Here is a 54,539-nt window from a genome sequence, read left to right as displayed (position 1 = left end):
ATTCGAGTGCGTAAAGAAATATTAAAAATCACAAAACTTGATTGTGTGAGTTATAAAATTATCCTATGTATTCAATTACTGTAATTAAATTTCACTACATATTTATTACTACCATTTTCTGGAAAATAGCGATCGAGAAAATCCCTCGCTGTAACAATAACAATCCCTTCATATTCCTGCAATACTAACAAATCCAAATCCCCCGTAACGATCGCATCAGCATCAGCAGCAATTGCCGTGGCTAAAATAATATTGTCATTAGAATCGCGTAAACTAGGTACATTGAGCTCCGAAATTGGATAAACTTGCACTAATGCTCGTGTTGCACTCATCAAACTATCAACAGTAAAACCCAACGATTGTAATTTACCCTGTAGTTTTTGTTTACTCAAAGTGTTTTGTAGTTCTGCCAATATCGGTTCAGAAGCACAAATTCTGAGTTGAGAATTTCTAGCCAACCTAAATAAACGAGCCGGGATACCTCCCCACAACCAACCTGATACAAAGACATTAGTATCTATGACAACTCTCATTTTTGAATCTCCGTTTTAGAGCGTTGTTCGCGACGCACTTCCCGGACAATCTCGCAAATCTCCTCTGTCGTTAATTCATTAGGATCGGGGTTGGCTGCTTCTACGCGCCGTTCCCATTCTTCCCAATCAAAACCTGCTTTCAGCTTATCAAAAACAATGCTATCATCTGTAACTGTAACTGTGTATTGATCGCCATATTTGAGTTTACTTTCAATCTCAGCCGGAATTTCCAGCTTACCGTCGGGACTCACAGCAACAGTAATATTAAATTTCCGAATGTATTCTTGCAAGTGTTGAACAACTATATCTTGCACAGTTTCCGGCAGAGATTCCATGATTTTGACCAAAGTGGCGATCGCACTTGATGACATCAAATTATCCTCCAATTTTGTTAATAGTCGAAAAACTAAATTATTAATATGTAGCGTTGACTAATTTTACCACAAATTTATCCTGTCATCCCAGCTACTCGATGAACATACTACCCCCGCTCTCTCAACTCCCGATCGCCTATAATCAAAGCAGACTGCTAAAATCCCATTCATCATATTTCCTGTAAAAATAATCACCACAGTCAAAATCAACAAGCAATTATGAGCGGTACTGTCACATCCCCCAACAAACTCAACCAGCAACGATCGCCCCTAGCGACAGTTACACCCCCCAACAATTCCCTGCTGGCAGACTTTATACAAGAAACACTAGCCTTAACCAAGCGCCTGTTTATTCAATTGCAGCGTCGCCCCTCGACGCTAGTTGCAGGAATTATTCAGCCGCTGATGTGGTTGGTTTTATTCGGAGCTCTGTTTAAAAATGCACCCGCCGGCTTGTTCGGCGAAAGCCAGAATTACGGACAATTTCTCGGTGCAGGCGTGATTGTTTTTACTGCATTTGCAGGCGCGCTGAATGCCGGTTTACCGATTATGTTCGATCGCGAATTCGGATTTCTCAACCGCCTGTTAGTCGCGCCCCTAGCTTCGAGATTTTCCATCGTCCTAGCTTCGGCTATTTTCATCGTCACCCTCAGCTTTATCCAAACAGGCGCAATCGTTACGGCGGGAGCATTTTTGGGTTCGGGATTACCTGGACTTGCGGGACTAGGCGCGATCGCCCTGATTGTCCTACTATTAGTTTTGGGAGTCACCGGCTTGAGTCTCGGTTTAGCCTTCGCCCTCCCCGGCCACGTAGAATTAATCGCAGTGATTTTTGTCACCAACTTACCGCTGTTATTCGCGAGTACCGCCCTCGCGCCACTGTCGTTTATGCCACACTGGCTGCAAGTTGTCGTCACTCTCAATCCCCTGAGTTATGCGATCGAACCCATCCGCTACCTGTACCTGCACAGCGATTGGTCGCTAGCTAGCGTCGTGATGAACGCTCCTTGGGGTACAGTTACCTTTGGAGGAGCGCTGTTAGTCTTGCTAGCCTTTGATTTGGTAGCGCTGCTGAGCATTCAACCGCTGCTACGGCGTCGGTTTGCTTAGATGCAGACGGCGGTTTCAACCGCCAGAAAGTCAAACGATGTCCGCCTCCGGGGTGTAAAGAAAATAACGTAATTTCAAATGCCCGGTTTTCTTCAACCCGCGGAGGCGGGTTTTGTCTGTGTAGACGCGGTTTCAACCGCCCGGTATTCTTAGCAATTGTTTTTTTGAAAGTTGAACTAATAAATTATGAACACCAAAATTTCTAAATCCGCCAAAGTGATGATTCAAATTGCTGCAAGCGCGATCGCCACCTGTGCTATTTTATCGCCACAAGCAACCTTCGCTCAAGCCAGCAGTTTAAATAATAATAGCGCCCAACCGCTGCAAGACTTTCAAACTCAAGACAACACCGACCCTTTTTCCGGCCGCAGCAGTGGCAGCGGAATATTTGACTTAATTCACCGATCCCGATTTGGAGGCGGCCGCAGCATGGAAGAATTCAATACTGAACAGCGCCAAAATTTGAACGATGCCGCCGCAGAATTTCGGAACAAACAGCGCGTACTACTCGAAAAACAAGCAGTACCTGCACCGGGGGCGATCGCACCTACAGAAATTACCGCCCCTGTCCCTTAAATTTACAACTGCTGTTTGCTCATTTCTTAGTCCGCGAAGGCGGACTTTGTTTGTCTAGAGGCGATTTCAATCGCTCAATTTTAATCCTTAAATAATTTAACTAACAAATCCCCCAAACACCGCCATACCGTAATACTTCCAAGGAACCGCCACAGTCTCAAATCCCGCATTTGCCAGCATTTCCAACTGTGCCGCAAGTGTCGCTAGGCGATCGGGATTAGAATACCCGTAAGAAACACTCGTCCCCACCTTTGCCCGAATTTCTCCTAAAGTTTCCCCCTGACTTAGCGCCCAATCTTCCCGCGCCGTTTGATAAATATCCTTCATTGCTGCTGATTCCGATAAAACAGGATCGGCATTCCAAAAACAGCCGCCAGCAGTTAAACTTTCGCGAATCCGGTGAAACAATTTCAACTTCATCTCATCCTCAAGATGGTGAATTGCCAGAGATGAAATGCCAGCATTAAACTTATCGCCCAAACCTGAAAAATTTGGATTATTCGCCCATTCTCCAAAATCCAATTCTATGCCAGTCCACCTAGCTGCATATCCTGCCGACTCTATTTTGGCGCGGGCAAAATCCAGCATTCGCGGCGAATAATCCACAGCAACAATTTCCGCAGACGGGTAGCGTTGCAGAACTTTTAAACTCAGTTCCCCCGTACCGCAGCCGAGTTCTAAAATCCGCTGGTTGGTACTAGCAATGCAGGCTGCTAATACATCCAGCATTTCGTCATATTTCGGTAAAAGCCGCCGAATGCCGGTATCAAAATCCGCAGTATTGACGAAAACTTCTCCCGGAAAAATTTCCTTGTTAGTAGGTGAGACAGTAGAGTCAGAATTCACGATCGCCAACCAGAGACTACAATCGCTATCCTAACCCAAATCAAACAAAAAATGCGTGAAGTAAAGACTTAGGCCAAGCCGCGTCCTTACCCGACATCTGTACTTCACTAAACTGAAAACCACTATAAAGTTATGCGTACTTTTACGGACAAGGGAAACACTCGCGGTAAACAATAATTAACCATCCCTTGCACTCTCCAGTCTTGCTTTACCCCAGGCGCCAGCAAAACAGTCTGAAAAAGCAGTGTTATGTTAGTAGTGCATAAAATCAAATCAAGATTCAACCTCACACTTGAGGATACCATGCGCCAGTTGATTTCTAGCAGTCGGGCTGCCATCAGCCAATTAATTTACAAGCGAATTCTCCTTGCAGTGACAATTTTATTTTGTGTAGGTGTAGGAGTAGCGATGGCAAATATGTCTCGTCTTTCCTCCAACCTCATCGAATCGCAAGCCCTCCAAAATGCCACCCTCTACGCCCAAGCAATTAAAGAAGCCCGTACCCTTTACAGTTCCGATGTTATTAGTCCTCTCAACACCGCTAAAGCGATTAACTTTACCCACGACAACAAACCGACCAAAGTAACAGTTCCAGTCCCGGCAACTTTTTTAATAGAACTGGGCAACCATATAACCAACAAAAATCCCGAAGTATCAGTTCGCCTCTACAGCGACTACCCGTTTCCCTGGCGGCGAAAAGAAGGCGGAGCTAGAGACGATTTTGAACGTCAAGCTATTACCTATTTAACCCAAAATTCCAATAAACAATTTTTCAGAACAGAAGAATTTCGCGGCAAGCCAGCATTTCGATATGCCGAGGCAGATATTCTCACTCCTAGCTGCATAAACTGTCACAACACTAGCCCAAACAGTCCTAAAACTGACTGGAAAGTTGGAGATGTTCGGGGGATATTAGAAATTACTCAACCTTTGGAAACCATCACTCAAAAAACTCACAGCGGACTCAAAAATCTTTTTTTACTATTAGCAGGACTTTCAACTTTAGGCATTGCAGGATTAACTTTATCTATCAGCAGGTTGCGCCAAAATGCTAAACAATTAGAACAGCGCGTCAGGGAACGCACGGCACAATTGCAAGAAACTAATGTAGAATTGTTGAAAGAACAAGAAAAGAGCGATCGCCTGCTGCTCAATATTTTACCCGAATCCATTGCTGCTAGGTTAAAAGACGGTCAAAGCAGTATTGCTGACGGCTTCGCAGAAGTCACGATTCTGTTTGCGGATATCGTGGGATTTACCGTGCTCTCAGCACAAATATCTCCCGAAGAATTGCTCGTTTTTCTCAACGAAATTTTTTCATCATTCGATGCTTTAACGGAAAAGTACGGATTAGAAAAAATTAAAACAATTGGAGACGCTTATATGGTAGTGGGAGGTTTGCCAAATCCTAGCACCAACCACGCCGAAAGCATTGCAGAAATTGCCTTAGATATGCAGGAAGAATTAGCAAAATTTAATGTCAAACATCATGCAGGAATTAACATTCGCATCGGCATCAATACCGGGCCTGCCATTGCGGGAGTTATTGGCACCAAAAAATTCATTTACGACCTCTGGGGCGATGCCGTCAATACAGCAGCCCGCATGGAATCCCACGGGATTGCCGGCGCAATTCAAGTCACACAATCAACTTACGATATCTTGCAAAACAAGTATCTGTTTGAAGACAGAGGAATTATCCACGTCAAAGGCAAGGGCGATATGAATACTTATTTGCTTGCAGGCAGGTTAGTCAGCGCAGTTTTGGTTTAATTTGTTTATCATTAGATTAAGGGGTCTACTAGCTTGGGAGAAGACGGGGCGGTTGAAACCACTTCTACACAAACAAAACCCGGATGGTGCGCGGGTTGAAGACTCGGCGGTTAAAATTTCGCTATCTTCTTTCTTCAGTCCGCGGAGGCGGACTTCGTTTGTGTAGGCGCGGTTTCAACCGCCGTCGGATATTCGTTGACCAACCCAAACTTTATTACAAGAAACCAGGTTTATTTTCCTATCTCCTAAATTAGTCATTTGTACAATAGTAAATTCTATGTCAGCGCGCCTTCTATCCTTTTTGAATTTTTTTAAATCTCGCTTGTCCAGACAAATAGCTTTGTGGGTATTTGCTAGCATTCTTGTCATAGAGGGAATTATTTTAGTCCCCTCTTATTTTAGGCGCGAAAATGAACTTTTAACTCAACTGGAACAGCTATCTCGGCCGACAGTTGATTCCCTCGAATTTTTGCTCGCCCAAGATGTTTCCGATCGCACTTTGTTTCAAGAAGAAGTAAAAAATATTACTAAGGATTCTCAAGTAGTCTTAGGACTATCTATTTATCAAGCTAACGGTGAGTTAATATATACACTTGGCGAAGAGCCTAAAATCAGTTTAAATGAACTGAAAATTGCTCGTATAGTTCACAAGCAAAATTTCGATCGCAATCGCTACGATGTTGCTTGGACTGAGCGACATTTGGGAGGAGATTACATCTTAATTGTTCGCCACGATGCGTCCACCGTTCAACCAGAACTTTACGCATTTATCGGGCGAATTGCTGTTTTAGTCATCATTATATCAGCTTTTGTCACTTCTGTAACGATGCTTTTTTTAGGTGTGACAGTAATTGCACCAATCTTGAGATTGCGCGATGACTTGATCGCTGCGGGAGACGCTTTGAGCAAAGATCGAGAAAAACCAGATTTTTACTCTTTATCTGTCAAGCGCGATGACGAGTTGGGAGAAGTCATGGTTGCTTTTAATCAAATGTTTCACCGAGTCTACCAGGAAATCGCACAGCGGAAAGAAGCTGAGGAAATATTGCGCGCCGAACAAGAAAAGTCGGAACGTTTACTGCTAAATATTTTACCCGAAATGATTGCCGATCGCCTAAAACAAGGACAGATCAATATTGCCGACGGATTTGCCGAGGTTACGGTGCTGTTTGCTGACATTGTGGGCTTTACCCAAATATCCTCCCGCACGTCTCCAGAAGAATTAGTCGAATTGCTGAACAAAATATTTTCAGCTTTCGACTGCTTAAGCGAGAAATACGGCTTAGAAAAAATTAAGACCATCGGCGACAATTATATGGTAGCAGGCGGTTTGCCACTTCCCTGTAAAAATCATGCAGAATCTATTGCCGAAATGGCGATCGAAATGCAGCAAGAAATTCTAAAATTTAGCGACGAATGCGGCGAACCTCTCAACATCCGCATTGGCATTAATACTGGGCCAGTTGTAGCAGGTGTCATCGGCACTAAAAAGTTTATTTACGATTTGTGGGGAGATGCGGTGAATACAGCAAGTCGCATGGAATCCCAGGGACTTCCTGGTAAAATTCAAGTTAGCAGCTCAACTTATAAGTTGCTGTGCGATAAGTATTTGTTTGAACAACGCGGTAAAATTAATGTCAAAGGTAAAGGGGCAATGATCACTTATTTCTTAGTTGGTAAAAAATTGTAACTGGTAAAAAGTATAATTTTGTAGTTTGTAGGGTGTGCACCGCGCACCGATTGAGTTTGTAGCTAACTAATACTATTCTTACAAACTTTTGCTACAAAATAATAGTATTGAGTTTGTTGTTTCAACCATTTTTGTTAGGTGCGTCGCTATAAGATTGTCGATATTTGTTTGGGATTTTTTTTAGGGCGATGCACCCTACGACTGATATGGTGGCAGTTTGTAGGGTGTGCACTGCGCACCGATTGAGTTTGAAACCCTTCTCCTAGAGGGAGCATCTCAGTTTTGCATTTATAATGCTGTAAGAGCTCGCGTATTGTATAATACGCGAGCGGGTACAGCACTCAAAGAAAAAAATGCTTTTTACAAAAATGAAATGCTCCCGGTTAACGGTTAACCTGCCGGTGCGCATTGCACACCCTACAAGATTAGAACCAGTTAATTGAGTGGGGTTTGCTATATTACAATGCAATTTGATATTAGTTACAGGCGCAAAAATGACGATAAATAAACAACATAACTCTTCGAGTTCACCAATTTGGCAGCCCTTCACGCAAATGAAAACTGCTCCTGCGCCGCTAAAGGTAATTCGCGGCAAAGGAGTGCTGCTGGAATTAGAAGATGGGCGGCAAATTCTCGACTGTATTTCTAGTTGGTGGGTGACGATTCACGGACACAGCCATCCGGTTCTGGCTGAGGCTCTTTACAAACAAGCTAAAACTTTAGAACACGTTATCTTTGCGGGATTTACGCACGAACCAGCCCAGAAACTTGCCGATAAATTGATAACTCATACGCCTGATTCTTTGACGCGAATTTTCTTTTCTGATAATGGTTCGACTGCTGTTGAAGTTGCTCTGAAAATGGCATTTCAATATTGGCTAAATCTCGGAGAAACTAACCGCACTAGCTTTATTAGTTTTGAGGGAGGTTATCACGGCGATACTGTGGGCGCGATGTCTGCTGGCAGAAGTTCGCTGTGGTGGGAACCTTTTGCGCCTTTAATGTTTCCTGGGGATGTTGTGCCTTTTCCTGCGACTTTTGACGGCGATGAGGAGGTGGAAAGCAAGGAGGCGGAGAGTTTGGAGAAACTGGAGTCTTTGTTGAAGCATGGAAATGGCTATGCGGGCATTTTTATTGAGCCTTTGGTGCAAGGTTCTGCGGGAATGCGAATGTGCCGCCCTGAGTTTTTGCGGGCGATCGCACAAATGGCCCGCCAATATAATGTATTGTTGATTTACGATGAAGTGATGACGGGTTTTGGGCGCACGGGCGAACTGTTTGCTTCGCTTAAATCTGGAACTGCACCGGATATTCTGTGTTTATCTAAGGGATTGTCTGGCGGCTGCTTGCCACTTTCTGTCACAATGGCATCGGAGGATATTTATCAAGCTTTCTGGCGAGATGAATCGGACAAAGCTTTTTTTCACGGTCATTCTTACACCGGAAATCCCTTAGCTTGTGCGGTGAGTGTAGCATCCCTGGAGCTTTTGGAGCAAAACCCAAATATGTATGAAGGGATGGAAAAACTGCACCACAAATACCTGAATCAATGGCTGAGAGATCATCCTAAACTCGAACGGATTCGGACTTGCGGCACCATCGCAGCAATGGATGTGAAAACCGAAAGCAGTTCCGGTTATTTTAATGAGATCGGCCCTGTATTGAGAGCCAGATTTCTCGAAGCGGGGTTTTTGCTCCGTCCCTTGGGAAACACGCTCTATGTGATGCCTCCCTACTGCATTTCTCCTGATGAATTAGAATCGATTTATCGGGTAATTCGTCAAGTTTTGGATACTTTGTAAACTCTTTAATTTTAGTGATGAATTTACCCAATTGGAATGATTTGGCTGATGACGCGCTGGCGGGCAAATGTCTCTCTCGCGAGCAATCTTTAGCCGTATTGCGCGCGCCGGATGAGGTTTTACTGGAACAACTAAACGCAGCTTATCGGGTGCGCCGCCATTACTGGGGAAACCGCGTCAGATTGCACTATTTGCTAAACGCTCAAAGTGGCCTTTGTCCTGAAGATTGCCATTATTGTTCTCAGTCCAAAATCTCGACTGCGGAAATTGAAAAATATCCGCTTTTAGCTAAGGAAAAAATTCTGGAAGCGGCCGGGCGCGCGGCAGATTTAAAAGCTGGTACGTTTTGTTTAGTAATTTCTGGCCGCCAACCCAACGCATCTACTTTCGATCGCGTTTTGGATGCTGTAGAAACCGTCAAGGCAAATTATAACCTGAAAATTTGTGCTTGTTTGGGGTTGTTGAGCGAGGAGCAAACTCACCGTTTGGCGAAAGCTGGAGTCGATCGCGTAAATCACAATCTCAACACTTCCGAATCGTACCACGAGGACATCTGCACAACTCACACTTTTGGCGATCGCGTCGAAACCGTCGAACACGTCAAAGCAGCCGGAATCACCACTTGTTCCGGCGGAATTTTGGGGATGGGCGAATCGGATGATGATGCGATCGATTTAGCGCTTTCCCTGCGAAAATTGGGCGTTACTAGCGTACCGGTCAACTTTTTTATTCCGATTCCCGGTACGCCCTTTGCAGGTTTAAACACATTAAATCCGCGCCAATGTTTGCGGATTCTCTGCTTGTTCCGATTTTTGCTTCCCAGCCAAGAAATTCGGATTGCTGGGGGACGGGAAGTGCATTTGCGATCTCTGCAACCTCTGGGACTCTACGCGGCTAATTCTATCTTTGTGGGCGATTATCTGACTACTCCCGGACAAGCGGCCAATCAAGATTGGGATATGATTCGAGATGCAGGATTTGCGATCGAATCTCCCGACGGTTCAATGTTAGAAGTTAATTCGGAAGATGATCGGACGGCGGTTGAAACCGCGTCTACACAAACGATGTCCGCCTCCGCGGACTCAAGAAAATAACATATTTTCACAGCCAATTCTTCAACCCGCGGAGGCGGGTTTTGTCTGTGTAGACGCGAATTCTATTCGCCCGGTCTTCTTGAATTAACCAATATCAAATAATACAATAGGAGAAATTGTGGACAAACGCGAAGAAATTACGATCGCAGAATACCAAGCAACCGCCGAATCTTTCCGAGAAGGAACATGGCACCACGACGTATCCCAAAATCGCGACGCACTAATCGCTGCCATGCCCCGCAATCCCGGTAAAATCCTCGATATAGGATGCGGGCCAGGACGAGACTTAGTAGCGTTTAAAAGCCAAGGACATACAGTTGTAGGATTAGATGCAACTCCGGCTTTTGTAGAAATAGCCAAGAAATTATCCGGCTGCGAAGTTTTGCAGCAATCTTTTCTGAATCTCGACTTACCAAAAGCCGAATTTGACGGTATTTTCGCCAATGCTTCCATGATTCACATTCCCAGCGACAAAATGGTGAAAGTGCTGCAAGATTTGCACAAAACTTTAGTTATTGGCGGTGCAATTGTCATGTCAATGTGCCGGGGAAATTGGGAAGGCTACGACGAACGGCCGACAGGAAAACGCTATACAGCAGGATGGGAATACGAAACTTTAGCACCTTGTTTAGAACAAGCAGGATTTGAAATTGTCAATCACTACTATCGCCCTCCCGGCTTGCCGCGCGAAGCTCAATCTTGGGTAGTAATCGTCGGCAAAAAAATCTAACGTAAATAGGAAATTGCCAATCTTTCCCATCTCTTCCTCCGCGTCCTCTGCGCCCTCTGCGGTAAAAAAAAACTAATTCAAAAAATCACAGAAGGTTGTTGTATACTATTCCCAAGTCAAAAAAACCAACTTCTGCACAAACTAAAACAAAATTAATATGACAGATAAATCCCACATCTTTTTAGCAGGTGCTAGTCGAGGCGTCGGCCTAGAAATCGCCAAATGTCTCGTAGCACAAAATATGCAAGTAACAGCACTTTTGCGATCGCCCGAAACGCGCACCGAATTAGAAGCAATGGGCATCAAAGTCATAACTGGCGACGCTTTGGACGCTGCGGCTGTGGAAGCTGCAATGGCTGGAGGCGCGCCAATCCATGCCGCAATCAGCACCGTTGGCGGCTTGCCAAAGGATGGGGAAAGAGCCGATTATTTAGGCAACAAAAACTTGATTGATGCTGCCGTTAAAGCGGGCGTAAAAAAGTTTATTTTAGTCTCATCTATCGGTAGCGGTAACACGGCCGCCGCTTTGCCGCCGCAAGCTTTAGAAACTTTGCGCCCGGTGTTAATTGAAAAGGAAAAAGCGGAAAATCATTTGATAGCAAGCGGGATGATTTATACTGTGATTCGTCCGGGCGGATTGAAGTCGGAACCTGCGACGGGTAACGGTGTTTTAACGGAAGATTGTCGGGTGGCGGGAACTATTCACCGGGCGGATGTGGCGCAGTTAGTTTGTCAGTGTTTAGTTTCTGATGCTGCTAACAATAAGGTTTTGTCGGCGGTAGATAAGCAAATGGTTTACGGCAATTTAGAATATGAGGTATTAGGTTTGAAATAAAAAGAATACCGGGCGGTTGAAACCGCGCCGACACAGACAAAACCCGGATGGTGCGCGGGTTGAAGAATCAACGGTTTAAATTAGCTTCTTTTCTTCAGTCCGCGGAGGCGGACATTGTTTGTGTAGACGCGGTTTCAACCGCCGTTTGATCTGAGTTAAGAATCAAAAGGTTTAATCTACGATCGCCCGAATGGTTGAATCAACGATCGCCCGTTAGCGAAGCCGTCGAACCCGATCGCCCAATCCAACACCAAACGCGCGATCGCAAACAATACCACGCTTTCCACCGCACCAACCGCAAACGGCAATAACTCCTGCAAACCCGGTATTTTCCCCGCCTCAAAAGAAAGTCCCGCATCCAACTGTCCAAAAGCCCGCACCAGCCCAAAAGCCAACACCACGCCAGATTTAAGGTGCGGGTTAGTATCGCACCGGATAGCGTAGCGGTAGGTAACGCCGAATAAGAAACCGCCCACAAGTGCCATCAATCCTCTGAAGGCAAAATTTAGGTCAACGGCCATTACCTGCAAGCTCGCCAGAGAATCCCACCAACGGGCTAGGATTAAGCTGTTAACCAGGGCGATCGCCCCAAAACCACAAAAACAAGACAAAGCAGCAACAGTCCCTGCTTTCAAAGATTCTACCCGTTCAGCGAAACTAAAATTTGACGAATCCTTCACAGCACCTTCATTCCAAAAATGGCTCAAATTAAATTATCATAAGGGTTGGAGTCACTTTGTACAGTTCGTTCAGTAAATAGCTATGGATATTTTGTCACTCGGTTGGGTTTCGGTGCTAGTTCTGTTCTCCTTCTCAATTTCAATGGTGATTTGGGGCCGCAACGGTTTCTAGATCCCAAATAAGATGTACGGTTGAAACCGCCGAGTCTTCAACCCGCGTCGGCGGGTTTTGTTTGTGTAGACGCGGTTTCAACCGCCGAGTCTTTTAAATCCTATTTAACCAAAACTCAATAACAGGAGTTACAAATATGACAGCAAAAAAAATATTAATGCTAGTCGGCGACTTTGTAGAAGACTACGAAGTAATGGTACCATTCCAAGCACTACAAATGGTAGGTCACACCGTCCACGCAGTCTGCCCCGACAAAGCCGCAGGCCAAACAATTCGCACCGCAATTCACGACTTTGAAGGCGACCAAACCTATAGCGAAAAACCCGGTCACAACTTTACTTTAAACGCAACTTTTGACGACATTAACGCCGCCGATTACGACGCTTTAATTATCCCCGGAGGAAGAGCCCCAGAATACATCCGCCTCAACCAAAAAGTGCTGCAAATTACCCGCTACTTTGCTAATAACAAAAAGCCAATCGCATCTATTTGTCACGGCTTGCAAGTCCTCACCGCCGCCGGCGTGCTCGAAGGCAAACGCTGCACCGCATACCCAGCTTGCAGCCCCGACATCCTCCGCGCTGGCGGCAAATATACCGAAGTTCCCGTTACCGAAGCCGTAGTCGATGGCAACTTAGTCACAGCCCCCGCGTGGCCGGCTCATCCTAACTGGTTAGCTGAATTTTTGAAGGTTTTGGGAACAAAAATCGAACATTCAGAAACAGTCGCCGTTTCTTGAATAATCAGACTTACTTTATTCAACCCAGTTTCTACGCAATTGGTAAATAGGTAATAGGTAATAGGTAATAGGTAATAGGTAATAGGTAATTCTTCCCTCTTCCTTCTTCCTTCTTCCTTCTTCCTTCTTCCTTCTTCCTTCTAAGTATGACGATTTTTACAGTCAAAGTTAAGCCGAATTCCAAACAGCAAAGCATCGAAGAGCAACCAGACGGCAGCCTCAAAGTACATCTCAAATCGCCACCAGTCGATGGAAAAGCTAATCAAGAATTAATCGTGTTGTTGGCGAAAAAGTTTAAAGTGCCTAAATCTGCGATCGCCATTAAATCGGGTTTGTCGTCCAAAAATAAACTTGTCGAAATTGCGATCGAACCTGCAACTCAGAAATAAAGTTAACAGCAAATCTATCTAAAGACGGATTCAAACTCAACTAGAAAATCCTATCTTAGTAGTTGTAGAGTTAAAATAAAAAATAATGAGCATTGAAAATAGAGTCGAAGCAACAGCTAAGAATATTGAAGGCAAAATCCAAGAAGCTGTGAGCGAAGTTACAGGCAATCTGAAAGATAAAGTAGAAGGTCAAGCCAAGCAGGACGAAGCCTCAGCAATTCACATGAAAGAAGACCTCAAAGATAAAGCAAAAGAGATTGTAGACAAAGCTTAGTCAGAGTATTTGCTAAAAGTTTCCTGCCTACTGAATCCAGCAAACATATCGTTTGCTGGCTTTTTTTTTGCTCGCCCAAACTTGTAGGATGCGTCATACCAAATCTGGCTTTAATACCTCTTAATTCTTCAGTCCACGGAGGTGGACTTCGTTTGTATAGTCGTGGTTTCAACCGCCGAGTCTCTTAATTCTTCAGTCCACGGAGGTGGACTTCGTTTGTATAGTCGCGGTTTCAACCGCCGAGTCCCTTCAACAAAAAAGCCAGGGATTCAGATCCCTAGCTTGAAACATCGCACAATTAGTTTTTAGAGTTGGTGCGGGCGATGGTTTTTTCTAAAACCACTCCCACCCGCTGCCACCTAAATTAAATCAGGATAATATCTGATCTACCGAAGTTTGGTCTGTTGTTTAGGATTGCGAGTGTAATGGGTGATTTAGACCCACTAGCACCGTCAGGGTCATATCCTAGTCGTCCGTCTTCAGCTTGGTAAAAGAAGAACGGTGCTGTCTGCGGAAGTTGTGCCTGAGGAATGTTCGTCGTATTAACACCACCAGCGTAAGTCCCGTTGTCAAACACCACGAACGATTGACCAGGAAGTTGGCTTGGCCCACCCACTGCACCGAAGTTGAAGGCAATACTATTCAAGACTATCTTGTCTTGGCCTTGTTGTTTAAAGTCACCGATTTGGTCTGGACTGGTGCTGAATCCGACGGGGGTGACGCCGCCGGTGAGGGTGTCGTAGCCACCTTCCTGGAAGTTGCTGTAGTAGAAGCTGTCATCGCCGTTGCCACCAATCAGCGTGTCAGAACCGGGCCCGCCGCCGAGAGAGTCGTTGCCGTCACCTCCGATCAAATAGTCGTTCCCATAGCCGCCGATCAGCGTGTCGTTTCCGCCACCGGCATCTAAGGTATCGTCCCCGTCAATTCCTGGGGTAATAAGAATGTTGAAGTCGGGGCCACCGAACAGTATGTCGTCGCCAGCACCGGTAGTGATGACATCAGTGCCGTTGCCGCCAGTGATGATGTTGCTGCCTAAGTTATCAGTAATGATGTTTGTCGATGTGACACCGGCAAAGTTGACAGTGCTAGCGTAGGAGATGATGTCGTTACCACCAAATGAGCCAACCAATTTATCGCGTCTGCTACCAAACACGATCGTATCATTCCCTTCACCACCGTTCATGAAGTTGGTGACGGTGCCGGTGGTAGTAAGATTAGTGCTGATGTTACCAAGTAACAGATCATCACCCAGACCGCCGTCGAGAGTAACTAGCGCAGTAGTAGTACCGACATTAAAAGTAGTGGCATTGATCGTATCGTTGCCATCTCCACCGAAGGCTTGATTAAAGATACCGCTCAAGGTGTCATTGCCTGCGCCGCCGATCATTGTATCACTCGCAAAAGCTGCAACGATCGTGTCGTTGCCATCGCCGCCGTCGAGCAAATTGCGACCTGCGAAGCCTGGAAATGTACTCAGCGCGCCTACGCTGGAAAGTGCAGACACCGTAGACGACTTGATGAAGTCGTCGCCTGCGCCTCCCTGCGCCGTGTCCTGCGTAGCATAAACCGTGATCGTGTCGTTCCCAGCACCACCGTCCAGGAAGTTTTTGCCGGTACCAAAGTCGCCGATACCGCCGACGAGAGAATCGTTGCCCTCACCGCCGAGCAAGGTGGTTTTCTCAATGCCAATGGTGATGGCCCTCGAATCAAACGGACTCGACTGGGTACTGTTCTCAATGACTAAGGTATCGTTGTCAAGATCGCCGGAAAGATAGCTGTTGCTGGCTACACCATACAGTGTGTCGTTGCCTTTACCGCCGAACAGAGTATCTTTCTGATTGATACCTACAACATAGTCGTCGCCCAAGTCTCCCCGTAAGAAGTTGCTGCCTTGATTGCCACCGGCGCTGCCACCGATGCGAATACCGAGGTTGTTGCCGCCACCTGCAATGAAGAAGCCGAGGGAGTCATTGTCCTTGCCACCGTAGAGGGTGTCTCTTCCCAGGGCGCCTCCCAGCATCGTATCTGAGCCCTGATTACCAAACATCAGGTTGCCATCGACTGTGCCTTGGAGCAAGTCATCTCCCGCACCGCCCAACAGCGTCGAATTCCGGGCTTGAGCGATTATGGTGTCATTGCCTGCGTCGCCCTGCATGAAAACTCGCTCGCGCTGGCCTACTAATGAATCTTCGTCGTTGCCGCCGTATAGGGTATCGTTGGGGCCGACGGAAATTAGAGTATCGTTATCGCCTTCGCCAAATATTAAGCTGCCGCCGAGGGCAGAAGTTGTAATAAAATCCGCCCCCGCTCCGGCAAAGATTGTATCCGGGCCCAGTCCCGGAGTGTTTAAATTAGCTTGATCAGAATTGTCAGTTAACGTTGTCATACAGCTTCACTCCTCTACTTCTTGTTGATCATCGCTGGTGCGACTACAGACACTGCCTAGAACACCGAATGTTTGGATGCCGCTGTAGTTTAACCTGTTTGCCAGCCGCAAGTCTAGCCTACTGGTGTTAACCCTGTCTAGACTTTCTCCCTCACGGACTTTTTGCTTGTAAGCTTTTATTTTCAATGTCTTCACCCTTTAATAATCCTTGTGCAATGTCTCAGGTGCTCACGCTCAAGAAGACGCGGCTCATATTCTGAATGTTCCATTCTGGGTTGGCGATCAGGGATCGCCTCCGGGGAAGGAAATTCAAGATTAACAAGGGTCGATCGGGGAGTTTGGGAAGACAATGAAAATTGGGAGATTGGTTACTTGGTTGCAAGGCTTTGTGCTAATTTCCGGTTTCCCAGGCAGGGTCGTTTTTAAATCAATACGGTTCCGTTAAGACTTATCTCCCCTAGCCCCCCTTAAAAAGGGGGGGACAAGAGTCTTCTCAAAGTCCCACTTCAGAAGGGGGATGCGAGGGGGATCTCTGGAAACAAACACTGTGAACTGAACCGTATTGGTCTTTAAATAATTCTGGCTCGGATTGAACTCCGCGCCATGCAGGGGTCTAAAAGTCTACACCCCGCTTTAGTTCTACGCCCCGATCGCCATAGTGTTTGTGACAGTATACCTCTGAGTGTACGCTTGCCAAGTCAAAGTAAGCATGGGGTTTGTGGCAGCGCCCGGTGATAATGATTTCTGTATCGCGGGGCTTGCGTAGCAGGGCTTCGACGATCGGCTCTACCGACAGCAGTTCTAAGTCTACTGTGGGATTGAGTTCATCGAGAATGATCGTTTTATACCAGCCGCTGGCGATCGCCATTTTAGCGATTTCCCAGCCGCGTTCTGCCTCGATACAATCTAACTCTTGCTGTTGTCCCCGCCAAACTATAGCATCTCGGCCGCACCGCTGGTGGTCTACTAACTGCGGGTAACTTTGTCGCAATGCTGCGATCGCCGCATCTTCTGTATAACCAGTCCCACCTTTGAGCCATTGTACAATTAACACGCGGTGAGATGTGTCTTGGCTGATACCTCTACCGATCGCCTGCAAAGCTTTCCCCAAGGCACTGGTAGACTTACCTTTGCCTGCTCCGGTGTATATTTCGATACCGGAAATATTATGCTCTGCCGCTGCGGGGTGATAGTGCGGCTTCATTTCTGAGTGTAAGTCGGCAATTTCTAGCAAAGCTTCGGGGGCTGCTCGGCCTGTGGCGATTACTTCTAAATATTCTGGTTTGTTTTTGAGGGTTTGGACTACTTCGTCCACTGGCAGCAAACCTAAGTCCAATACGGGGTTTAGTTCGTCTAGAACCACGACGGAATAGAGTTCACTGGCGATCGCTCCTTTGGCGATATCCCAGCCTCGCTGAGCTTCGGCGCGATCGAAGCGGGTGATTGCTTCGGCCCCAAAATATTCGGCTCTGCCGGTGCGTACTTGGTCGATCAAGTGCGGAAATGCCCGTTGCAGCGCTTCTATTGCCCCGTCTTCGTCGTAGGAGCGGCCGGGGCCTTTGAGAAAGCGCAGCAACAAAACTCGCGTGGGAGAGTCAGAATTGATACCCAGCCCGATCGAGCGCAACACTACTCCCAAAGCTGCCTGAGACTTGCCTTTACCAGCGCCGTCGTAGACGTGAATCTGACCCGCGGCGCGTTCTGAGCGGGATGAGGCTGTCCGAATACCAATGCCATTCCTTACCATAATCCGCAGTTATTTGAGTCTGTCTCGGGGTGGGTATTCGATCGCTTGAATGTTTAATATTTCCATTCTGTTGGCCGATCTCAAAAGATTATAGGATATAACCTCAACCACCTGATGTTCATTCGGGCGATCGAAAGCAATTAGCGGCTCAGACCTGCGGCTCTTGATTATTCCCCCTGTGATGTACAATTAAAATTTAACACGGGCTGATATACCTGAATCCTTATGATTGCGAGTGTTTTCCCATTTCGGACTGTTTTGGTGCAAATTTTAATTATGTTTTTGGCGATCGCGATCGAATCGTGGTTTCTACAAAAACTACTGAAACTCGGCCCCAAAACCAGCGTTGAATATACTGCCATCCTCAATCTCGGTTGCACTTGCGTAGGTTGGTTAGTTTTCTTCGGCATTGAAAGCGTTCTTTCCAAAGATTTGCGAGAACAGCTAATCGGTTATATTTTATTAGGCGGAGGGCAGAATGTTTACAATACCATAACTATGATAGCCGTCTCGATATTAGCAGTAACTTTTCTCGTTAAATGGCAAGGATTAGAAATCATAGGAAACGTGGTTTCCGGCAATAAAAAAGCTTCCAAACCTCAGTTTATAGGGCCGCCCACCCTCAGCCGCCGTCCTCCCAAAAAGACTTTTCAAGTAACTACTCAGTTTGGGGCAGTTTTAATCGCCCACACTGTTAGCAATTTCGTTATTTTAACCGTGTTGTTTTTGCAAAGCGTCAATAATAGAAATCTATGATGAAGCAATTTTTGGATGTGACTCAGCAACTAACTAAGCTGACGAACAACCTTTGGGAAACCAATAAAAAAGTCCAAAAGGCAATGATTCCGCCTAAAGTTGTCCACTGGAAGACGCCTTTACTGCTCAGCATCTTTTTAGGTGTGCTGACGGTGGCGGCAGTTACTGACTTGGCGACGAGAACTCTGATGTTTGATATGAGCTGGTTATTTTTTATACTTTCAATGGGTTTGCTGACCAGCCAGCAACCTTTTGTAATTAACAAAGTAAGTCTGAGTCCGTGGGTGACAAGCTTCTTAATTGGCTTGTGGTTGCTGATCAGGTTGCCGTCGGACAAAAAGGAAATAGCCTGGATATGCGGCCCAATTATAGCAGTAGTAGTTCTTGCTATCATCAGGGTTTGGAAGAGCGATTCAAAACGGGAAAGTATCAGGGAGTTGATGCGCCCTCAGTTTTTGATGATTACTCTAATTCATGTGACGTTTTCCTGTTGGTTTGCATTTCACTTTTTAATTCAAAGTTGGATACAACAGTATCCGAGCGTTTTATCGCAGGATTTGAGGAAAAGCGATTATGTGGTGACATTTCAACAGCCAACTATTAATCGCTCCCGAGGAGTTGTCATCCTCAATGCAATGGAGCGATACCTGCAAAATGAAGCCCGCACCAAACCGTGGCCGCAGGTTGAACAAATGTTAATAGATATTGACAACGAGCGATTTTTTCTGAAGAATCAAGCGTTAGGAACAATTGGGATAGTCCCAGAAGATGCTAGCTGGGATGTCAAAACTTCGATCGTTCAAGGACAGTCGCGCTATCAGTTAGAGATGCAAGCAACTTGGATGGGGCTGGTTTTTAGACCGGAAATATATTCGTTTACCAAGTCTTGCGAGGTGTTCGATACAGCCAATCGGGCGACTGTAACCTGCGACGCGATCAAACGCTCTAAACCCGGATTGAAAAAAGATGGAACTACGGGAGATAGTCAAGTTTGAGGCTGTCTTTGGCGGTTAGGAGAGCGGGAGAGTGGGAGAGCTTTTACACGGGAGTGCGAGCGTCCCGCTCGCTATTGTATATTCGGCAAGCGAGCGGGGACGATCGCACTCCTGAAAAACGCTTTTTACTCTCCGCAAAGATACTTCCGAAAGCCGAAGAGCGGGGAAAATCTTCCCTCTTCCCTCTTCCTTCTTCCTTCTTCCTTCTTCCTTCTTCCCTCTTCCTTAAACTAAAATATAGCTAAAGTTGACTGTGGGTTAATAAATAGATGAATTTGAGAAGAATCTTGACAGTCGCGACTAATGTATATTGGGAAGTAATTCGCGATCGCATCCTTTACTTAATTATTATTTTTGCTCTGTTGATGGGAGCCTCGGTGCGCTTGATACCGGAATTGGCAGCGACAACCGAAAAGAAAATTATCTTAGATATCGGTTTGGCTGCGATCGGTATTCTCGGTCTAATTGCCACAGTCTTTGTGGCTACCGGACTGGTCAACAAAGAAATTGAAAAGCGGACTGTTTACCTGTTAGTTGCCAAACCGATAAGTCGGGCTGAGTTAATTGTGGGCAAGCACTTAGGGCTGTCGGCGGTGCTGGCGGTACTGGTAGCAGCAATGACTGTTATCTATCTGGCTATTCTGACTTTGAGCCGGATTCCTTACCCTTTGGGCAGCATTTTAATTGCTTCACTATTCATCTGGTTTGAGCTGTGTCTCATGGCCGCTGTCGGGATTTTATTTGGGGTTTTTAGCAGTTCGCTGCTGGCAAGTTTACTGACATTTGGCGTTTATTTTATGGGACACTCGACGCGAGATTTAGTGTCTTTGGGCAAGTTAACTAAAAATCCTGGCATTGAACAATTGATGATGGGACTTTATCTGGTTTTGCCGGATTTAGCCCGGTTTAATTTGAGAAATGATGCTGTTTACGGACAAGTTCCTTACTTGGCGGGTTTGATTACAGATGCTGGCTACGGTTTGCTGTATGTGGTGTTGCTGCTGTCAATTGCGATCGCCATATTTTCCCGCCGAGAATTTTAAAACGCGCGTATTGTTCGATCGTTCGGACTTTAGTCCTTTCTCGGATAAGGACTAAAGTCCGAACGATCGAACCTTTTTTATTATGGAATTAGCGAGCTAAGATATAGACAAGGTTATCGATCGGCAATCTCGACTGTTTGTAGTGTTACAAAAAAATGAAATTATGATATTGGAAAAACTAGAACAATTAAAAGATATTTTCGCGCAGATGGAACGGGCGCTGATTGCCTACTCTGGCGGAATTGATAGCACTTTGGTGGCAAAAATTGCTTTTGACGTGTTGGGCGATCGCGCTTTGGCTGTAACGGCTGTTTCTCCGTCTCTACTGCCAGAAGATTTAGAAGATGCGCGGATTCAAGCAGCAGAAATTGGCATCGCCCACCAGGAAGTAGAAACTCAGGAAATGGCAAATCCTAATTATACTTCTAACCCGGTTAATCGCTGCTATTTCTGCAAAAGCGAACTGCATGATACTTTGAAACCGCTAGCACTGGCAAAGGGTTATCCTTATGTGGTAGATGGGGTTAATGGTGATGATTTAAAGGATTACCGTCCGGGGATTCAGGCTGCTAAGGAACGGGGCGCGCGATCGCCTTTAGCAGAAGTTGGTATGACTAAATTTGAAGTTCGACAGTTGGCAAAAGAATTGGATTTGCCTTGGTGGGATAAACCGGCTCAACCTTGTTTGAGTTCGCGTTTTCCTTATGGTGAAGAAATCACTGTTGCTAAGTTGCAAAGAGTGGGGCGCGCTGAACGGTATTTGCGGCAGTTGGGACTGAAAAATCTGCGCGTGCGATCGGATGGAGACACCGCGCGCATTGAGTTACCAGCCCAGGAGATTCAGCAGTTTGTATTAAATGCTGATTTGCCTGGATTAGTAGCGGTGTTTCAGGAGTTTGGTTTTGTGTACGCGACTTTGGATTTGGAGGGGTTTCGCAGTGGCAAATTAAATCAGGTTTTGCAACCTGAATTGTTGGGGGCGAAGGGTTGATTAATTATCTTGAAAAAATGTCACTACAACCGTGTGTTCGTCCCGATCGCATTTAACTTGAAAACGGCGCTGAGGATAAAGCGATTTTAGGCGACTTTCCCACATCTGAGCTAATGCTTGTCCCAAATACAATAAATTGTCGATACTCGTATTTTCCGCACCGGGGAGAATGTCATCAACGTGCTGGTGGTTCATCACCTGCTCAATTGCAGCGACATCATTCCCCAGTTCGATTTTCCACTGTTCGTATATTTGACTGTTAAAGGCTTCGGACAAAAAGATACCGCCTTCATGTTCGACAAAATCTGGCCAGAATAGTTTTGTGAAAGCTATGGCAATTTCAATATTAGCAGATCCAAAAAGATAATCCCAGAGTGAAAAATCATCGCCGTTGGCTTTTTTCCATTGCTGGAAATCGATTAGTTTATCTGCATTCAAGGATATTTGTTTGATGAACATAATTTCTAGGGTATTTCATCTAATCTAGCTGGCCTAACTGTTTTCTCAACTTGCACGAAAATGTCTCCTGCTGGGTTTTGGTTGTGTTTGTATTCAACGACGTGAGGTGTCGGCACATTTGCATGAGCCCTTCCTGTCAAGTCTACTCGCTTAATTGCCCGTCCACTGTCATCGTAGACGATATAGCTGGTAATGTTCTTGCCATCCATGCGGTAAAGTAAGCTTTGGGCACTTGCTCCATCTGGACGAAATATGCCACTTACCTGGGTTCCGACGGCTATAAGGGTGCTAGCGGGGATGCCAACTGTCCAGTCCACTGGTTTAGACATATATAAGTCCTAAATTACTTTGCGACCTCAGTTTGATATATGTATGGGTGAATAATCTGGGCAACAATATTCGTGACATCGCCCGTGAATTAAAGCAATGGCATAAACTAAAGTAGCAGCAAGAGTAGCAGCAAGAGTAGCAGCAAGTTGTATGAAATTTAAATTTAGATTAATCTCGACCGTCTTGGCTTTGTTATTGTCGGCGTACATCCCGTTTCGGGGGTTGGCTAACCCGCAACCTTCGGGGGACACTGTTAGTTCTGCACTGTGGTGGCAAGCTTCGGTTTACAATCAGGTGCAGCAAATTAAAGAACAGAAATATGAAGGTTGCGTGTGGGGCGATTCTATTTCTTCGGCCCTGGGCGATTCTTTGGGAGAAAAAAACTTTAATTTTGCGATCGGCGGAATGAGCTCAGTTTCGCTGCTAGAACAGCTAAAACTGGTAGTACCGCAGGGGTTTACCTGCGAAAAATCGATTTTGGCGATCGGCACAAATGATGCTATGTACGGGATTAGCGACGAGCAATTTGTCAGCAATTTGAAAGAGGCGATCGCAATTATGCGATCGCTAGGAACAAAAAAAATTATTCTGATTCCTGCTTTTTACTCAACTCTTGCCGCCAGCTACAATCCTAAATCAGCAGGAACAATTGCCAGAGTTGACGAAATCAATGTTCTCATCGATCAAGTAGCCACCGCCGAAAATCTGACCGTTGAATCTAGCGGTATACAAGCATTGTTTAAGGAAAAAGCCCTGAATGGAGATTTAACAAAAGACGGCGTTCACCTCAATGCCAAAGGTTTAGATATATACAGGAAAGTTTTGTTAAATATTTTAAATTCTTCCTCTGTAACGCGCACATCTTTCTGATAAATAATATCAAATCCGGTGGCATCGGAATGAATATTACCCACAGTCAGGACACGGCAATGCCGTGTCCTCATAGCGGTTCTCAAAAAAGTGAGGTATGCCCTATGCCCTATGCCCTATGCCCTATGCCCATGCCGGAAGCGTACCTGATCTTTCTGAGAAAGGCTATATGATGTCTAAGGAGTAGACTGAATTTGCTGTGGCGACTGCTGCTGAAGCTGAAGTTGTTGATTTTGAATCTGAAGTCGCTGATTTTCAACATCAATTTGTCGCTGTCTGTCTTGAAGTTGTAGTTGTCTGTCTTCTGCTTGCACTCTTCTATCTTCTGCTTGCTGCTGTCTGTCTTCTGCTTGCCGCTCTCTTTCAAACTGTCTATCTTCACGTTGCTGTTGTCTATCTTCACGTTGTTGACGAAGCTGATCGAGCTGATTTTTTCGCTCGAAATCTCCTCCCAAAAATAAGTTTTGAAAAGCGTTTATAGTTGTTTGAAACCCAGTGAAAATGTTACTAACACTGCCGATTCCAGTGGCAACTCCTGTTATCGGCTGCAAGAAAGTAGTGATATTGTCTGCTACCCTAGTATAGCCCGATCGCGCTACGAGAATTACATCGTTGTTTCGGAGAGTTGGGTTATTGTCAGGATTCAACCCTTGAGCAAAATCCACATCGATAGTGCGGCGAGTAACAGTACCGTTGGCGTTCAAACGCAGCAGTTCCACCTTGTCTTTTTTAGCCCGCAGTTGATTAAAACTGCCAGCCGTCAGCAAAGCTTGGTGCAGCGATGTACTGGGTTTAACCAGCAAAGCTCCCGGCCTGATCACTTCCCCTACAATATTGATACTGATCGCGTTTGGAGAGAAACTCGTACTTCCAAGTTGGGAAACTTCAGCTAAGTCTACAGTAGATGCCGTCGGAATAATGATGCTATCTCCTTCTTGCAGTAAAACATCTTGAGTTGCGTCACCTTTTTGTAGTAAATCCCACAGATTTACCATGATAGTTTGTTCAGTGCCACCTCTAATACGGCGGCGGATTTGGACGCGACGAATGTCTGCTTCCGTGGTGATACCGCCAGCAATTTTGAGTGCTCTAGTGATTGTTGGTAGCCCGACAACTGCCCCTGCTCCTTGCTGTTGATCGATAGAGACAAAACTCAGATCTGTTTGTTGGTTAGTCGATCGCAAATCCGAAGCAGATACAGTATAAGGCCCTGGCCTGTTCACTTCTCCGACAATTACCACGCCAATTGGTTTAGTAATATCAGCGGAAAAGTTAGCACTAGCTCTTTGACGGACTTCTTGAGTATTCAGAGAACTTGCTGTCGGTACAAAAATGGTATCTCCATCTCGGATCGTGACATCTTGGCTCAAATTTCCCGTGTCTAAAAAATCCTGCAAATTAACAGTAGTAACTTGCTCGACACCTCCTCTGCGGGAACGGCGAATTTGGACGTTTCGCATATCTCCTGCTGATGTCACCCCTTTTGCAAGTTGCAGCATTTCCATCAAAGTCGGGAATTTTACTCCTCCTCCTTCTCTAGTGGGATTAATCTTATAGGAACCTGGACGAGTAACTTCACCCGCAAGACCTATATTTAGGGGGCGAGCGACGATCACAGTCACGGTAACAACGGGAACATTAATGAAGGGTTCGTAGCGCTTGGTAATGACGGTAGCTGCTTGTTGCAGCGTCAATCCTTGAATTGAGACGCTGCGAATGATTGGTAGATTGATGGTTCCGTCAACTAAGACTTGATATTCTTTGCTGAATTCTGGGACGCCGAAGATATCTAAAGCAATGCGATCGCCCGGGCCTAAAGTATAAGCTGCTTCTTGTGTCAGCGAACCAGAATTGCCGATCGGCAAACTTGAACCCGGAGGCGGCGGCGGTATTCTCGGCAGATTTGGGTTCCGAGTGGGTGCAGGAGTTCTGATGGCAGGCAACTGAGCTATACTGGGCAGCGAACTGCTGAGCACCAGGAGTGCTGACAAACTAAGACTTGTAGCGGTTTGAACGGTATGTTTCATGTTTCTTTCCTGGTTGCAGCCTGCCAATGAACGATCGCAATTTAACTAATTAATTTTAGTTTATTTTCCGTTCTGTCCAGTGTAGCCTCGCTATGCTGCAAAATCCACAGGTGGATTCATCAAATTTGTGCGACAGTCGAGTACCTTATTTATCAAAAAAGTGTAAAGCCAGCCAACTGTTCTCAGAATTATTTATACATAATTCGGGATACAAATCAACCAGCCCAATAAAAGAGATAGAAAAAACTAGCCTTATTTGAGGTAAAATATTAAATAATTATATCTGCGGGACAAAGACAAGTGTCACTAAAATTAGATAAAGTAATTCCCTGGGGACGCTGCTTGGATGAATATATAGGAATGTTTAGCTTGACATCAAGTGACCTCAAGCTAGCAATTCTTGATTGTGCGGGCGGCCCGGCGAGTTTCAATGCCGAAATGACTCGCCAAGGTAAAAAGGTAATTTCTTGCGATCCAGTTTATCAGTTTACTGCGGTGGAAATTGGCGATCGCATCCAAGAAACATATCAAACTGTGATTGACGCTGTTAAGGCAAATGTAGACGGCTACCTGTGGAACAGTTTTGAATCGCCGTATCAGCTAGGCGAAGTGCGGATGAAGGCGATGCAGGAATTTTTAGCAGATTTTCCGTCTGGCTTGGAGCAAGGCCGCTACATGACTGCTGAATTGCCTATTTTGCCTTTCAATAAGGGTCAATTTGATTTAGCTTTGTGCAGCCATTTCTTATTTGCTTATTCTCACTTGCTTTCCGAAGAATTTCATCTGCAAGCAATTACAGAAATGTGTAGGGTTGCGAAGGAAGTTCGGGTGTTTCCGCTGTTACAAAGTTTTAGTGGGGAGGAATCCGAGCATTTAAATCCGATTATTACTGAATTGAAAAATAGAAGTTTTCGTGTGGAAGTTCAAGAGGCTCCTTATGAGTTTCAAAAAGGTGGAAATAAGATGCTGCGAGTTCGGGGGGAAATGTAAGTTACCGGGCGAATCTTAAGTTACCGGGCGAATGGAATTTACCGGGCGAATGGAATTTACCGGGCGAATGGAATTTACCGGGCGAATGGAATTCGCGGCTATACAAACGATGTCCGCCTCCGCGGACTGGAAATTGGGCTGTACTGGAAAAGTCAATGCGATACATCATGCTTCCAAAGAAAGTCCGTATTTCTCGTTTTGTCGATCGACAAATTCTTCCAGACTCGAAAATTGACCTTGATCGAAGTCATCAAGTCCGCGTTGAATCCCTTCCAATGCCTCGAAGAAATCGCTTTCATCAAAGCTAAGTCCGAACGCGAGAACAGCTAAGACAATACTGGTTATATCTTGTCCTGTACTTTCAGCCCGTTGGCGCAGCAGTGCTTCGATTTTTGGGGGTAAGGTGAGTGTAATGGTCATAAAAGTTATGATGAATAGTTGATTTTATTTTGTAAATTTATTTTGGCATAGTTAGCCAAAACGATCGCTTCTTAAACTATCTGCCCACTCCTTAACCCGATCGCCAGAAACACCTATCTTGCTAGTCTGGTAATCTTCCAAGACGGAGAGACTGCTGGCGATGCTTTGTTCTTCGCTAAGGGGGTGAAACTGGTTTGCTGTATCAATTTCTCCCCACTGATATCCCTCATTTTCCTCGGCAATTTCTGCGATTAGGCGTTCCAAGTCGCTGAGATTAGCGTTGGACAGATTCAGCCATGAAAGCACGATCGCCTTAACTACATCGCTAGGCATGACCTGAATTTGGGCGTGGAGTTGCTTTATAGATTGAGCCATTGGATGATAGAGAGTGACTGATTCAATTCTAGCGCAATGTCAAATAGTTGCGATGATTATAACGCACAGTTGCGGTAAAATGAATTAAAGACTTTAATAGAAATCGCCCGCAGCCAACTTAACAAGAACTAATGCCACAAACAGTTTGGATCGCACGACACGGAAACCGCATCGACTTCGTTAACCCCGACTGGTTTCTCACAGCAGAACACCGCTACGATCCCCACCTTTCCGAAGACGGTCACATTCAAGCAAAACAACTCGCCAATCGCCTCAAAGGTGAAGGAATTTCTCACATTTTTGCTTCCCCTTTTCTGCGTACTGTCCAAACTGCTAATCACGCGGCCGAAGCTCTTGATTTGTCGATAAAATTAGAGTGGGGACTGTGCGAATGGCTGAATCCTGAATGGATGACCGAAATGCCGGAAACTGAATCGGTTGAGGATTTGTGCAGGCGTTTTCCGAGGATTGATGCTGCTTACAAAGGCGGTATTGCTAGTTATCCCGAAACAGGGGAAGCTTGTCTCAAAAGGGCGGGGGAAACTGCTAAACGCCTCGCTGCACAGTTTCCTGATGATATATTATTAGTAGCTCACGCTGGGTCGGTTGTGGGAAGTGCGATCGGGCTATTGGGCGATCCTAAAACAAAAATTAAGGCTTCTCTGTGCTGTTTGGTGAAAGTTGTGCGCGGTGAGGGCGAATGGTCGATCGCACTTAATGGCGATACTTCCCACCTCACGGACACTGAAGCGGTTGTTCGCTTTAATTAAAGATGAGATTCGTGCAAAAAATCGCATTTTATGCTATGTGTGTAAGGTGTACACTCCGCACCTTAGGTTTATTTGATCTCGATCGCACATTTTAAATTCAAAATCTTAAATCAGTATGTCTGGACACAGCAAATGGGCGACTATTAAACGCCAAAAAGCGAGAGTTGATTCCGCTAAAGGCAAGGTTTTTGCTAGAATATCTCGCGAAATAATTGTCGCCGCCCGCAGCGGAGTTCCCGATCCCGCTGGCAATTTTCAACTGCGGACAGCTATTGAAAAAGCCAAGGCGGCGGATATTCCTAGTGAAAACATCGAAAGGGCGATCGCCAAAGGTGCCGGTTTAGCCGGGGGTAGTTCGGAATTAGAAGCTATTCGCTACGAAGGTTACGGCGTTGGCGGAGTTGCGATACTGATTGAAGCGCTGACAGACAACCGCAACCGCACGGCGGCTGACTTGCGAGAAGCTTTTAGTAAAAATGGCGGCAATTTGGGCGAAACTGGTTGTGTGGGCTGGATGTTTGACCACAAAGGAGTTTGTACGATCAGCGGCCCGATTGATGAAGAACAATTGTTTGAAGCTTCCCTAGAAGCCGAAGCAGAATCCTATGATTTGATATCAATTGATGAGGATACTGAAGGCGCAGAGGTTTTGACAAGTGTGGCTAATTTGGAAAAGCTTGCTGATGTTTTGAAACAACAAAATTTTACAGTTTTGCAGTCAGAAAATCGCTGGATTCCGAGCAATACAGTGGAAATAGAAACTCCTGAAAAAGCCAAATCGCTCCTTAAGTTAATGGATGCGCTGGAAGATTTGGACGATGTGCAAAGTGTGACAGCTAATTTTGAAATGACCGATGAAATGATGTCGGCGATTATGACTTAAACTCCCTTGGTTCGTAGTGAGGACTTTAGTCCGCATAAAATCAGAGAACTAAAACAAAATTCGTAGGGTGCGTCGCCATCAACAATCATCAAAAAAGAGCGACAATTTAATAGCGACGCACCTGTTATTTTCAAGAACTAAGGAAACAAATCTAATATTTTTTTTGTACCCACCTTTTTTATAAATGGTATAAACCCATGCCAGATAAAAACAAAATCAACCCAGACAGCAGCGACTCAGCAGAACTTCCATCAGCAACCGAAGTAGCAGAAATTAGCGATCGACCAAAATCGGATGTGCTGGCTAAACGAGGGAATCAATCTCATTGGTTCGGTTCCGTTTTGGGAGCCGTCTCTACAAGCGCGAGTGCTGTGGGGAATGCAGCAGGAAGTGCTGGAAGTGCGATCGTTAATACCGCGAGTGCGGTGGGAAATGCAGCAGGAAGCGCTGGAAGTGCGATTTTTGTTAATACGGCTAGTGCGGTAGGGAATGCAGCAGGCAGTGCCGGAAGTGCGATCGTTAATACGGCGAGTGCGGTAGGGAATGCAGCAGGAAGTGCTGGAAGTGCGATCGTTAATACCGCAAGTTCTGTGGGGAATGCAGCGGCGAGTGCCGGAAGTGCAGCAATGCAAGTTCCCAATTTTTTGGGTTCATCCATCGGTTTGATTTCCCAAAGTCCTATCCTGAAAAAACTGACTGAAAAGTTCAAAATCGACTGGTTAGTTAATGCTATAGATGCTGTTGATGTCGTGAAGGCCGAGGCGAAAGTTCGAGAGTTACAGCGCCAATATCCTCACGAGAAACCCCAAGAGATTGCACATCACTTAATGGTGAAAAAAGCCTTGCTAGCGGCAGGAAGTGGCTTGGCTAGCAGTTTAGTCCCCGGCACGGCTTTGGCGTTGGCTGGCATGGATTTGGCGGCAATGACGGCGTTATCTGCCGAGTTGGTTTATCAAATTGCTGCCGCCTATGGCATGGATTTGCGATCGAGCGATCGCAAAGCAGAAGTTGTCGCGATTTTCGGTTTATCCTTGGGTAGCAATTTAGCGATCGAAGCTGGAGTTACCCTTGTCAGCAATATTCCCTTGGCGGGTGCGGTAATTAATGCTAGCGCCAGTGCCGCCATGATTTACGCGCTGGGATACGGTGCTTGTCGGTTTTATGAGGCGCATCTCGATTCCTCGGAAATCGAAACTAAGCTGGAAGATTTACGAGAGGTATTGCAAGGGGAAAGTGAGCAATATTTAGAAAAAGCGATCGCACAACAAACCGTAATGGATTGGATTTTGGTGTATGTCGTCTATGCCAGCCAAAAATTTACCCGATGGGATCAGTTATTACCCGAATTACAAGCAACGAATTTAAATCCCAGGACTTTAGCTGAGATTGAAGCTGTGACAAATAAGTCTAAATTGCTTCCTAAGTTGGATATTTTACTCGAACAACTCGAACTTGACTTTGCCGAACCACTTTTAAAGCGATGCACTGAGATTATCGAGGCTGACGGTGAAATTAATGAACAAGAGGGAAAAATTTTGCTGACAATTCAACGGGCTGTTTTGAGCAAAAGAAAGCAAGCGAAAAAACAAGCCCCGCCAACTTTGATCGAGGATGCGGTATCGCCACCCACTGAAGCGCAAACTGAAGTCCAAGCTGCATCACAAATTCCCTCTTGATCTTCTGATTCTGCTTCTACTAATAAATTTAATTCAAATATGCTACAAAACTTTAAAAAAATCTTAAAAGTTGCTACGATATTAGACCTGCCAAAGATTGCTAATTTAATCGATAGTGAATCACAACCTCCCTCTCGCTCTTCTCATTCTCCTTCTGCTAAATTGAGTGCAATTCTGCTGAAAAAATTCAAGCAGATTTTAGCAGGTTCTACGCGGTTAGAAGTCCCAGAGATTGGGTATTTAATCGCTCAGGTCGATCGCATGACGGGAGAAGAATTTGAGGAATTTTTAGCCTGCTGTTTCCGCAATCTCGGCTATGCGGTCGAAATGACACCCAAAACGGGGGATTTTGGTGCGGACTTGATTCTCTCTAAAGCCCGCAAGAAAACCGTTGTTCAGGCAAAACGCTATCAAGGAAAAGTGGGAAATTCCGCTGTGCAAGAAGTGGTGAGTGCTGTTAAGTATTACGGGGCCCAGGATGCGATCGCAATTACGAACAGCGAGTTTACAGCAAATGCTCATAAACTGGCTCAAGCGAATGGGGTAAAACTCTGGGGACGAGAACAGTTAATTGATTTAGTGATTCGAGCTAAAAAATAAGGGATCTATGAACCAAGAATCCCAGTCTATGAAAGAGCGGGGAGTGTCATTTTAAGCAACAAGATTTTACAGTTTTGCAGTCAAAAAATCGCTGGATTCCGAGCAATACAGTGGAAATAGAAACTCCTGAAAAAGCCAAATCGCTCCTTAAGTTAATGGATGCACTGGAAGATTTGGATGATGTGCAAAGTGTGACGGCGAATTTTGAAATGACAGATGAATTGATGTCTTTGAGTATGGTGTAACGATCTCGCATTACCAGATTTTTGCCATCCGCAAGACAAATCCCGGTAACTCTGGATCTGCGCTCACTGTTTCAGGATTATCCAAGATTTCAGGTTCGCGATCGGGACGGTAGATGTAGACTTTTCTGTTTTTGCGATCGATCAAGAAGCCGAGCGATACACCGTTGTCAATATATTCTTGCATCTTTTTTTGCAATCCCTTGAGAGTGTCACTAGAAGACCGCAATTCGATCACAAAGTCTGGACAAATCGGGGCGAATGAGGCTTTTTGTGCTTCAGTTAAGGCATTCCAACGCTCTAGTTTAATCCATGAGGCATCCGGGGAGCGGGTGGCTCCATTGGGCAAGGTAAAGCCTGCACTGGAGTCAAACGTTTCACCTGTGCCATCTTCTTCTGCCCAGTTCCCCAATTGTAGGGCAATTTTAAGGTTGCGGTTCCCTGTATCTGAAAAGGCTGGTGGCATAATGATAACTTCCCCACTGGCTGTACGCTCAATTCTCAAATCGCGATTAACTAGACAGAATTCATAGAACTGTTCAACATTCATCGATTGGATCGCAGGGAGATTGACGATCAGTGGGATGCTTTCGGTTTGAATTAGCAGCGTCGTCATGGTTTTTCCTCATTTGGTGCAGGCGTGACAGAATACATTGAACTTATCATATTTTAGCTTGGCGATCGAAAGTCTTAGTCGATCGGGGAATCGCAGCCTTGTATCCGCTTTTGGGCGGTGTTAATCATCTTTTTTGCCTGTGAGTAAATAAGTAACCATATATCCCTTTCCCTTAACTTGAATCGCGCCACGCTTCTGAAAAGTATATTTATCCTTTAATATTTCGTAGGTTTCGGTGGTGACTTGAATGCAGCCGGTAATTCCGTGGGATTCCATGCGCGAGGCAATATTTACTGTGTCGCCCCAAAGGTCGTAAATAAACTTTTTTAAGCCAATGACGCCGGCAACTACAGGGCCGCTGCTAATTCCGATCCGAATGCTGAAAGGCTCCGAATGCTCTAAACTGAGTATCCGAACTTCGTGTAGCATATCGATCGCCATATTCGCGATCGCCTCCGCATGATCCTCTCGTGGCGTAGGTAAACCGCCCACAACCATATAAGCATCACCAATAGTCTTAATTTTCTCCAAACCGTGGCGATCGGCCAAATGGTCAAAAGCCGAAAAAATATCGTTGAGCACTTTCACCACCGCAGTCGCTGAAATTCTCGAAGAAAGCTCCGTAAACCCCACAATGTCCGCAAACATCACAGTTACTTCCCCAAAACTTTCGGCAATATTGTGTTCATTGTCCTTCAAACGCAGGACGATCGCCGCCGGCAAAACATTCAGCAACAGTTGCTCGGATTTCCCTTGTTCGAGTTCCAACTGTTGGTAAGCAGTCTGCAACTGTTCGGCTTGGAGAATTCTTTCTCGGGCTAGCTTTTCGATTTGGGTGGTGCGGCTCAAAGCTGTCAGCATATATGTCACCGGCAGCAGAGTCCACAACATCCCCATCGTCAGAGTTCCCCAAGAACGCCAGTGCTTGCGAGTCTTCCGAATTTCCGGCGTTGCGGACACGTACACAGACCACGGGCGGCCGCTAATTTTCAGCATCCTTTGGCAAGCTCGGCGCTCCGGATCTTGCTCGTCTTGAATCGGGCAATTTGACCTGAGATCTCGTTTCGCAGCCACCGATGCGGTCAGCACTTGTTGGCTCGCCGGTTGGAACAGCACCGCAAATTGCGGAATTTGACCGTTAGCAGCGAAGTTTTGGAGAACCGTGTCGGCCCTTGGCGGTAACAGCGGCGCTGCTTCTTGCTTGTCTGGAGCCTCGCTGGCGAGATAAATGGTGAGGTAGTCGGTATTGCGTCCTTTTAAAGAGGTTTGGAAAATATCTTTGCCTTGAAATACCCCCAAAACAAATCCTTGCAGCAGTTGGCGGCGGGATTCCACGGTAGTCGGTTTAGTGCTATTTTTGTAAATCGGAACTATTACCAAAAGACCCGGTTCCGGGGAGTTGACCCCAAAGCCGGCGTAGCTAGTGACAATCATTTCTCCAGTATCGCGGGCGCGATCGATCGTGGCGCGAATTTCTGGGTAGGAGTTAAGGTCAAAGCCCAATGTTGTCTCGTTTCCGGCTGTTGGTTCGACGTAGAAAGCCGGGAAGTATTCGGAACGCTGGCGGGCCTTGCGCAGTTCTCCGCCGGGGCCGCGCTCTGTAATCTCGAAACTGGAGTCGGTTTCGCTTCTGGCTTGGGCTTCGTAGTTGGCCCGCTGGGAATTGGGGACGCGAGGGGCCCAAGCCAAGAGTTGCAGGCTGGGGTGGACAGATAGGGGGCGGCCGACAAAGCTGGCAAAAGATGAACGCTCGACGGCGCTAAAGGCTTTCATGTAGTCGCTGAGGGCGAGAACTGCGTCTAAGTCCGAGTTGAGTTGGCGTTCGATGCCGATCGAAATATCATCGATGCGGCGGTGCATTTCGTAATCGTGGCGCCTGTCTTCCCAGTCCCAAACCAAGGCAAATGCCAGGGCCGAGAATCCGACACCCAAAAGAAGTGTCAACCCGGCTGGAACGTAGCGAGACCAGGATAAAGGTAGTTTTTTCAGCATAATTGCCTAGCGAATAATGGCAGCAGATGAGCACACCGCACAAGTGAGATTAATTTCGGCGTCTCAGTGCCGTTAAATTCAAAACCCTGATAACTCAAGCACCGACGGCAATTGGGCATTAAAATAAGACCGGGCGGTTGAAACCGGGCCTCTACAAACTTTCACGCACTCCAAGCGGGTTGAAGACCGAACGGTTAAAATAACATTATCTTCTTCAGTCCACGGAGGTAGACTTCGTTGGTGTAGGCGCGGTTTAAAACCGTACGTCCGATCTAAATTTCCATCATTTACGCCGGAATTTCAATCCAGAATTCTGCTCCTTGTCCGGGCGCTGAGATGCACCGCAGACTTCCCTTATGTTTTTCTACCACAATTTGATGGCTGATAGACAGTCCCAAGCCTGTTCCAGACCCAACCGGTTTTGTGGTAAAAAATGGGTCAAACAGCCGCTTACCAACCTCTTCGGTCATTCCCGGGCCGCTGTCTGCGATGCAAATTACAATGCGATCGCCCTCACCGACATTGCTTGTACTATTGTTCAACCCAGCTTTTTTCATTTCAGTACGAATCACGATCGTCCTGAGTTGCTTGTGGTTTTCTAGAGCGTCGATCGCATTGCTGATAATGTTGAGAAATACCTGGTTTAACTGCCCCGCACAACAGTAGACTTTCGATATTTCTCCGTAATCTTTAATAATTTCAATCCGGCTTTCTTTACGTTCATGCTGCAATCTGTGCTGCACAATTAACAGCGTGCTTTCAATTCCTTCGTGAAGGTCTGCTAGCTTCATTTCTGATTCGTCCAGTCGCGAAAAGTTCCGCAACGACAACACAATTTTACTGATTCTTTCTACTCCTACTATCATCGAATTTAGCATTTTTGGAAAATCTTCCTTGAGGAAATCTAAGTCTACTTCCTTAACTTTTTCAGCAATCTGAGGAGCTGGGGACGAGTAATAATACTGGTAGAGATTCAACAGTTCTATTAAATCGTAAAAATAGGTTTTTGTGTGTGAAATATTGCCGTGAATAAAAGTTGCGGGATTGTTAATTTCGTGGGCGATACCGGCAACCATTTGACCGAGGCTCGACATTTTTTCAGATTGAACTAATTGGATTTGAGCGTGTTGGAGTTTTTCGTAGGCTTCTAGTAATTGAGCTGCTTGTTTTCTCAATTGAGATTCTGAAGCTTGGAGTGCTGCTGCGGAAATTTTGCGGTTGGTAATATTTTCAATCATCCCTAATTTGTAAATAGGTTTTCCTTCGCCATCTCGAATCAGAGTAGATGTCACATTCACCCAAACAATTTTACCTGTCGCCGCAATCTGGCGGATTTCGATTTGATAGCTGGTAATTTCTCCCCGATAAAGAGCAGCAGCAACTTGGATTTTTTTGGGTCGATCTTCGGGATGTCCAATTTCTATAAATGTTTTGCCGAGCAATTCTGCTGCGGTATATCCAAGCATTTCGCAGTAATTTTTATTGACTCGTACCAACTGGTGATCGTCTAAATTGGCTAAGTAAATACCGATGGGTGCATCTTCAAAAATTTTGCGAAATAGTTCCTCGCTACCTCGGACTTTAGCTTCTAGGGAAAGCCGATCGGTGATGTCTTCCAAAGTACACAAAATGCCTACCACATTGCCATAATTGTCGTGCAAAGGTATTTTATTTGTATCCAGCCAGCGCTGAGTACCGTCGGCTTGCAGTTGGCGCTCAATAATGTGATATTCTGGGGTGTTGGTTGCCATGATCCGGCGATCGCAATCTCGGAAAAATTCTGTTTCTTCTGGTTTCCAGGGCATATCGTAGTCGGTGAGACCAGCGATTTCAGTGGGATGATTGAAACCTGCGATTTTGGCAAAATTTTTATTGCCGCCCAGGTAAACTGAATCTCGATCTTTCCAGGTGATAAACTGAGGGATGTTGTTGATTACCAACCACAGCATTTTCTGGGAAGTTTGCAAGGCTTCCGTGCGTTCTAGGACGCGCTTTTCGAGTTCTTGATTGACTTGTTCCAGGGCGATTTTTGAGTCGCCCAAGGCGATTTCTGCGAGCTTGATATCGCTGATGTCGATTGTCACGCCTTCCCAAAGTATCTCGCCGCCCGGTTGCAGTTCGGGGCGGGCAATGGCGCGAATCCATTTCAGTTTTCCTGACTTGGTTACGATCCGCGCTTCATGTTTCCAAGGTTGTAAAGTTTCTGCGGAAATAGCTAGGGATTCTGACAAAAATTTTATGTCGTCTGGATGCACTGCTGACCACATAAAAGCTGCGTTTTTTTTGAGTTTTTCGGGTTCTAATTCGTACAGTTCCCAACAGCCGGGACTGACATAAATGAATTGATGAGAACCGTCGGGATGCAGCAAGTATTGATAAATCATTCCCGGCACGTTGGCGGCCATTTTTTGAAATCTGGCTTCGCTTTGCCGCAGTGCTGATTCTGCAAGTTTGCGATCGCTAATGTCAATCAACAAGCCATCCCAAATAATATCACCTTTTTCGCCGAGTTCTGGTCGGGCAGCCCCGCTAACCCACTTGATCCGATCGCCCGGTAAAACTAATCTGCCTTCCCACCGCCAAGGCTCTAAAGTTGTAGCTGAGATAGCAACAGTTTCCTGGAAGTTTTGTGCATCGTCTGGATGCACCATTTCGATCGCAGTAATAGCTAAATTTTGGAGCACCTCTGGTTCTAATTCGTAGAGTTCGCGGCAGCCAGAACTGACGTAGGGGAATGCAAAAGTGCCGTCTGCTGCTAACTGAAATTGATAAATCATGCCGGGAACGTTGGCAACCAACTTTTGAAACCTGGTTTCGCTTTGGCGTAGTGCTGTTTCTGCTTCTACGCGATCGGTAATATCGTAAAATGCCGATAAAATTGCTGCTTCGCCGTTAAAATCAATCGATCGCATCGACATCTTTACCCAAAAAAAACTGCCGTTTGCTTTTTTTAAGCAGATTTGATCGCTGTCGCTAAAGCCGTTTTGTTTGAGGAATTCTAGCAATTGACTGCGATCGCTCACATTGGCATAAAAGTCGCTCTTTTTACTACCTATAAGCTGTTCTGAATTCAAATTAAAAGTTTTGCCTAGGGCAGGATTTGCGTACAAAATCACGCTATCTGACTGGCGTGTAATTAGGATGGGAACGGGAGTCGCAGTGGCGATCGCCCGCAATCTTTTTTCGCTTTCTTGCAGGGCTGTTTCGGCTGTGATTCTTTTGGTAATATCGTTTTGAACTCCGATAAAATGAGTTAATTTTCCCTCGCCATTTAGAACGGGGGAAACGGTTAATTCGTTCCAAAAAGGAGTTTTGTCTTTGCGGTAATTTTTGAGAACTACCTTAATTTCTGTTCCCGATCGCAAACTGCTGTGGAGTTTGTCTAATTCAGCGCGATCGGTATCGGCACCCTGCAAAAATCGGCAGTTGCGTCCCATAACTTCTTCGCTACTGTAACCCGTCAGTTTCTCAAAAGCAGGATTGCAGTAAATAATAGGTGTGTCAGGGCTGTTAGCATCTGCAATCAGGATGCTGTTGCTCGACGCTGCGATCGCTCGTTCTAGCAGAGACAGATGAAAAGAGTCTGTTGTCATCGGTAGCAATATCCAAACTCCAAGGGAGCGAATAGAACAATAATAAATTATTAATAGCTTGAGGCACTCTGATTTTATAAGCTTATTTTTAGTTTAACCTAACAAACCCAGCAACCCCAAAAAGCCGACGGGCGAATGGAAAAGCGGGCGAATGGGAAAGCGGGCGAATGGAAGGAAGAGCGAATCAAAGAGCGGGCGAATAGAATTCGCGCCTATACAGACAAAACCCGGATGGTGCGCGGGTTGAAGAGCGGGCGAATGGAATTCGCGCCTATACAAGAATACGGTTCAGTTAAGCCCGGAGATCCCCCCTAGCCCCCCTGAAGAAGAGGGGGGGACAAGAGTGTTCTCAAAGTCCCCTTCTTAAGGGGGATTTAGGGGGATCTCCGGGGAATAAACAGTCTTATCTTCAACCCGCGCACCATCCGGGTTTTGTTTGTGTAGACGCGGTTTCAACCGCTACATCTTGAATCGATAATTAAAAATTCAAAATGGTATAACAATTTTAAATTGACAAACTGATGCAAGAACCCTGAGCAGTTTTGCTTACTTCAATCCTAGCTTGAAAAGCTTCTTTGAGGTGCGGCATATGGGTGACGGTGAGAATGCAGGCGAAGTCAGAGGCGATCGCATTAATTGCAGCAATCAGGCGATCGCACCCTTCAGCATCCTGAGTCCCAAATCCCTCATCAATAATCAACATTTGCAAAGCCGTCCCCGCCCGCTGAGACAACAATCTCGCCAGCGCCAGCCGAATCGCAAAATTAATCCGAAAAGCTTCGCCGCCGGAGTAAGTTTCGTAGGCGCGAGTCCCGCGAGCATCAGCAATTAAAATGTCTAAAGTATCAATCAATTTAGTTGATTTTTTAGCAGCCGCCGCCCGCTGAGTAATAAATTGAACGTGCAACTGATTCGCGCTCAATCTCGACAATATCTGATTAGTTTCAGCTTCGAGTTGAGGCAAAACATTTTCAATCATTAAAGCTTGAATGCCGTTTTTGCCAAAGGCTTGACCCAACTCTTGATAAACTTTGTATTGGCGTTTTGTTACCTGCATTTGCTCTTTTTGAGCGGCTAGCTGAACTTCCAAAGCTTCCAGATTTTGCTGCTGCTGCTGGAGTCGTCCGAGACTTCCCAAATGTTGGTCTAGCTGTTGGCGGCGACGGCCCATTTGCTGTTCGATCGCACTTATTGGGGCTGTGGGATCGGGATGTTCTTGTAACTGCTGGTTCATCGCCGATGTTTGAGCGGTGACAGCTTGCAAATCGCGATCGCGCACTGCGATAGAATTGGCGATTTCATTAACCCGCTGCTGGACTTGCGGGAATTGCTGAATTGCCGATCGCAATTTTTCAGCGCGGGCGATCCAAAATTGCGTTTTACGCATTTCGCTGCGGACGTGTTCGTGCTGTTCCAAATTATAACCAACTTCCGCAATGTATCTATCTAAAGACAGAATTTGCTGCTGAATTTCCGAGCTATTTTTTTGCAGTTCTAACTGTTGTTGTACAGTGGCTAATTGAGTTTGCAAATCCGGGCGGCGGCTGTTAATTTTATTGAGTTTCTGTTGAGCATCTTTGATTTGAGCTTGCTTAATTTCCGCCCACCGCAACCGCTTTTCATCGCTGCGGGCGAGGGAGTGACTGCGATCGCTATAATTGAGCAATTGCAGTTGCTGTTCGATGTGGTGGAGTTCAGCGTAGTCATCGGCTGCATACTCGCCGGTACGCAGCAACCGCTCGATTTCCGCAGCGTCAAGACGCATACTTTGCAGTCGAGTTTCGTCTTGGCCCAGGCTATCCAATTGTGCTTGCAAATGGCTGCGGCGTTCCCGCAATTCTTGGTAAGGTGCTAATTCCTGTTCTAATTCGCGGTATTCGTTTCTGAGAACTTGAATTTCGCGTTCGGAGACGGCTAACTGTTCGCGGACAACCCACAGTTGGTTCCAGATTTCCTGCTGTTGGGAGTGATGTTTGGTGACTACCAAATTCCAGTAGTGTTCGTCTAAAGGTCGATCGCACAAAGGACAATTGCCAAAAGTTGCATCCCTGACAATTAAAGGCGAATTCACTTCCTGAGTTTCCGCAAAATTGGCTGATTTACCTTCACCCGCGCTAGTTTCTCCTTCATTTTTCCGCAACAGTTGCAGTTTTTGGTCAATTTCGGTGAGTCTGGTTTGATAATCGCGGCTTTTGGCTTGCAGATTTTCCAGAAAGCTGTGCCTTTCTTGGCCTTTTTCGCGGACTCGCTCCTGATAAATTCGCTTGTTTTCCAACTGCACAATTTGATGGGCGATGGCCGAGATTTCCTGCTGTAATTGCGGCTGTCGCTGCTGTTGCTGAACTTGCACCTGTCGGTTGATTTCGGCTAAGCGGGCGGTTAAACCAGCGTGGGCGCGATCGAGCTTAGTTTGCGACTGCTGCTGCTGTTGTAGCAACGGCGAAACTTGCAATTGCAGTTGCTCTAGTTCATTGAGGCGCGATCGGGCTGCTTGCAACTGTGCGAGTCCTTTGTCAACCTCCGGCTGCTGTTTGAGAACATCTAGAACATCTTTTTCATCTTGTTCTAAGACATCTAATTGAGCTTGCAATTGCTGAATTTTGTTTTGCAAAAGGCTCAGTTCTTGCCGTTGCTGTTCTTGCAAGTTTTGGCGCTGATTGTGGGCTTGTTGATGAGCCTTGAATTTACCAGCCTGAGATTCTTCGGTGGATTGCAAGCTATGAAAATAGGCAATTCCGGCTGTAATTTCATTTTCTTGTGTCAACAGGGCTTGTAGCTCATTCTGCTGCTGCTTGGCGGCGCTGAGTTCTTGCTGCAAGCGGCGGCATTCTTGAGAAATATTATAGTGCTGTTGCTGATGGCCTGCGAGGAGTTTTTGCCAAGTTTGGCGGTTGTGGTGTTGGAGTTGCAGTTGGTGCAAATGTGCTGTGTCGGCTTGCTGCTGTGAAGAGAGCAAATCGGTTGCTTGCTGTAATTGAGTTTGTTCGGATGCGATCGCCTCTTTTTGTTGCAGTTGCTCTTGTACGGCTTGTAAACTGTGTTTGAGGACTTCGACTTTGGCTTTAAATTCTCTGGCTTTTTCCTTGGCTTGTTCGGATAAAGTGTCGTATCGATCGAGCTTGAGGAGGTTAGCTAAAACTTGCTTGCGGTCGATCGGCTTTTTGAGCATAAACTCATCAGCACGCCCCTGCCGCAAATACGCCGAGTTAATAAAAGTATCGTAATCTAATTTGATATGTTCGAGAATTTTCTGCTGAGTATTTCTCAGCCCCTTGTCCGTGAGCGTGCGAAAACTAAGTCCATCCTGAGTTGTAGCAGAATTCAAGCTGACTTGAAATTCCAAACTCCCCGATTGTCCGCGCCGGCGGTTGCGAATCACCCGGTAGATTTGGCCGCCCGTGGAGAAAGTGAAATCAACGCGGACATCAATTTCGCCGATATGAATGATATCGTCTTCTGTATCGCTGCGACAACAGCCCCAAAGTGACCAGGCGATCGCTTCTAGCAGAGAAGATTTACCAGCACCGTTAGGCCCGCAAATGCAAGCGGTGTGCAGGCCGCGAAAGTCTAAAGCAGCTTCGCGATAGCTGAGAAAATTTTTGAGTGTAAGTTGTATAGGAATCATTTAAGGCCATCGCGCCATACAATCTACTTATAAATAACACTATTTGTGTGCTGTTGCCTAGTTATTCAATCCAGATCCAAAACAATTATCAGTGATTCTGCAATTTCTTCCATAATTGTCTCGGAAAGGGTTCCGAGTTGTCGGACAAATCTTTGTTGGGAAACGGAACGGACTTGAAAACAATCGGCGGCTGAGACTTTAATCAAGCCATTTTCGCCACTGGGTTCTAGTCGAACCATCCAATTTCTCGGTGTATATCGCTCTTTCCAGTCAGTGATGGGAACAATAACTTCAAGCAGCAAAATTCCCACCGTCTCATCGCTGACAATAACTGCGGGACGGGTTTTGCCAATTTCAGCCCCAACAGTAGGCTCAAGTGTAACCAGCCAGATTTCGCCTCTACGCATTAGTTTTGATCCCTGCGCTTAGGTATTCTTCCTCAGATTCAAAATATGGTTCGCTGTCTGGCGACCACAAATCATGTAAAGCACCTCCCGGCATATAATCTAGGACTGCGGCTTCTGCTGCGGCTCTGAGTTGGCGCTTTTTCTCGGCTTTGCGCTGGACTTTTGCTTCGATGTCTTCGCGCATCATCCGGGAAGCTGTTTCGATGATTTCTAGGCGTTCTTCTGCTGTCAGATTTTTGAGTGCGGCTAAGATTTCTGTTTTGGTCACGGTTTTTTCGGGTGTTTGGGGAGAAAGTGCGAGCCAATTATCATTATATCTTTGAGGAAAATCCCTCTGGGCGATCGCAATTAATTTTGCACCTCATCCTCCGAATTTCCGCGTCCTCCGACGATCGATATTACGGATAGTTGTTAGGATTTTCAACTACCAAACCCTCACTTGTTGCTGCTGCATTTAGCTCCCCATCAGCAGATACAAAAGTCATCGCAGGCAAATTGTTAGCTGTGCAGAGGTTATTTATGCTACAGCCTGTTGCTAGCTGCACAGCATCATAGCCTCGCAATCCGTAGGTTTCAGCTAATGCCATTGCAGAGTTAATAATACTTTCGGTGAATTCTACAACTTGATACTCAGATTGCAGGTCACTCCTGAACTGATTGCACGCTGCTGTAGCATCTGTCGCATTGATACTTCGGCCGCGCGACCTTCTGGTAATTGCAGCAACAATTTCCACACTGGTAATACCAGCAATCAAGATATCGTTGTTAAGTGCAGGATCGAACAAATTCAAAACCCATCCCGAACCTATTTCACTAATGTAGCGTTTGACCAGCGCGCTGCTATCTACAAAATAAATTGTCATCTAGCGACGTTCCTCAATAATTGTCTCAGAAACAGGCTGCCCCTGTACCTGAATTAGTCGCCGTTCTGTTTGCTGAGTCCAAGAAGAATGCTTGATTTTTTTGACTAAACCAGAAGTTAACAGCGCTTGGTGAAATCTTGTGCGTTGAGCAGCTTGTTCTTTATGAGCCAGAGAGTTCCCAATAGCACGCTCTAGTTGCTGTAGTTCTAGCACTTCCAGGGTGTCAAGCTGATTGAGGATTTTGTTGAAGATTCCCTGCGACATAGGATTCTACTTTTTAGTAAGGCTAGTTTATCTATTATACAACTAAGTGTCCTCCAAATTGCCCCTCCGAATAGCCGCGTCCGGCGAATTGCTGTTGATTTTCCATCAAAAAAGGGCTGACTGTATTCCTACAGTCAACCCAGCGCCTATTTACTGATCCTGCGTTTGCTCAAATAGCAATACTATCTGATCAGATTCGGGAAGGTATAGCCGACACCGACTAACAATCCCACATCAGTTCCCTCGAGAAAACCAATATTCAGTCCGGCTGTAGCTGTAAAATTACTCGACAGCGGCACATCTACACCCCCTGTAATCATGAAGCCAAAATTACCGTTATCGCCGGTAGAAATGGCTACGCCAGCACCTAAATAAGGAGCAGCGGTAATCACAAAATCATCGCTGACTTCGACGGCCTCTTTAGATACAAAATCGTAGGTGAGTGGAACTAGAACTGTTAAGTTGTCGCGGAACAAAACACTCGGCCTCACCGAGAAATTGTTTGTCAAACCAATTTTGCTAATAATCGCAAATGAAGTGTCACCTAGGGCTGAATCTCCGCCAAAACCGATGTTACCGCCAATACCGACGTAGCTCGGCCCTGAACGGGTAGCTCGGCCCGGTCTGATGGTGGGGACTTGAGCTACTTTTTCAGTTGGTTCGGAGACTGCTGCCGGTTTTTCGGCAAGTTTCGGTTGGTTTGTCAGGGTTTTGGCGGAAGTGCTGACAGGATTGCTTAACACTTCTTGTGTTGTTTTGACTTCTTTTTCTTCCTTGGCTGCTGTCAGTTCGGAATTAGGTCGATCGATCTTTTCGGCAATCTCCACCGTTGGCTGCACTTTGACGCTATCAGCAATTTTAGCTGTTTCTGCCGATTTTTCGGTCTCAGCAGCAATCGATGTATTTGGCGCAGTTTCAGTCTCCGCAATTTCCGATGTTGTTGCTGTGGATTCTGCCGGTGTGCCCACAGATGCTTGCGAGTTGGCTGCCGGTGCGGAGGCTGCTGGCTCTGCCGCTGCTGTTAGTTCGCTCCAACTGATAGAATCAATTTTTGTATTAGTAGCGGTGGTTTCTGCATCGGGTTTAACCGCTGAAGTTGCCACAGGCTGAGAAACTTGGTCAATATTTTGAGCTGCCAAAGTTGCCGTTGTACCGACATCAGGCAAGTTGCCAGTTTCAGCTTTCGCTGACAGGGTACCGCAACAAACTGCTAAAGCTGCAAGATTTATTAACGCAAAAGTAGACTTGGAAAATAGACTATTCATAGAAACTCCTCAATGAATGCTGTGTTAAAAGTGTAAGTGTTTGAGGGCTCCCATCGAGAGCTTTGCTCAAAAATGACACAAATATGACTTGTGTTGTTCCTAGATTGGCACTTAACCCTTGAGGAGTCAACTCGCAATTTGATTAGATTCAAGAACAGACAGCGGGTTTAGATGCTAATTATAATTTACAGTTCGATCGGCTAAAAATCAATCCTAGGAAGGATTTCACCCTCGCTGCTGCTGAATTGAGAGGCCGATCGCGCGCATCGCTGGCATTCTATAATTCTGTACTTGGGGGCGCTGCATTCGCAGTAGTACCGGAAAAATTGAATTTTCGAGGGCGCACCGGCTTAAAACCAAGATACAGCAAGCTTTCAAAAATATTTGGGCAGTCGTTCAAATTGGGACAGTTGCGCCAGGGCGATCGGCTGCTGCGTAGTCTGTGACAAGTGATGTAGAATAGCACTGGTTCCCAAAATAGCTGTAGCTCGATCGTGTAAAAATTAGTGAATATTATTATTATAATTGTCTAAAATTCCGTGTTTTATTGGTAAAAATTAGTAAAAAACTATTGAATCTCAACCTGACTTTATGAGCAAAGTTCTAGTGATATTAGGCGAATTGAGCGATCGCGACATCGATTGGATGCTCGCCAACGGCACCCGCACCATAGTCCCCCCCGGCACCACCGTGATCGTCGAAGGTAAACCCTTAGACGCGCTGTACATAGTTCTGAATGGAACTTTGAGCGTTTCTGTATCATCTTTGGGCGACAAAGAAATTGGACAAATCATCTGCGGGGAAGTGTTGGGCGAAATGTCTTTTGTAGACGGGAGACTTCCTTCTGCTAGCGTCACGACAATTGATGAATGTCTCATCCTGTCAATTCCGAGGCGGCTGCTAACTGAAAAACTGGAACAAGACGTGTTGTTTTCCCTGCGGTTTTATCGGGCGATTACCAAATTTCTGTCGTCGAGACTTCGGGGTACAGTCAAACGCTTCGGCGAAGAGACTGATTATTTAATATATCAAGATCCCGACGACGAACGCGCGATCGCCCACAATGTCGAAAATCCAGATTTGGCTCAATCTAGATTTCAATGGCTATTACAGCGTTTGAAGGCGACTTGAAGTCAGTTGTCAGTTGTTAGTTGTCAGTTGTCAGTTGTCAGTTGTCAGTTGTTAGTTGTTAGAAGGAAGAGGGAAAAAATCAGATGATTCGCTTTGCCTCTTTCTTGTTTTTCTACCAACTCCCCATTACCAATTCCCGATTACCAATTCCCCATTAAAAAACGTATTTTTCGGCGACGCGCCAGTAGCGTGAAAAACGCTTCAAATCAATATAACCATCGTAGCGGACAAAGGGTTCTGGTGGCAAAACTTCTACAGGGTATAATTGCCGAATTTCCCGGCAAATCTCCTCAAACCGAGGACTAGGACTTTCCGCTGTAACTACTTGATTCGCGCCGGATTCTTTAGCAAAAGCGATAACTTCAGCAGCGACATTTCCACGCCGAATAACTATCGGCAACTCCAGCAAACATTCGTAAATAAACACCATTCGTTTGAGACTCAACTGCCATTCATCGATGAGTGCATCATCCCAAACCCAGATTGCCGGTGCTTCTGGGTGCGCTTGAAAAGCCGGACTTTGAGGACTCAAACAGTCGCCGTGCAGCCAAATAATTGGATTGTTCATAAATTGGGAATTGGGAATTGGGAATTGTAATTGGGAATTGGGAATTGTAATTGGGAATTGTAAAAAAAATTAATTATTTTAATTGCTTGTTCCCTCTTCCGAATGACAACTGTCAACTGACAACTGACAACTGTCAACTGTCAACTGACTACTGACTTAATTTTTCTTTCCCTTTTGAGGGCGTTGCCAACTTTGAGAACCGCCCGTGCGATCGACCTTTTCGGCATTGGGAAACAACTGGGCTTCCAAATCTTCGTAAGTTCCCTCAAAATCGCATTGCCCGTACAGAGGACAATCACCACAATAAACCGACTTAGTGTAACGTTCCAGATTTTCCCGATTAAAAAAATAAGGCTTATGACTAAAAGTGCTCGCTACCCACTGCCAAGAAAGATTATTACTCGCCGGATCTCCATCTAGCAAATGTTCCAAAAACCAGCGAGCTCCAGCTTGCCAGTGCACGCGCCGCCAATGTACGAGATAAGCGGCAATCCACATTCGCTGATGGTTGTGCAAATAACCAGTTTCTCGCAACTCGCGGCTGAAACTGTCGATGCAAACTAAACCAGTCGTGCCTTCGACGACATCCTGCGGCATGGTTTCGCTGTAATATTTAGCAGTGTAACCAGTTTTGTAGGGTTCCTGGTCTTGCCAAATCCCCTTGCCCAATTCGGCGTACAGTCGCTGCCAATAATCCCGCCAACCCAATTGGTTGACAAGTTTTACGGCTTCTTCTGGATGCACCTTGGCGAGCACGGCATCCCGGACTTCGGCAAGGCTCAAAACGCCGTAGCGTAAATAAGGCGACAATTGCGTTACCGCGCCGTTGAGGAAGTTGCGGCTTGAGGCGTATTTGCCTGGGTCAATTTTTTGCAGGAGTGTCTCCGCTGCTTTGCGCCCGCCTGTGGTTGGGGGTACGTTGCTATCGCGGGCGGCGGCTTCGGGAAACTGTTCGCGCACGTAGGCTATTAATTCGTCGCGACTGGCAAATTCCCGCTTCATGTCCTGAGTCATGGTTTTTTGTTAAACGCCTGCTATTGTTTCTTCATGTTAAAGCTATTTGTTTGGGTGTGTGGGGTCGATCGCCCTAAATTGCCCTTCACTCCTGGTAACTCACATCTTGCACCATTGTCAGCAACAGGCAAGATGCCTGTTCCACAAAAGATAAATTTTCTTGTGGAATAGGCATCTTGCCTGTTCATAAAAGGCTAATTGACAATGATGCAATATCTCAGTGGTAACGTACAGTTTGTCCCAGCGGCAATCGATCGTCGTTTCGCACCCAAAATTAGCATCAAAGTCAGTACACTCAGGGATAGATATCATACCAAGATCTTATGGAAACTTTTCCGGCGGACGCTAAACCGATCGCCAGCTTAGCTAATCGACAGCAGCAAGCTACAAAACAACTGGACAACGAAATTCAAGAGTTCGATCGAGCCATGATGCGCCGCTGCATAGAATTGGCCCGCCACGCCCTCGGCAAAACCGCACCCAACCCCCTCGTCGGTTCTGTAATTGTCCGAGACGGCAAGATTGTCGGCGAAGGGTTCCATCCCGGTGCTGGCCAACCTCACGCCGAAGTTTTTGCGCTCCGGGAAGCGGGGGAACTCGCCGCCGGAGCGACAGTCTACGTCAACCTGGAACCCTGCAACCACTACGGGCGAACTCCTCCCTGTTCCGAAGCTTTAGTCAAGGCCAAGGTGGCAAAAGTAGTGGTTGGCATGGTCGATCCCAATCCATTGGTAGCGGGAACTGGGCTGGCCCGGTTGCGGGAAGCCGGGATTGAAGTGGTGACGGGAGTGGAAGGGGAAGCTTGTCAGAAACTTAACGAGGCTTTCGTACACCGGATTTTGCACCGCCAGCCTTTCGGAATTTTGAAATATGCGATGACTTTGGACGGTAAAATTGCTACCAATACCGGTCATAGCGCTTGGGTGACAGGCCAGGAGGCGAGGAGCGAGGTGCATCGGGTGCGCGTCGGCTGCGATGCGGTGATTGTTGGGGGAAATACGGTGCGTCTAGATAATCCCTTATTGACTAGCCACCAACCCGATCGGCATAATCCTCTGCGGGTGGTGATGAGCCGCACTCTGGATTTGCCGAAGTCGGCTTGGTTGTGGGAAACCTCTGTGGCGGCTACTTTGGTGCTGACTGAGCCTGGGGTTAACCCGGAATTTCAGGAATTTTTGATCGCCAAAGGGGTGGAAGTTGTGGAATTGTCGCCGCTGACACCGACTAATGTGATGGCTTATTTGTACGATCGATCTTTTCTTTCTGTACTCTGGGAGTGTGGAGGCACTTTGGCTGCTAAGGCAATTGCTGAAGGTGCAGTACAAAAAATTATGGCTTTTATTGCTCCTAAAATTGTCGGCGGCCAAGATGCTCCAACTCCTGTAGGAGATTTGGGGTTTTCTGCAATGACTGATGCTTTAACTTTAGAGCGGGTTTCTTGGCGCGCGGTGGGTGCAGATTGTGTGGTGGAAGGCTATTTGAAAATTAAAAATTGAAAGTTAAAAGCGAGTCTTTTGATTTTTTAATTTTTAACTTTTAACTCCTTGTATGACTGAAATTATGATTTGGAGTTTGATGGTTGGCAGTCTCGGCTTGGAGGCTGCAATCATGGGTATCTTGGTTAGCCACGAGCAATTAGCTGCGGGGCAAAAATGCGATGAGGAGGAGGAAGTTTTGACTCGGTACGAATCTCAAGAAGATAATTTTAGTACGCCTAAAAATGCGATCGCAAATGGCAATCCAAAATCCGATCGCAATCCTGATGATTTGACAGTTTGGGAATACAAGATTGTGCGGGCTAGCAGCGATTTGTTTCGCAATCCGGCGATTTTTCACAAGCTGTGTCGGGAAGAGGCGGAAGTTGGCTGGATTTTGCTCGAAAAGCTCGATGACAGGCGGGTGCGGTTCAAACGCCCGATCGCGCTGCGGGACGCCCCGATGCCTAATTTACCAATGTTTGACCCTTACCGCACTCATTACGGCCCGATCTCGAATGCGATGACATGGGCGATGGCGATCGTGTTTCTGAGTGCGATCGTGCTTCCTGCTGTTTTGGGCTATGCTTTGGTGTCGGCTACTCTCACCAAAAGCCGCTCTAATTTGCCTCCGACACCAATTCAATCTGTACCCTCTCCCGACGGGCCAACAACTAATAATTGAAACTTCGGAAAGAAGGAAGTTCGGCAACCGAATTCTGTCTCATGAGGGAATAGCGATGCCTCTCTTCAGATGTATTGACAATACAATCATTTTGTCAATGCGTAAGTCCTACTTACCTTTATCCTTCCTCAAAATCTGCGGGTTGTAGGCGGTCTGACCCCTCATGGTTCTACCCCCTATACAAATCAACAAAAATTTACATTAAATTTTTCATAGACAGAAATTTATCGGTATAGCGTGCTGTAGAATGTTGCCCAAGCTTCTATAAAGCTTGGTCAAAGTATTTTTCAGACTTCATGTCCGACTTAACAGAGCTACGAGGTATCCAAGAGCTGTGGACAAAAACTCAAGGGGATTCGCAGATTTGTGTAGCAGTCCTTGATGGGTTAGTTGACCTTGTTCACCCCTGTTTTGAGGGAGCCAATCTGACGCGGCTGCCAACCTTGGTAAAAGGGGAAGCACAAGTCTCAGGTTCCATGTCCCTGCATGGCACGCACGTTGCTAGCACGATTTTTGGCCAGCACAGAAGATCTGAAATACGCGGAATAGCGCCCCAATGTCGGGGCTTAGTTATTCCCATTTTTGCTGACGATCGCCTGAAACTGGCTCAACTGGATCTAGCTCGCGCGATCGAGCAAGCAGTCAATGCAGGAGCTCACGTCATCAACGTCAGTGGCGGTCAACTGACCGAAATAGGGGAAGCCGAAGGCTGGCTAGCAAGGGCGGTACAACTCTGCCAAGACCGCAATGTCTTAATTGTGGCCGCAGCGGGCAATGATGGCTGCGAATGCTTGCACGTTCCGGCAGCACTTCCGGCTGTCTTGGCCGTAGGGGCAATGGACAATCGGGGCAAGCCGATTGACTTTAGCAACTGGGGTGAAGCCTACCAAAATCAAGGAATTCTGGCACCAGGAGAAAATATCTTGGGGGCAAAGCCAGGAGGCGGCACAGTCAGGTTGAGCGGTACCAGTTTTGCAACACCGATTGTATCTGGAGTTGTGGCTTTGCTGCTTAGCTTGCAAGTTCAGCGCGGAGAAACGCCCGATCCAGGCAAGGTACGAGATGCCATTTTAAAGAGTGCCTTACCTTGCGATGCAGATCTACCAGAGAGCGATCGTCGCTGTTTGGCTGGAAAGCTCAACATTCTGGGCGCAACTTATTATTTACTTCAAGGAGGAAAGATGTCCGAGGAATTAGAAGCAGTTGAAGCAGCAGGCTGCGGCTGCGACGGAACTATTGATCTGGGATCGGGGGTTTCTGAGCAAGTGCTGGAATCTTTCAACCAAGCGCCCGAAACATCAGATTTAGAGCTACTTACTTCAGCGACTTCGGCAGAAGTAAGCCCGTCTCTACCAGCAACTACAGCAGCAGAAACATCTTTGCCCCGCCCAATCAATTCATTTAGTGCAGGAAACTCTTTTATGTCCAACAACAGACCGACCGGCATCGCTGCCAGCCAAGCACCCAGCGACCTGGAAGATTCCCAACTCGTCTACGCTTTGGGAACACTGGGCTACGACTTCGGCAGCGAAGCAAGGCGCGACTCGTTTAAGCAACTCATGCCGGCCTATGAAATTGAGAATACCGCCGTGCCGTCCAACCCCTACGATGGTCGTCAAATGGCCGACTATCTCGAACAAAACCCCTCGGAAGCAAAAGCTTTAATTTGGACGCTGAATTTAGAATTGACACCCATTTATGCCATTGAGCCAGTCGGAGCTTTTGGCCGCGATGTCTACGGGATTTTGCAAGAATTTTTGGCCGGTCAGGTAGAGGCGGAAGAGAGCGAAAACTATATAGAACGAGTCACGATTCCGGGCGTGCTGAGCGGCAAAACTGTGAAACTTTTCTCCGGGCAAGTGGTGCCGGTGATTGAGCCGCACAACACGCGAGGAATGTACAGTTGGAAAGTGAATACCCTCGTCACGGCTGCTTTGGAAACGGTACGGACTACCGCAACAGAAGCAACTGAAGAAACGATGCGGCGCACCCTCGGCAGCTTCCTCAACCGCATTTACTACGATTTGCGGAACTTGGGAACCACTTCGCAAGACCGGGCGCTGAATTTTGCCGCTACTAACGCTTTCCAAGCGGCTTCTACCTTCGCCGAGGCAGTGGCCACAGGAATGGAACTCGACAGCATTAACGTAGAAAAAAGCCCCTTCTGCCGGCTTGATAGTGATTGCTGGGATGTGAAATTGAAGTTTTTCGATCCAGAAAATAGCCGCCGCGCTAAGAAAGTTTACCGCTTTACGATCGATGTCAGCGACATTATCCCGGTGACGCTGGGCGAAGTGCGTTCTTGGTCTACTCCTTACTAATTTGGACATATTATGAAGCTGCCGAAATTATCAGCACCTGTGAAAAGACCGGAACTCATTCACCCCTACCACTCTGTGGATGTTGTGAACGGTCGATCGGAAGATTTGGTTGACATTCGCATCGATTTGATGCACGGGGCAAATTACAATGACCCAGCACCTTTTGCTTACCGCAGTTATCAGCAGCTTAAAACTTCTGGTTGTGGCTGCTGGGGCGGCAGGCGGTAAAAACCACTTTTGTCATTTTTTCGGCCAAAAATAACGGCTGATTTTTCAACTAAAAAGTTTAGATATGAAATGGGAAACTTAGCCCAATACGTTAGCCCAATACGGTTTACTTAAGACGATCCCCCCTAACCCCCCTTAAAAAGGGGGGGACAAGAATGCCCTCAAAGTCCCCCTTCTTAAGGGGGATTTAGGGGGATCTCCGGGGCATAAATATGTTAAGTGAACCGTATTGAAACTTAGCCTCCTTCTCCAATTCATATCTAAACTCTTAAGCCAGCAGGAATCAAAGTGATGACTAATCTCCTAAAGAACAGCCGACCAGTTCTGACCTTTGACGGGGTAGACAGTTATGTTGCCATTCCCCATATTTCCTGCGAATTGGGCAACAACTTTACCGTAGAAGCTTGGGTAAAAACTAAAACAAATAAGGGGGTGCAAAGAGTATTTTCGGAGCATCCTGCTTGGGGTTTTGGTTTATTTAACAACCAGCTTCGGTTCACGGTTTATAAGAGGAAAAATTACAACACTACCTCAGCTAAGTTTGTAGCAGGCACTTGGTTTCATCTAGCGCTAGTATTTGAAGCTAACAGCAAGCTGCACTTTTATGTAAATGGTGAACTCGTGCAGACTTTGGATGGCAAACGCCGGAAAAAATCTAGCAGCATAAGTTGGTTCATTGGCACGAAAAATCCTCAAGGTGCAGAGTGTTGGAAGGGTCAACTTTCGGAAATTAGAATTTGGAATAAATGCCGCAGTCAGGCAGAACTTCAAGCGGATATGTCTCGCTGTTTGGCAGGAAATGAACCGGGACTGGCCGGCTATTGGCCTTTCAATGAAGGTACCGCCAATACAGTTTGCGACAAGACTCAAAATGCGAATCACGGGACAATTCACGGAGCAACTTGGGAGTTGTCTGAGGTTCCCGTGCTCGCTGAAGTAATTGAAACACAGGAGATAGTTACTATGACGGATACGAATGCTGTGCAAGAACGCTTGCAAACAGTGCTGAATTTTGACGGCATTGATGACAAGATTGATATTGATTATGCCAAGGAAATCAATCCCACTACGTTCACTGTTGAGGTGTGGGTGATGTTTATTGGAGGCGATGGATACAGATCAGTATTGACTTCGCGGGATGGGTCTGATGTGAATGGTTGCAAGGGCTATTTGTTCTACGCAACTCCTGCTGGGAAATGGGAGTTTTGGCTGGGAAGCGGCGAAGTGGGAGCGAGTTGGACTGTGTTGAGTGGGCCGAATGTTGAGATTAATGTTTGGGTACATTTGACGGGGGTTTACGATGGAAAATCTGATACGGCTCATTTTTATGTCAACGGACAGGAAGTAAGCAAGCAAGAGAATGTCAAGTTTAAAGCAAATACTAAACGTCCCCTCCGCATTGGTGCGGGGAACACAGAACAACCGGGTTACGGAGATTATTTATTTAATGGTAAAATCTCTGAGGTTCGTCTGTGGAATAAAGTGCGGACGGCTAAGGAAATTCAATCGAAGTTAGTTCACCGTTTAAAGGGAAATGAAGCGGGGTTAGTAGGCTACTGGTCGCTGTCGGAAGGGTCGGGGACTTTGGCGCGAGAAAAGGCGAAAAAACCTCAAAATGGCAAGATTTACGGAGATGCAGTTTGGGGTCAGTCAATCATGCCAATTATTGACGCGCCAGACGCGAAAGAGCGTTTATTAAATTCGACGGGATTGGAAGATTACGGTTACTGGTGGAAGAAGTTGTCTGAGGCGCAAGCTGATAGACCAAAGGTACCTTTCCGCAGGGGCCGAATTTGGTCATAAATTGGTTTTGGAAGGCATCGTTTCTGAGTTTAAATAGGGGCGATCGCTCTTCCATTTCCTGGCAATTTATCAACATAATTTCGGCTTTTGAGGCTGGGTGGCTCTTAAAAACTGGCGCTATTTACTGCGAAAAATTCAATAAAAAATACTGAAAAAAGTTCCTGAAAAAAGCTTGACAACTTTCGATAAAGTGTTAATCTAGTTAATAGAAAAGTCGGTGAGAGTTGCCACGCGAAAACTAGACCCAAACAGGGAAAAGTAAAGCCAAAGGTGACGCTCAGCCGTCGGAAAATCTACCCAAAATTCAAGGAGACTTGTATGAAGAAGAAATCTTTGCGCCCCATTCAAACTGCCCCTGTGCAACGGGACACCACTGCCACTTCAGCTAGTAGTAGCCACGGCCTGGCGGCCTCTTACCAACCTAATCTCCAAATATTCTTTGTACAACCACCACCTGTAGTATATTAGATCCAAATCCTTTTGCTGGCGACGAGGCGGAGTAATCACTTCCACAGTATCACTCACCTCAAAAAATGTTGTCAAAACTCAGTTTCTACCTCATGATTGCGCTTATTGGCAGCGATGAATTGACGTACAATCTCTGTCAATGCTGAGTTTTCCGAGCCCCGATCGCTCTTCAATTTGACCAAATTCTTACTATAAACAAAGGATAACAAAGGGGCGATCGCTCTTCCATTTCCTGGCAATTTATCAACATAATTTCGGCTTTTGAGGCTGGGTGGCTCTTGAAACCGGGCGCTATTTAGTGCGAAAAATTCAATAAAAAAATACTGAAAAAAGTTCTCGAAAAAAGCTTGACAACTTGCGACGAAGTGTTATTCTAATTAATAGAAAAGTGGGTGAGAGTTGCCACGCGAAAACTAGACCCAAACAGGGAAAAGTCAAGCCAAAGGTGACGCTCAGCCGTCGGAAAATCTACCCAAAATTCAAGGAGACTTGTATTATGAAGAAGAAATCTTTGCGCCCCATTCAAACTGCACCTGTGCAACGGGACACCACTGCCACTTCAGCTAGTAGCCATGTCGGCCTGGCGGCCTCCACATTACGAGAGTCCACAGCAATGTATCCTTTTGCTGGCGACGACGCGGAGTAATCACTTCCACAGTATCACTCACCTCAAAAAATGTCAAAACTCAGTTTCTACCTCCTTTGGCGCTCTATTGGCAGCGATGAATTGACGTACAACCCTTGTTAGTTCTTCGTCTTCCGATACCTGGCACGGGGGTGGTACGAAACAGGAGTTGGATTTTTTGGGGTGAGTAGTTGAACCTTTATCCTCAAGATGAACCCTGCCGAGTAGCTTGCTACCCCAGTGGCACTTGGTTGGGTTCTTCTGCTTGGGTTTGTACTTCTGGCAAAAACCTCAAGCCAATTCTTACTAAAAGCTGCTTGAGAGAATCAAGGGCATCGCTCTTCCATTTCCCCCTCTTCCATTTCCCGGCAATTTATCAACATAATTTCGGCTTTTGAGGCTGGGTGGCTCTTGAAACC

54 protein-coding genes and 1 pseudogene are annotated in these 54,539 nt (G+C 46.2%); 32 read left to right on the top strand and 23 right to left on the bottom strand.

Features of this window, described 5'->3' with window-relative positions:
• Positions 1–71 precede the first annotated feature (71 nt).
• Together K4039_RS07680 and K4039_RS07675 are read right to left on the bottom strand one after the other, a co-directional pair.
• Positions 72–533, bottom strand: a complete 462-nt coding sequence (locus K4039_RS07680; protein ID WP_265234556.1) for a putative toxin-antitoxin system toxin component, PIN family — start codon at positions 531–533, stop codon at positions 72–74.
• The gene (locus K4039_RS07675) at positions 530–907 is read right to left on the bottom strand and encodes a hypothetical protein (RefSeq protein WP_265234555.1); all 378 of its coding nucleotides are present in this window, start codon (positions 905–907) and stop codon (positions 530–532) included. The genes K4039_RS07680 and K4039_RS07675 overlap by 4 nt, the downstream gene beginning before the upstream one ends.
• Before the next feature lie 219 nt (positions 908–1,126).
• On the opposite strand from K4039_RS07675, the gene K4039_RS07670 reads away from it, so the two are divergent.
• Both K4039_RS07670 and K4039_RS07665 read left to right on the top strand, forming a co-directional pair.
• Positions 1,127–2,017: an ABC transporter permease gene (locus K4039_RS07670; RefSeq protein ID WP_265234554.1), complete on the top strand. Its 891-nt coding sequence runs from the start codon at positions 1,127–1,129 to the stop codon at positions 2,015–2,017.
• 186 nt (positions 2,018–2,203) lie between these two features.
• Positions 2,204–2,593, top strand: coding sequence for a hypothetical protein (locus tag K4039_RS07665; protein ID WP_265234553.1), 390 nt, complete (start codon positions 2,204–2,206; stop codon positions 2,591–2,593).
• A 96-nt stretch (positions 2,594–2,689) separates the two neighbouring features.
• Here K4039_RS07665 and K4039_RS07660 read toward each other — a convergent pair whose 3' ends face one another.
• Positions 2,690–3,439 (bottom strand): methyltransferase domain-containing protein, encoded by a 750-nt coding sequence (locus tag K4039_RS07660; protein ID WP_265234552.1) that lies wholly within the window; start codon positions 3,437–3,439, stop codon positions 2,690–2,692.
• Positions 3,440–3,742: 303 nt separating this feature from the next.
• Between K4039_RS07660 and K4039_RS07655 the strand changes: the two genes are divergently transcribed.
• The 6 genes from K4039_RS07655 (at position 3,743) to K4039_RS07630 (ending at position 11,363) form a co-directional block, all read left to right on the top strand.
• Positions 3,743–5,212: an adenylate/guanylate cyclase domain-containing protein gene (locus tag K4039_RS07655; RefSeq protein WP_265234558.1), complete on the top strand. Its 1,470-nt coding sequence runs from the start codon at positions 3,743–3,745 to the stop codon at positions 5,210–5,212.
• Between the two features lie 277 nt (positions 5,213–5,489).
• Complete coding sequence (locus tag K4039_RS07650; RefSeq protein ID WP_265234551.1) at positions 5,490–6,902, top strand: adenylate/guanylate cyclase domain-containing protein; 1,413 nt, start codon at positions 5,490–5,492, stop codon at positions 6,900–6,902.
• Between the two features lie 494 nt (positions 6,903–7,396).
• Positions 7,397–8,704 carry an adenosylmethionine--8-amino-7-oxononanoate transaminase gene (bioA, locus tag K4039_RS07645; RefSeq protein WP_265234550.1) on the top strand — a complete coding sequence of 436 codons (1,308 nt, stop codon included), beginning with the start codon at positions 7,397–7,399 and terminating at the stop codon, positions 8,702–8,704.
• Positions 8,705–8,721: 17 nt separating this feature from the next.
• Positions 8,722–9,798, top strand: a complete 1,077-nt coding sequence (gene bioB / locus K4039_RS07640; protein WP_265234549.1) for a biotin synthase BioB — start codon at positions 8,722–8,724, stop codon at positions 9,796–9,798.
• Between the two features lie 118 nt (positions 9,799–9,916).
• Positions 9,917–10,528 (top strand): bifunctional 2-polyprenyl-6-hydroxyphenol methylase/3-demethylubiquinol 3-O-methyltransferase UbiG, encoded by a 612-nt coding sequence (locus K4039_RS07635; RefSeq protein ID WP_265234548.1) that lies wholly within the window; start codon positions 9,917–9,919, stop codon positions 10,526–10,528.
• Positions 10,529–10,685: 157 nt separating this feature from the next.
• Positions 10,686–11,363: an SDR family oxidoreductase gene (locus K4039_RS07630; protein ID WP_265234547.1), complete on the top strand. Its 678-nt coding sequence runs from the start codon at positions 10,686–10,688 to the stop codon at positions 11,361–11,363.
• A 176-nt stretch (positions 11,364–11,539) separates the two neighbouring features.
• On the opposite strand, the gene K4039_RS07625 is transcribed toward K4039_RS07630, so the two are convergent.
• A complete protein-coding gene (locus tag K4039_RS07625) occupies positions 11,540–12,070 on the bottom strand; it encodes a hypothetical protein (protein WP_265234546.1) in 531 nt (176 codons plus the stop codon).
• Between the two features lie 55 nt (positions 12,071–12,125).
• Here K4039_RS07625 and petN point away from each other — a divergent pair, with 55 nt between their 5' ends.
• Both petN and K4039_RS07615 read left to right on the top strand, forming a co-directional pair.
• Positions 12,126–12,215 carry a cytochrome b6-f complex subunit PetN gene (petN, locus tag K4039_RS07620; RefSeq protein ID WP_071883976.1) on the top strand — a complete coding sequence of 30 codons (90 nt, stop codon included), beginning with the start codon at positions 12,126–12,128 and terminating at the stop codon, positions 12,213–12,215.
• A 136-nt stretch (positions 12,216–12,351) separates the two neighbouring features.
• On the top strand, positions 12,352–12,954 hold the full coding sequence (locus K4039_RS07615) for a DJ-1/PfpI family protein (RefSeq protein WP_265234545.1): 603 nt from the start codon (positions 12,352–12,354) through the stop codon (positions 12,952–12,954).
• 31 nt (positions 12,955–12,985) lie between these two features.
• Here the strand turns inward: K4039_RS07615 and K4039_RS07610 are convergent, their stop codons facing one another.
• Positions 12,986–13,120 carry a hypothetical protein gene (locus tag K4039_RS07610; protein WP_265234544.1) on the bottom strand — a complete coding sequence of 45 codons (135 nt, stop codon included), beginning with the start codon at positions 13,118–13,120 and terminating at the stop codon, positions 12,986–12,988.
• On the opposite strand from K4039_RS07610, the gene K4039_RS07605 reads away from it, so the two are divergent.
• Together K4039_RS07605 and K4039_RS07600 are read left to right on the top strand one after the other, a co-directional pair.
• The gene (locus tag K4039_RS07605; protein ID WP_265234543.1) at positions 13,101–13,343 is read left to right on the top strand and encodes a DUF167 domain-containing protein; all 243 of its coding nucleotides are present in this window, start codon (positions 13,101–13,103) and stop codon (positions 13,341–13,343) included. The two genes, K4039_RS07610 and K4039_RS07605, sit on opposite strands and share 20 nt — an antisense overlap.
• An 85-nt stretch (positions 13,344–13,428) precedes the next feature.
• Positions 13,429–13,617: a CsbD family protein gene (locus K4039_RS07600; RefSeq protein WP_265234542.1), complete on the top strand. Its 189-nt coding sequence runs from the start codon at positions 13,429–13,431 to the stop codon at positions 13,615–13,617.
• A gap of 364 nt (positions 13,618–13,981) precedes the next feature.
• Here the strand turns inward: K4039_RS07600 and K4039_RS07595 are convergent, their stop codons facing one another.
• Together K4039_RS07595 and K4039_RS07590 are read right to left on the bottom strand one after the other, a co-directional pair.
• Entirely contained in the window at positions 13,982–16,003 is a 2,022-nt protein-coding gene (locus K4039_RS07595) for a calcium-binding protein (RefSeq protein ID WP_265234541.1), read from the bottom strand.
• 613 nt (positions 16,004–16,616) lie between these two features.
• On the bottom strand, positions 16,617–17,750 hold the full coding sequence (locus tag K4039_RS07590; RefSeq protein ID WP_265234540.1) for a cob(I)yrinic acid a,c-diamide adenosyltransferase: 1,134 nt from the start codon (positions 17,748–17,750) through the stop codon (positions 16,617–16,619).
• Between the two features lie 225 nt (positions 17,751–17,975).
• Between K4039_RS07590 and fraC the strand changes: the two genes are divergently transcribed.
• The 4 genes from fraC to larE all read left to right on the top strand — a co-directional run bounded on the left by fraC (position 17,976) and on the right by larE (position 21,535).
• Complete coding sequence (gene fraC, locus K4039_RS07585; protein WP_265234539.1) at positions 17,976–18,506, top strand: filament integrity protein FraC; 531 nt, start codon at positions 17,976–17,978, stop codon at positions 18,504–18,506.
• Complete coding sequence (locus tag K4039_RS07580) at positions 18,503–19,501, top strand: DUF5357 domain-containing protein (protein WP_265234538.1); 999 nt, start codon at positions 18,503–18,505, stop codon at positions 19,499–19,501. Before fraC ends, K4039_RS07580 begins: the two co-directional genes overlap by 4 nt.
• Positions 19,502–19,770: 269 nt before the next feature.
• On the top strand, positions 19,771–20,544 hold the full coding sequence (locus tag K4039_RS07575) for an ABC transporter permease (RefSeq protein WP_265234537.1): 774 nt from the start codon (positions 19,771–19,773) through the stop codon (positions 20,542–20,544).
• A 163-nt stretch (positions 20,545–20,707) separates the two neighbouring features.
• Positions 20,708–21,535 carry an ATP-dependent sacrificial sulfur transferase LarE gene (gene larE, locus K4039_RS07570; protein ID WP_265234536.1) on the top strand — a complete coding sequence of 276 codons (828 nt, stop codon included), beginning with the start codon at positions 20,708–20,710 and terminating at the stop codon, positions 21,533–21,535.
• Here the strand turns inward: larE and K4039_RS07565 are convergent, their stop codons facing one another.
• Together K4039_RS07565 and K4039_RS07560 are read right to left on the bottom strand one after the other, a co-directional pair.
• Positions 21,536–21,994, bottom strand: coding sequence for a hypothetical protein (locus tag K4039_RS07565; RefSeq protein WP_265234535.1), 459 nt, complete (start codon positions 21,992–21,994; stop codon positions 21,536–21,538).
• A 5-nt stretch (positions 21,995–21,999) separates the two neighbouring features.
• Positions 22,000–22,323, bottom strand: coding sequence for a polymorphic toxin type 24 domain-containing protein (locus K4039_RS07560; RefSeq protein ID WP_265234534.1), 324 nt, complete (start codon positions 22,321–22,323; stop codon positions 22,000–22,002).
• Between the two features lie 151 nt (positions 22,324–22,474).
• Here K4039_RS07560 and K4039_RS07555 point away from each other — a divergent pair, with 151 nt between their 5' ends.
• Positions 22,475–23,194, top strand: a complete 720-nt coding sequence (locus K4039_RS07555; protein ID WP_265234533.1) for a GDSL-type esterase/lipase family protein — start codon at positions 22,475–22,477, stop codon at positions 23,192–23,194.
• Between the two features lie 176 nt (positions 23,195–23,370).
• Here K4039_RS07555 and K4039_RS07550 read toward each other — a convergent pair whose 3' ends face one another.
• Positions 23,371–25,221 carry a polysaccharide biosynthesis/export family protein gene (locus K4039_RS07550; protein WP_265234532.1) on the bottom strand — a complete coding sequence of 617 codons (1,851 nt, stop codon included), beginning with the start codon at positions 25,219–25,221 and terminating at the stop codon, positions 23,371–23,373.
• Between the two features lie 300 nt (positions 25,222–25,521).
• Here K4039_RS07550 and K4039_RS07545 point away from each other — a divergent pair, with 300 nt between their 5' ends.
• Entirely contained in the window at positions 25,522–26,211 is a 690-nt protein-coding gene (locus K4039_RS07545) for a class I SAM-dependent methyltransferase (protein ID WP_265234531.1), read from the top strand.
• Positions 26,212–26,376: 165 nt separating this feature from the next.
• Here K4039_RS07545 and K4039_RS07540 read toward each other — a convergent pair whose 3' ends face one another.
• The gene (locus tag K4039_RS07540; protein ID WP_265234530.1) at positions 26,377–26,631 is read right to left on the bottom strand and encodes a hypothetical protein; all 255 of its coding nucleotides are present in this window, start codon (positions 26,629–26,631) and stop codon (positions 26,377–26,379) included.
• Between the two features lie 51 nt (positions 26,632–26,682).
• Positions 26,683–27,006 carry a hypothetical protein gene (locus K4039_RS07535; RefSeq protein ID WP_265234529.1) on the bottom strand — a complete coding sequence of 108 codons (324 nt, stop codon included), beginning with the start codon at positions 27,004–27,006 and terminating at the stop codon, positions 26,683–26,685.
• Positions 27,007–27,137: 131 nt separating this feature from the next.
• Here K4039_RS07535 and K4039_RS07530 point away from each other — a divergent pair, with 131 nt between their 5' ends.
• The 5 genes and pseudogenes from K4039_RS07530 to K4039_RS07510 all read left to right on the top strand — a co-directional run.
• A complete protein-coding gene (locus tag K4039_RS07530; protein ID WP_265234528.1) occupies positions 27,138–27,776 on the top strand; it encodes a histidine phosphatase family protein in 639 nt (212 codons plus the stop codon).
• 115 nt (positions 27,777–27,891) lie between these two features.
• Positions 27,892–28,659, top strand: coding sequence for a YebC/PmpR family DNA-binding transcriptional regulator (locus K4039_RS07525; protein ID WP_265234527.1), 768 nt, complete (start codon positions 27,892–27,894; stop codon positions 28,657–28,659).
• A 197-nt stretch (positions 28,660–28,856) separates the two neighbouring features.
• Positions 28,857–30,335: a hypothetical protein gene (locus tag K4039_RS07520; protein WP_265234526.1), complete on the top strand. Its 1,479-nt coding sequence runs from the start codon at positions 28,857–28,859 to the stop codon at positions 30,333–30,335.
• A gap of 39 nt (positions 30,336–30,374) precedes the next feature.
• Positions 30,375–30,935 carry a restriction endonuclease gene (locus K4039_RS07515; RefSeq protein ID WP_265234525.1) on the top strand — a complete coding sequence of 187 codons (561 nt, stop codon included), beginning with the start codon at positions 30,375–30,377 and terminating at the stop codon, positions 30,933–30,935.
• A gap of 65 nt (positions 30,936–31,000) precedes the next feature.
• A pseudogene (locus K4039_RS07510) lies at positions 31,001–31,180 on the top strand (YebC/PmpR family DNA-binding transcriptional regulator); the annotation flags it as partial.
• 10 nt (positions 31,181–31,190) lie between these two features.
• On the opposite strand, the gene K4039_RS07505 reads toward K4039_RS07510, so the two are convergent.
• The 3 genes from K4039_RS07505 to K4039_RS07495 all read right to left on the bottom strand — a co-directional run bounded on the left by K4039_RS07505 (position 31,191) and on the right by K4039_RS07495 (position 37,378).
• A complete protein-coding gene (locus tag K4039_RS07505) occupies positions 31,191–31,793 on the bottom strand; it encodes a Uma2 family endonuclease (RefSeq protein WP_265234524.1) in 603 nt (200 codons plus the stop codon).
• Positions 31,794–31,913: 120 nt separating this feature from the next.
• Complete coding sequence (locus tag K4039_RS07500; RefSeq protein WP_265234523.1) at positions 31,914–33,785, bottom strand: adenylate/guanylate cyclase domain-containing protein; 1,872 nt, start codon at positions 33,783–33,785, stop codon at positions 31,914–31,916.
• A gap of 287 nt (positions 33,786–34,072) precedes the next feature.
• A complete protein-coding gene (locus K4039_RS07495; protein WP_265234522.1) occupies positions 34,073–37,378 on the bottom strand; it encodes a PAS domain S-box protein in 3,306 nt (1,101 codons plus the stop codon).
• Positions 37,379–37,513: 135 nt separating this feature from the next.
• On the opposite strand from K4039_RS07495, the gene K4039_RS07490 reads away from it, so the two are divergent.
• Positions 37,514–37,693: a hypothetical protein gene (locus tag K4039_RS07490; RefSeq protein ID WP_265234521.1), complete on the top strand. Its 180-nt coding sequence runs from the start codon at positions 37,514–37,516 to the stop codon at positions 37,691–37,693.
• 190 nt (positions 37,694–37,883) lie between these two features.
• On the opposite strand, the gene K4039_RS07485 is transcribed toward K4039_RS07490, so the two are convergent.
• The 6 genes from K4039_RS07485 to K4039_RS07460 form a co-directional block, all read right to left on the bottom strand.
• Positions 37,884–41,003 carry an AAA family ATPase gene (locus K4039_RS07485; protein WP_265234520.1) on the bottom strand — a complete coding sequence of 1,040 codons (3,120 nt, stop codon included), beginning with the start codon at positions 41,001–41,003 and terminating at the stop codon, positions 37,884–37,886.
• Positions 41,004–41,068: 65 nt separating this feature from the next.
• On the bottom strand, positions 41,069–41,410 hold the full coding sequence (locus K4039_RS07480; RefSeq protein ID WP_265234519.1) for a type II toxin-antitoxin system PemK/MazF family toxin: 342 nt from the start codon (positions 41,408–41,410) through the stop codon (positions 41,069–41,071).
• Positions 41,403–41,678 carry a hypothetical protein gene (locus tag K4039_RS07475; protein ID WP_265234518.1) on the bottom strand — a complete coding sequence of 92 codons (276 nt, stop codon included), beginning with the start codon at positions 41,676–41,678 and terminating at the stop codon, positions 41,403–41,405. The genes K4039_RS07480 and K4039_RS07475 overlap by 8 nt, the downstream gene beginning before the upstream one ends.
• 130 nt (positions 41,679–41,808) lie before the next feature.
• Positions 41,809–42,273: a type II toxin-antitoxin system VapC family toxin gene (locus tag K4039_RS07470; protein ID WP_265234517.1), complete on the bottom strand. Its 465-nt coding sequence runs from the start codon at positions 42,271–42,273 to the stop codon at positions 41,809–41,811.
• Positions 42,274–42,537, bottom strand: a complete 264-nt coding sequence (locus K4039_RS07465; RefSeq protein WP_265234516.1) for a hypothetical protein — start codon at positions 42,535–42,537, stop codon at positions 42,274–42,276.
• 182 nt (positions 42,538–42,719) lie between these two features.
• Positions 42,720–43,802, bottom strand: coding sequence for a hypothetical protein (locus tag K4039_RS07460; RefSeq protein WP_265234515.1), 1,083 nt, complete (start codon positions 43,800–43,802; stop codon positions 42,720–42,722).
• A gap of 591 nt (positions 43,803–44,393) precedes the next feature.
• Between K4039_RS07460 and K4039_RS07455 the strand changes: the two genes are divergently transcribed.
• Complete coding sequence (locus K4039_RS07455; protein WP_265234514.1) at positions 44,394–44,933, top strand: cyclic nucleotide-binding domain-containing protein; 540 nt, start codon at positions 44,394–44,396, stop codon at positions 44,931–44,933.
• Between the two features lie 154 nt (positions 44,934–45,087).
• On the opposite strand, the gene K4039_RS07450 is transcribed toward K4039_RS07455, so the two are convergent.
• Complete coding sequence (locus K4039_RS07450) at positions 45,088–45,501, bottom strand: hypothetical protein (protein WP_265234513.1); 414 nt, start codon at positions 45,499–45,501, stop codon at positions 45,088–45,090.
• Between the two features lie 156 nt (positions 45,502–45,657).
• Entirely contained in the window at positions 45,658–46,515 is an 858-nt protein-coding gene (locus K4039_RS07445) for an FAD-binding domain-containing protein (protein ID WP_265234512.1), read from the bottom strand.
• Positions 46,516–46,838: 323 nt separating this feature from the next.
• Here K4039_RS07445 and ribD point away from each other — a divergent pair, with 323 nt between their 5' ends.
• The 7 genes from ribD to K4039_RS29910 all read left to right on the top strand — a co-directional run bounded on the left by ribD (position 46,839) and on the right by K4039_RS29910 (position 54,141).
• A complete protein-coding gene (gene ribD, locus K4039_RS07440; protein ID WP_265234511.1) occupies positions 46,839–48,011 on the top strand; it encodes a bifunctional diaminohydroxyphosphoribosylaminopyrimidine deaminase/5-amino-6-(5-phosphoribosylamino)uracil reductase RibD in 1,173 nt (390 codons plus the stop codon).
• A 52-nt stretch (positions 48,012–48,063) separates the two neighbouring features.
• Positions 48,064–48,675: a hypothetical protein gene (locus K4039_RS07435; RefSeq protein ID WP_265234510.1), complete on the top strand. Its 612-nt coding sequence runs from the start codon at positions 48,064–48,066 to the stop codon at positions 48,673–48,675.
• Between the two features lie 296 nt (positions 48,676–48,971).
• Positions 48,972–50,996 carry a PatA/PatG family cyanobactin maturation protease gene (locus tag K4039_RS07430; protein ID WP_265234509.1) on the top strand — a complete coding sequence of 675 codons (2,025 nt, stop codon included), beginning with the start codon at positions 48,972–48,974 and terminating at the stop codon, positions 50,994–50,996.
• A gap of 12 nt (positions 50,997–51,008) precedes the next feature.
• Positions 51,009–51,224 (top strand): cyanobactin biosynthesis system PatB/AcyB/McaB family protein, encoded by a 216-nt coding sequence (locus K4039_RS07425; RefSeq protein ID WP_265234508.1) that lies wholly within the window; start codon positions 51,009–51,011, stop codon positions 51,222–51,224.
• A 291-nt stretch (positions 51,225–51,515) separates the two neighbouring features.
• Entirely contained in the window at positions 51,516–53,027 is a 1,512-nt protein-coding gene (locus K4039_RS07420; protein ID WP_265234507.1) for a LamG-like jellyroll fold domain-containing protein, read from the top strand.
• Positions 53,028–53,345: 318 nt separating this feature from the next.
• Complete coding sequence (locus K4039_RS29915) at positions 53,346–53,495, top strand: anacyclamide/piricyclamide family prenylated cyclic peptide (protein WP_375339790.1); 150 nt, start codon at positions 53,346–53,348, stop codon at positions 53,493–53,495.
• A 496-nt stretch (positions 53,496–53,991) separates the two neighbouring features.
• On the top strand, positions 53,992–54,141 hold the full coding sequence (locus tag K4039_RS29910) for an anacyclamide/piricyclamide family prenylated cyclic peptide (protein ID WP_375339791.1): 150 nt from the start codon (positions 53,992–53,994) through the stop codon (positions 54,139–54,141).
• Positions 54,142–54,539 lie beyond the last annotated feature (398 nt).

It is taken from the genome of Lyngbya sp. CCAP 1446/10, from assembly GCF_026130175.1.
Taxonomy (GTDB): Bacteria; Cyanobacteriota; Cyanobacteriia; order Cyanobacteriales; family Microcoleaceae; genus Microcoleus.
The sequence above is the reverse complement of the archived record's forward strand: the minus strand, read 5'-3'. Positions and strand labels throughout refer to the sequence as shown.

Coding starts and splice junctions, on each gene's coding strand:
- K4039_RS07680 (WP_265234556.1), bottom strand. CDS start 533: ATGAGAGTTGTCATAGATACTAATGTCTTTGTATCAGGTTGGTTGTGG.
- K4039_RS07670 (WP_265234554.1), top strand. CDS start 1,127: ATGAGCGGTACTGTCACATCCCCCAACAAACTCAACCAGCAACGATCG.
- K4039_RS07665 (WP_265234553.1), top strand. CDS start 2,204: ATGAACACCAAAATTTCTAAATCCGCCAAAGTGATGATTCAAATTGCT.
- K4039_RS07655 (WP_265234558.1), top strand. CDS start 3,743: ATGCGCCAGTTGATTTCTAGCAGTCGGGCTGCCATCAGCCAATTAATT.
- K4039_RS07650 (WP_265234551.1), top strand. CDS start 5,490: ATGTCAGCGCGCCTTCTATCCTTTTTGAATTTTTTTAAATCTCGCTTG.
- bioA (WP_265234550.1), top strand. CDS start 7,397: ATGACGATAAATAAACAACATAACTCTTCGAGTTCACCAATTTGGCAG.
- bioB (WP_265234549.1), top strand. CDS start 8,722: ATGAATTTACCCAATTGGAATGATTTGGCTGATGACGCGCTGGCGGGC.
- K4039_RS07630 (WP_265234547.1), top strand. CDS start 10,686: ATGACAGATAAATCCCACATCTTTTTAGCAGGTGCTAGTCGAGGCGTC.
- petN (WP_071883976.1), top strand. CDS start 12,126: ATGGATATTTTGTCACTCGGTTGGGTTTCGGTGCTAGTTCTGTTCTCC.
- K4039_RS07615 (WP_265234545.1), top strand. CDS start 12,352: ATGACAGCAAAAAAAATATTAATGCTAGTCGGCGACTTTGTAGAAGAC.
- K4039_RS07605 (WP_265234543.1), top strand. CDS start 13,101: ATGACGATTTTTACAGTCAAAGTTAAGCCGAATTCCAAACAGCAAAGC.
- K4039_RS07600 (WP_265234542.1), top strand. CDS start 13,429: ATGAGCATTGAAAATAGAGTCGAAGCAACAGCTAAGAATATTGAAGGC.
- K4039_RS07595 (WP_265234541.1), bottom strand. CDS start 16,003: ATGACAACGTTAACTGACAATTCTGATCAAGCTAATTTAAACACTCCG.
- K4039_RS07590 (WP_265234540.1), bottom strand. CDS start 17,750: ATGGTAAGGAATGGCATTGGTATTCGGACAGCCTCATCCCGCTCAGAA.
- fraC (WP_265234539.1), top strand. CDS start 17,976: ATGATTGCGAGTGTTTTCCCATTTCGGACTGTTTTGGTGCAAATTTTA.
- K4039_RS07580 (WP_265234538.1), top strand. CDS start 18,503: ATGATGAAGCAATTTTTGGATGTGACTCAGCAACTAACTAAGCTGACG.
- K4039_RS07575 (WP_265234537.1), top strand. CDS start 19,771: ATGAATTTGAGAAGAATCTTGACAGTCGCGACTAATGTATATTGGGAA.
- larE (WP_265234536.1), top strand. CDS start 20,708: ATGATATTGGAAAAACTAGAACAATTAAAAGATATTTTCGCGCAGATG.
- K4039_RS07565 (WP_265234535.1), bottom strand. CDS start 21,994: ATGTTCATCAAACAAATATCCTTGAATGCAGATAAACTAATCGATTTC.
- K4039_RS07560 (WP_265234534.1), bottom strand. CDS start 22,323: ATGTCTAAACCAGTGGACTGGACAGTTGGCATCCCCGCTAGCACCCTT.
- K4039_RS07555 (WP_265234533.1), top strand. CDS start 22,475: ATGAAATTTAAATTTAGATTAATCTCGACCGTCTTGGCTTTGTTATTG.
- K4039_RS07550 (WP_265234532.1), bottom strand. CDS start 25,221: ATGAAACATACCGTTCAAACCGCTACAAGTCTTAGTTTGTCAGCACTC.
- K4039_RS07540 (WP_265234530.1), bottom strand. CDS start 26,631: ATGACCATTACACTCACCTTACCCCCAAAAATCGAAGCACTGCTGCGC.
- K4039_RS07535 (WP_265234529.1), bottom strand. CDS start 27,006: ATGGCTCAATCTATAAAGCAACTCCACGCCCAAATTCAGGTCATGCCT.
- K4039_RS07530 (WP_265234528.1), top strand. CDS start 27,138: ATGCCACAAACAGTTTGGATCGCACGACACGGAAACCGCATCGACTTC.
- K4039_RS07525 (WP_265234527.1), top strand. CDS start 27,892: ATGTCTGGACACAGCAAATGGGCGACTATTAAACGCCAAAAAGCGAGA.
- K4039_RS07520 (WP_265234526.1), top strand. CDS start 28,857: ATGCCAGATAAAAACAAAATCAACCCAGACAGCAGCGACTCAGCAGAA.
- K4039_RS07515 (WP_265234525.1), top strand. CDS start 30,375: ATGCTACAAAACTTTAAAAAAATCTTAAAAGTTGCTACGATATTAGAC.
- K4039_RS07505 (WP_265234524.1), bottom strand. CDS start 31,793: ATGACGACGCTGCTAATTCAAACCGAAAGCATCCCACTGATCGTCAAT.
- K4039_RS07500 (WP_265234523.1), bottom strand. CDS start 33,785: ATGCTGAAAAAACTACCTTTATCCTGGTCTCGCTACGTTCCAGCCGGG.
- K4039_RS07495 (WP_265234522.1), bottom strand. CDS start 37,378: ATGACAACAGACTCTTTTCATCTGTCTCTGCTAGAACGAGCGATCGCA.
- K4039_RS07490 (WP_265234521.1), top strand. CDS start 37,514: ATGGAAAAGCGGGCGAATGGGAAAGCGGGCGAATGGAAGGAAGAGCGA.
- K4039_RS07485 (WP_265234520.1), bottom strand. CDS start 41,003: ATGATTCCTATACAACTTACACTCAAAAATTTTCTCAGCTATCGCGAA.
- K4039_RS07480 (WP_265234519.1), bottom strand. CDS start 41,410: ATGCGTAGAGGCGAAATCTGGCTGGTTACACTTGAGCCTACTGTTGGG.
- K4039_RS07470 (WP_265234517.1), bottom strand. CDS start 42,273: ATGACAATTTATTTTGTAGATAGCAGCGCGCTGGTCAAACGCTACATT.
- K4039_RS07465 (WP_265234516.1), bottom strand. CDS start 42,537: ATGTCGCAGGGAATCTTCAACAAAATCCTCAATCAGCTTGACACCCTG.
- K4039_RS07460 (WP_265234515.1), bottom strand. CDS start 43,802: ATGAATAGTCTATTTTCCAAGTCTACTTTTGCGTTAATAAATCTTGCA.
- K4039_RS07455 (WP_265234514.1), top strand. CDS start 44,394: ATGAGCAAAGTTCTAGTGATATTAGGCGAATTGAGCGATCGCGACATC.
- K4039_RS07450 (WP_265234513.1), bottom strand. CDS start 45,501: ATGAACAATCCAATTATTTGGCTGCACGGCGACTGTTTGAGTCCTCAA.
- K4039_RS07445 (WP_265234512.1), bottom strand. CDS start 46,515: ATGACTCAGGACATGAAGCGGGAATTTGCCAGTCGCGACGAATTAATA.
- ribD (WP_265234511.1), top strand. CDS start 46,839: ATGGAAACTTTTCCGGCGGACGCTAAACCGATCGCCAGCTTAGCTAAT.
- K4039_RS07435 (WP_265234510.1), top strand. CDS start 48,064: ATGACTGAAATTATGATTTGGAGTTTGATGGTTGGCAGTCTCGGCTTG.
- K4039_RS07430 (WP_265234509.1), top strand. CDS start 48,972: ATGTCCGACTTAACAGAGCTACGAGGTATCCAAGAGCTGTGGACAAAA.
- K4039_RS07425 (WP_265234508.1), top strand. CDS start 51,009: ATGAAGCTGCCGAAATTATCAGCACCTGTGAAAAGACCGGAACTCATT.
- K4039_RS07420 (WP_265234507.1), top strand. CDS start 51,516: ATGACTAATCTCCTAAAGAACAGCCGACCAGTTCTGACCTTTGACGGG.
- K4039_RS29915 (WP_375339790.1), top strand. CDS start 53,346: ATGAAGAAGAAATCTTTGCGCCCCATTCAAACTGCCCCTGTGCAACGG.
- K4039_RS29910 (WP_375339791.1), top strand. CDS start 53,992: ATGAAGAAGAAATCTTTGCGCCCCATTCAAACTGCACCTGTGCAACGG.